Origin of the sequence: Hyphomonas pacifica (genome assembly GCF_000682675.1) — a bacterium.
GTDB lineage: Bacteria > Pseudomonadota > Alphaproteobacteria > Caulobacterales > Hyphomonadaceae > Hyphomonas > Hyphomonas pacifica.
Genome location: NZ_AWFA01000078.1, coordinates 1 through 53703, shown reverse-complemented (window position 1 = coordinate 53703; position 53703 = coordinate 1). Strand labels below are relative to the sequence as shown.

Sequence of the window (53703 nt, the reverse complement as noted above, 5' to 3'; positions counted from 1 at the left end):
CTGGTTTGCAAACCCCCACCGGTTCCTCACCCTGTCCAGCTGGCTGGCTCCTATCTGCTATGCGCTAGGTGCCTTGCTGATTGCATGGGGGCTCTGGCAAGGGCTCTGGATTGTTCCGAAAGATGAATATCAGGGCGGTGACATCATGCGGGTGATGTTCCTGCATGTGCCGGCCGCCTGGCTGGCCATGGCCAGCTATATGGGCATGGCTGTGATGAGCTTCATCTGGTTCATATGGCGACATGAAGTGGCCGACATTGCCGCAAAGGCCATTGCGCCGCTTGGCGCGACCTGGACAGCGCTTTGTCTTGTTACCGGGTCGATCTGGGGAAAGCCGACCTGGGGCACATGGTGGCAATGGGATGATGCACGCATGATGTCCGTGCTCTTCATGTTCTTTCTGTTCCTGGGATATATGGCCCTGCGCGGGGCTATGGACACACGCCAGAAAGCGGCCCGCGCCGGGGCTATCCTCGCCATGGTCGGCGCAATCAATGTTCCGCTCATCAAATTCTCCGTAGACCTCTTCACCTCCCTGCATCAGGACGCGAGCGTGATTACTGTCGATGGGCCGAAAATGGCAGCCGTCTATCTCTGGCCCCTGCTAGCAAGCGGTCTGGGACACTCCCTATTGTTTGCAGGTCTGGTCATGACATTGATGCAGGCAGAGATCTGGCAGAGGCGCGCGGCACAGATTCGTGCTCGGCTGATCGCAGGAGACTGACATAATGATACCTGAATTCGACAAAAATGCTGCTTTCATCTGGGCAAGCTACGCGCTTGGAGCAGTCATGATTGGCGGCGCCATCCTAACCGTGATGATAAAAGCCCGCCTCGCCCAGGCTGAACTTGCCCGCACGCAGGCACGCACTGAGGAGGCCAGACGGAAATGAGGCGCTGGCTGGCAGCTATCCCGGTGGCGGTACTTTTGATATTCAGCGCGCTGGCTGCAAACCAGCTGATGAATCCCGAGAAAGGTGATTTTGAACGTGTGCTGCGCGATGCGCCGGACACCAGCTTTGAGACCATGGGCGGCCAGAAAATCCAGTTTTCGCCACCCCCGACAGGCGGTGCAATCGCGGTAAATCTGTTCGCCAGTTGGTGCGCTCCATGCGAAGCAGAGCACAAATACATCATGGCGCTGTCAGAGGCGCATCCCGACCAGGTTTTCGGTGTGCTCTACAAGGACAAGATATCCGCCGGGCAGGAATTTCTGGACCGGCTGGGCAATCCCTATACGCGGATCGCGCTGGACCCGGATGGTCAGGGCGGACTTGAATTCGGCCTGACAGGGGTGCCGGAGACATTTGTCATCTCTCCAGCAGGTGACATCATCCTGCATATTGATGGTCCGCTGAACGAAGCCTCGGCCAAAAAAATAGGCGAGGCGCTGGAAAGCGCCCCGCCCAATTAAATCCGTCAGATTCGGATTATTTTTTTGCCTTGGTGGCTTTCTTCGCAGGAGCCTTTTTAGCCGGAGCCTTCTTCGCAGCCGGAGCAGGCGCAGCAGCAGGGGCCGGGGCCGGAGCAGCGGCGGCTTCAGCTTTCTCGGCTTCGGAAACCATGTCTTTCAGACCGGAGACCAGAGCGGACTGCTTCGTTTTCGGCAGGGCTTCGAAGATGGCAGCATCAGCCTTTTCGACAGCCGGCAGAGCTTTCTCATAAGCCTTTTTGCCTTTCGCCATCAGCGAGACAACTTTTGCGCGCTTGTCGGTTTTGGAAGCAACGCGCTTGATCAGGCCGGCTTTCTCCATACGGGCGACCATGTCAGCCAGCGTGGAACGGTCAATGCCGGTTGCATTCACGAGATCAGACTGGCTGACACCGTCATTGCCGGACAGGGCAGCAAGCACGGAGAACTGGCGAAGCGTAATACCAGCGGATGCCAGAGCAGAGGCAGACTCGTTTGCAGCGATCTGCTGCGCACGGTGAAGCAGGTGGCTCGGGGAAGTATTGAGGTTATAAGTCATGATAAAAGTACCTTTCAGTATTCAATAATGCGTTGGGCGCCTAGAAAATCCGGTTTCCAGTCTGTTAATGAGCAGACCCGTGTGCGGATCAACATGGTTCTCCATATACGCGAGAGGATTAAGGTTCGATGACGGATCAATTAGCAAATGGTTTCATTTCTCAAGATTTCAAGCATGAAATACCTGATGGAGACGACCGAATACGCCGTGTTTGCTCACATTGCCAGTTCGTAGACTACATAAATCCCAAAATTGTCGCAGGTTCCGTTGTCACAAAACGGGACAAGATTGTTCTTTGTAAACGCGCGATTGCTCCGCGTAAGGGATTCTGGACCTTACCAGCAGGTTTCATGGAGGAAGGGGAATCTGTAGACCAGGCCGCAATGCGAGAGGCCAGAGAAGAAGCAAACGCGGAGATTCGGCTGGAACAGGTTCTGGCGATATATTCCGTACCGCGCATCTCTCAGGTTCAGGTGATGTTTCGAGCAGAGCTTTTGTCCGACATTTCAGCAGGCCCGGAAAGTGAAGAAGTTGGCCTGTTCGACTGGAAAGGCATTCCCTGGGCGAATCTTGCCTTCCCGACTGTCGTCTGGGCCCTGACGCATTATGCCCAGACGCGGAACCTCAGGGCATTTTCGCCTTTCCTGAATCCGGCCGGCACAGACGGCGTGACACGCTAGATTGTCTCCTGTTCCTCTGTATTGCGAAGATGCTTCAGGGTGTAGGGTGTATTTGCCAGGGCGAAGAGAAACCCCAATACCAGATTGCCCAATTTCCAGTTGGCCCATGTCGCTTCGGAGAAGTTACGCCACAGGACTTCATTCCATATAGCCATCGCTACAAAATAAAGACCCCACCGAATGGCAAGGGTCTTCCAGGCGAAGTCCGGCAGATCAAACAGTGAATTGAAAAGCATCTTCCAGACATTTCGGCCAACAGCCAGACCACCGAAGATAACGCCTGCATAAAGCAAGTTGATGATGGTGGGTTTGATGAAAAGGAACAGCTTTGACTGGAGCAGAATACCGGCTGTGCCAAAGGATCCAATCAGCAGTGATGATATGATCAGGAAGGGGGGAATTCTCTCTCCCCGGACCAATTTCATGATGACAACGCCAATCGTAGCAATGATCAGGATGCCTGTTGCCCAGTAAAGCGCAGTCGACTTGGTAAACAGACCGTCGCCATCAGGAAACCTGAGCATCACATTGTAGATTACAATGAAGGCCAGGGTCGGCCCAAGCTCGGTCCAGATGCCACCTGCCTTGCCTGCGGCATCCCCGAGGTCTGCGGACGATTCTTTGGTCTGTATGTCTGTCATCTACTCTATACGCAGCAATGCCGCTTCCGGTTTTGTTTCTGGGCTTTTGCCCTGCACCTGCTCCCTCGCATGTACGGAGCTAATAAATCACGAACGCTCTGTTTGTGGGCGAACCTCATGCGCCGACCTGCATCATCACAAGCCCAGCCGCGAGTACAGCCGCCGCAATAACGCGCCTACGGCCAAAGCCTTCCTTCAGCAGAATTGCGCCCATTATCGCCGCGAAGACAACGGAGGTTTCCCTCAGTGCAGTCACGATTGCGGCATCTGTCAGGGTATAGGCATAGATGGCCATACCGTAGGACAGTGTTCCCGCCATGCCGCCGATCAATCCCGCTTTCCATTGCAACCGGACAGCTTCGTATATGCGCCCATGCCGCTGCCACAGCGCAACCACCGTTACGCCGATCCAGTCGATCAGGAATAGCCAGACCACAAATGTCATGGGACTGGGCATGGCTCGCGCGGCTTTTGTGTCGGCTACGGCATACATGCCCACACCCAGCGCTGTCAGAGCCGCCCAGACCAGCGCGCGCCGATCCAGACTACGCCGGGAAGGGTCGCTCGCAGTTGGCAGCGCAAAGACAATAATCGCAAGACTTGCCGCCAATAGCCCCAGGATTTGGACCAGCGTCAGTTGTTCATGCAAAAGGAAGGTCGCGAAACAAGCTGTTGCCAGCGGTGCCAGGCCTCGCATCACGGGAAAGACCAGCGAGAGGTCTCCCCGATGCAGCGCACGGACGAGACAGAATTGATACGCCCAGTGCACAACCATGGAGACGGCAATCAGATGCCAAGTCTCTCGGGGCGGCAAAGGCACAAACGGGACGAAGGGCAAAACACTCAGCGCCATAGCCACAGCGACGGTCATGCGGGCGGTCAGGACGTCTCCCCCACGCTTCACCAATACATTGGTCAAGGCGACGGTCACCGCGGAGAAGAGACACAGCGCAACAGGGAGGAGAGCAGACGACATTAGCCGCGCCTATGCACCACTTCCTGCCGCGTGGGAAGGATTTGACTTGGCTTCCCTCGGGGTCATGATCGACCTCAAGAACAGAAAAGAAAGTGGAGGAAAGTATGGCGACGCATGATCTGGTCATACGAGGCGGCACAATTGTGGATGGCACCGGCGGGGAAACCTATGAAGCGGATGTCGCCATCTCAAACGGCCTGATTGCCGAGCTTGGAAAAGTTCAGGCACGCGGCATTGAGGAAGTCGACGCGCGTGGGCTGATTGTAACACCAGGCTTTGTTGACATTCATACACATTATGACGGCCAAGTGACGTGGGACGATGAAATCAGTCCCTCTTCTTTGCACGGCATCACAACGGTGCTTATGGGAAATTGTGGCGTTGGCTTTGCCCCCTGCAAGCCGGAGGACCGCGACCGGCTTATCCGTCTGATGGAGGGCGTAGAGGATATTCCGTTCCCGGTCCTGTCAGAAGGGCTACCTTGGAATTGGACCAATTTCCCGGATTATCTGGACAGCCTGTCATCGCGTCATTTCGATACAGACATCTGCGCGCAATTGCCTCATGCCGCACTGCGCGTTTTCGTCATGGGTGAGCGCGGTGCCAATCGCGAAGAGGCAACCGAGGCAGACATTGCCCGCATGAGAGCGCTCACCACAGATGCCATCAAGGCAGGCGCCCTGGGCTTCTCCACGTCGCGCACGCTGAACCACAGGACCAGCGATGGCCTGCCGACGCCAACGCTAACTGCCAGCGAAGCGGAATTGACCGGCATCGCACAAGGTGTCGCGGACGCGGGCTCTGGCGTTTTACAGTTTGTATCAGACTTCAATGATCCGGAAAAAGAGGCCGCCATGCTGCGCCGCATTGTTGAGGCAAGCGGCCGGCCACTTTCTGTCTCACTCGCGCAGGCCGATGTCGCGCCGCAGGGTTGGCGAAAACTACTTGGCGCCATCGAACGGGCCATGGAGGACGGACTTCCGATGCGGGCTCAGGTTGCTCCACGTCCTGTCGGGGTTCTGCTCGGGTTGGAGCTAACACTCAATCCATTCAGCGCGCACCCCGTATACCGTGAGATATCGCACTTGCCTTTCGAGGCACGCGTCGAAAAACTACGGGATGTAGAGTATCGCGCGCGCTTGTTGGCAGACGCACCAGATACGGACAATCCATTCTTGAAAGTCATGCTGCGCAGTTTCGGCAAGATGTTTCAGCTGGACGAAGCCGTGAATTACGAACCGCCCCAGGACAAAACGCTCCAAGCCATCGCCGCACAGCGTAGCGTCTCACCCCAAGAAGTTGCACTTGACCTGATGCTGGAACGCGACGGTCGCGGCATGCTTTACCTGCCCTTCCTGAATTATGCAGAGGGGAATCTTGAGCCTTCACGCGAAATGATGCTCAGCCGGGCCACGCTGCCGGGCCTTTCAGATGGCGGCGCGCATGTCGGGATGATCTGTGATGGCTCCTTCACCACAACCATGTTGACCCATTGGGTGCGTGACCGCACGCGCGGCCCGCTTGTTCCGCTGGAGCATATCGTCCACAAGCAATCCCGGGCGACGGCGCAATGGATCGGCCTGTATGACCGCGGACTGATCGCTCCCGGCTATCGCGCAGACATCAATGTGATCGACCTCGCCAGGATGAAACTTCATCTGCCAGAGGTACGCTATGATTTGCCTGCTGGTGGCCGCCGCCTGATGCAGCGCGCGGAAGGCTACACAGCAACCATCCTCAAAGGCGCCATCACGCATCGAGACGGAGATCCGACAGGCGCAAAACCTGGCCGCCTGGTGAGGGGTGAGCAACATCTGAACGCGCCGGACATTGTGGCTGAATAAAATTATGTAAAGCACACTTGACTGACAAGCTAGCTTGTCATAATGTCAATGACACTTGATAAACCAACAAGGAGATTTGTCATGTCCCAGCGTGGATTTCGAACTGCCAAACGCCGTTATCATTATCTCTTCTGGCCCCTAATGGGCGTCTATACGGTTCTCGTCTTCGCAACCAGCTTTCTGGTCGATACGAATACGGCGCCAACATGGCTCAAAATCACGAGTGCCCTGGCAGTCACGCTGCCCCTTTTTGGGGTCCTCTACGCCATGCGTCGGCAAACAGAAGAAACCGACGAATACACACGCATGCGCCAGTTGCAGGCGATGCGCGATGGCGGACTGATCACGGCAGCGTGCGCCTTCCTGGTAGGGTTCCTGCAGATTTTTGAAGTCCTAGACGTCATCTCGGTCTTCTGGTTCGGTCCGCTCTTCTTCATCACCTATGGCCTGTCCTTCTGCACGCAGAATTTCGGGAAGGTAGTCTAACTCAGATGAAGAACATCCTTAAGATACTGCGTACCGAGAAGGGCTGGAGTCAGGCCGCGTTGGCAGAAAAACTGGATGTCTCACGCCAGTCGATCAATGCCATTGAGACAGGCAAGTATGACCCATCCCTGCCTCTGGCCTTTGCCGTCGCCCGCCTGTTCGGACGGCCTATTGAAGAAATCTTTGATGATGAAGTCGAACTTGCCCACGCGGCAGAATAGGCCCCGGATCAAAAAAGCCGATCATGAAAATGATCGGCTTTTTTCTGTTTTCTATTCAGCGCCGACAAGCGCCTTGGAAAATGCTTCGGCACTGAAGGGACGAAGATCCTCCGCCTTTTCTCCAATTCCGATGAAGTGAATGGGCAGATCATGTGCTTCCGCAATCGCGACCAGAACACCGCCTTTTGCTGTACCGTCCAACTTGGTCATGACCAGCCCCGTCACACCTGCGGTGTTCTTGAATGCCTCCACCTGGGACAGGGCATTCTGGCCCACGGTTGCATCCAGAACCAGGATCACATCATGCGGTGCATTCGGATCAAGCTTACGCGTTACCCGGACGATTTTTTCAAGCTCCGCCATCAGCTCTGTCTTGTTCTGCAGCCGCCCGGCCGTGTCGATCAGAACAAGGTCTAGATCATCCGCCTTCGCCTTTTCGATGGCCTCATAGACGAGCCCTGCTGCGTCAGACCCGATCGGCTTTGACATGACCGGAATATCTGCGCGTTCACCCCAAACGGTCAGCTGCTCAAGCGCGGCAGCCCGGAAGGTATCACCCGCGACAAGCAGGGCTTTTGCCCCCTGCTCCTTCAGTTTGGAGGCAATCTTGCCAATCGTCGTTGTCTTACCCGACCCGTTGACGCCTACGAACATTACGATGCGTGGACGCGGCCCGTCAGAGAAATCGACAATCTTCTCGCGCGGTCGCAGTACATCGGTGATTTCTTCGGCCAAAGCCAGACGGATTTCATCTTCCGTGATTTCCTTGTCGAACCGCTCCTTGGCGAGACTACTCGTCACACGTGTGGCAACGTTTGCGCCGAGGTCTGATGAAATCAGCAGATCCTCCAATTCTTCCAGCGTGTCATCGTCCAGCTTTCGACGCCCGAAGACAGCCAGGCCCGATGTCAGACGGGAGGATGATCGCGACAGACCGGTGCCGAGCTTCGCCATGAAGCCAGGGTCATTGGCTTCCGCCTCCAGGGCTGCGCGGGCAGCCGCCTCGCGTTCGGCTCTAAGGCGCTCAGCTTCGCGGCGGTCCTCCAGGAGTTTCAATTCGGCAGCGGCCTTGGCCTGGGCGGCTTCGCGCTCTTGCTTGGCCTTGCGGGCGCGCTCGGCCTCTTCTTCCAGCCGCTTGGCTTCGGCTTCATCGGCGCGGGCCTGCGCAGCAACGCGAGCCTCTTCAGCCTTAAGGGCTTCCTCTTCCAGACGCTGCGCCTCTTCAGCCGCTTCCCTGGCTTCGCGCGCCTGACGTTCTTCCCAAGCCCGGTTCGCCTCAGCGACTTTGCGCTCGATCTCTTGCTTTTCGGCGGCGAGCCGGGCCTCTTCGGCTTCCTTGGCCGCAAGTTCCTCAGCCGACAGCTCCGGCAACTCCATCGCGGCGCCAGCCTGTTTCAGCTCTTCCTTTTTCTTCTTCTTTCCGAACCAGAGGATCATGCGGTCAGGGCTCCGATCAGCTGTTTACCGTCCTGCCCGACTATACGGGCACGTACGACACGTCCAGCTTCACCCGGATCGGCCTCGAACTGGACAGGTGTAAAATCTGGCAGGCGCGCAGATGTCCCGCGCTCGATCAGCGCGTCGACAGTCTGGTCTTTATATTTGGAGAGATGCCTGGCGAGTGCCTCAACGCCCACGTTGCGCAGCCGCGCCGCACGCGCCTTCACCTGGGCCTTTGCGACCTGAGGCATCCGGGCGGCTGGAGTGCCGGGGCGCGGTGAATACGGAAAAACATGCAGAAAAGACAGGCCGCATTCCTCGACCAGCCGTACCGAATTCTCGAAATGCGCCTCCGTCTCTGTTGGGAAGCCGGCAATGATGTCCGCGCCAAACGCAATATCCGGACGCACCGCGCGTAGCCTGTCCGTCAGCGTGATGGCATCGGCGCGGGAATGACGTCGCTTCATCCGCTTCAGGATCAGGTCATCCCCATGCTGCAGCGAAAGGTGCATGAAAGGCGCGAGGCGTGGCTCTGCCATCGTCTCCATAAGCGCATCGTCAATCTCGATGGCATCAATGGAGGAAATGCGCAGCTGTTTCAGTTCCGGCACCAGTTTCAGTATACGCTGCACCAAATTGCCGAGCTGTGGCTGCCCCGGCAGGTCAGCCCCCCAACTCGTCAGGTCCACCCCCGTCAGAACGACTTCATAATGGCCTGTCTCGACAAGACGCTTCACTTGGCCGACCACTTCCCCGGCCGGCACGGAACGGGAATTTCCGCGGCCATAGGGAATGATGCAGAATGTACAGCGATGGTCACAGCCATTCTGCACCTGAACATAGGCGCGGGCACGACCTTCCATGCCATCAATAAGATGCGCGGCTGTTTCCTGTACCGACATGATATCATTCACGCGCACCTTTTCATGGCCGCCCAGCAAATCCGCCGGTTTCCAGGTCTCGGCCTGCATTTTCTCATGATTACCGATCACGCGCGTGACTTCCGGCATCTTCGCGAACATGTCCGGATCGATCTGCGCGGCGCAGCCCGTGACAAGGATAGGCGCGCCCGGATTGTCCTTCGCGGCTCGGCGGATCGTCTGCCGGGCAGAGCGGACAGCTTCAGAAGTGACCGCGCATGTATTGATGATCACCGCATCATTCAGGCCAGCTTCAGCCGCATGGCCACGCATCACCTCGGATTCATAGGCGTTCAGGCGGCATCCGAGCGTAATCAGCTGCGGGCTGGAAGGGGATTTGGTGTCAGTCATGGCTTACCAGACAGCGGATGTCGCGCCGAAGCCCCGGCAAATCAAGGGATCTGTGCAGGCCTGGCAGATCTGCGCGCTCAGATTTCCGTCTCGAATTCCATTTCGACCGGGCCGGTCATATAGACGCGATCATCAGATTCCCGCCAATCTATGGTCAGTTCTCCGCCATCTAGGATCATCTTCGCCTTGCGGGCTGTGAGCTTGGCCCTCGCTGCGCAGACAAGCGCGGCACATGCGCCGGTGCCGCACGCCTTGGTCAGACCTGCGCCGCGTTCCCACACCCGCAGGCGGATCGTGTTACGGTCAATCACCTGCGCGAAGCCGACATTCGTGCCTTCCGGAAAAGTCGGGTGCCATTCGACCAGTGGGCCAAGGGCCGGAATGTCATAATCATCCACATCCTTCACGAAGAACACGGCATGGGGGTTACCCATGGAGACGACGGCCGGACGGGACAGGATAGGGTTATCCATTGGGCCGATTTTCACATCGACGCCGCGGACATCCATTTTCTCTGAGAGCGGGATGTCTTCCCAGCCCATAAGAGGCGAGCCCATATCGACGGTGATCAGCCCATTGTCCGCATTGAAAGCTTTCAGCATGTCGGCTTCGGTCTGGATCGTCACCTGTGACTTGCCCGTCTCCTCCAGTAACAATTTGCCGACACAACGCGTGGCGTTGCCGCACGCGGAGACTTCACTGCCATCCGCATTCCAGATGCGCATGAACACGTCACGCGCGACATCCCGCTCCAGCGCGATGATCTGGTCAGCCTTCAAATCTTCGGCAATCTGGCGCACCTGATCGGCGCTCGGCACAAAGGAGGTCGAGCGTGCATCAAAAATGGCAAACGCGTTGCCAGCACCATTCATCTTCCAGACTTTCATGCGTTTGCCTTTAGTGTGTTTCCAGAGAGGGGGAAAGAAGAAGTTCGGGTCGTCTTTGGGGGTGCCTTACTTCGGCAGACCTACCGCCGCGATCCAACCCGCTATCTGGACCAGCAGGGCCAGCACGATTGCCCCGCCAATCAGCGGATGAGAGACAAACAGCGCCAAGGCCACAACACCAAAACAGGCATAATCCACCAGGTCACTCGACATCAGCCATCCACCGCTTTGCCGGGCGCGGCGTACCTCCAGTAGCGTCACCGTACGCCAGACACGTCCCATATCGGGGGGACCGAAGGTTTCTTGCAGCTTCTTTGCGTCACGAATGCCCGTCATCTCTGCCAGATCTGTTGCGGTCGCCCGCCCCAAGGCGATATTCCGCTTGCGGGCAGATGTGCCGATCAGGCTGACAATAGCTGACAGAACCACGGCGATGGCCATGGCAAACAGCGTGAAATCGTCAAAAGGCCCATACCCGCTCATAGCTGCTCATATAGGAGGGCTGGAGGTGTTGTGGAAGCAGGCTGGTTGCACACTTGTCTACACTGTAGGCAAGGTTCCGCCATCTATCACATAGTCTGCCCCTGTAATTGCCCCTGCTCGAGGCGAAGCCAGGAAAGTAATCAGGTCTGCAACCTCTTCCGGTTCGGAAGGGCGCCCCAGCGCAATGCCGCCAAGTGAGTCCATAAGGCTTTGTTGTGCCGCATCGAAATCCACTCCCTTCTCTGCAGCAATCCGGTTCACAAGCGCGATGGCTGCTTCGGTCTTCACCCATCCCGGGGAGACACGCATTACCCGGATGCCTTTCGGCCCAACTTCCTTGGACAGGCTCTTGCTATACGCAGCCAAGGCCGCCTTGGCGCTGGCATAGGCCGTGGTTGCATTTGGCAAGGGCATGCGCGCCTGAATAGACGAGACATGGATCACGACCCCGAACCCGCGCGCGATCATGTCTGGCAAAAGCGCACGATCCAGTCGAACGGCTGGAAAAAGGTTCAGATTCATCTCCCTTTGCCATTCCTGCTCGTCCAACACGGCAAAGCCACCGGCCGGTGCGCTGGAACCGCCTGCAACATGCACGAGAATATCCACACCGCCGAGCAAACGCAGCGCGGCTTCCGCAACGCGTTCACACCCCTCTGACAGGGAAATATCAGCCGCAATGAAGTTGACACCGGCGGGCAGGTCATCCAGTTCATGACGTGCCGTCGTCAGCACACGCACACCGTGGGACGTAAAAGCTTCCACAACGGCCCGGCCCACGCCTTTTGTACCACCCGTCACCAGTGCCCGGCAGTTACCAAGGTCCAGATCAAAGCTCATGGTTTGATCTCAAGTGCGATGATCAGACCCGCTTCCAGGGTGAAGAAATAGCGCAGCGTAACCGGACTTCCCGGAAAATTGCCTTCTACCTGACCTGTCACAATGGCTTCAATCTCACCCACATCCGCACTCAAAGGCGTCACATGGTAATTCGTGGCCGCCTTGGCTTCGCGAGCCCAGTTCTGAATGGCGGCGATGCCAGTGTGAATACGCTCTTCATCAATGACTTCAGCCTTAGGCGCGAAGCATTCCGAGAAGCGTTCCAAATCATCCGTTTTGTCGATTTCAAAGTAGCACTCTATGGCGGTGGGTAGGTTAAGTGGCATGTCTGGCGTCTCCAATTTGCATGAAGCAAGACAGAAAAGGTCTTGCAGTCAGACCGATATCGACATAGCCAGAAGATATGACAAGTACCGACAAAAAAGTAGGGTACTTACCTAAAGGTAAGCGACCTGATTATACCCCCATCAGTGCGGCACATGGCGTGGAGACCGCCCTGCAATTGCTTGAGGGGAGATGGAAAATGACCATCCTGTTTCATCTTTTCGGGGGCAGTCTGATGCGGTTTTCGGAACTGGAGAGGGCCATCCCGGCGATCTCCCAAAAAATGCTGATCCAACAGCTTCGCAAGCTGGAAGCGGACGGCATCGTGCGCCGTATTGTGCACCATCAGGTGCCTCCAAAAGTGGAGTACGGGCTCACGGAATGGGGAGAAGGCCTCTGCCCGGCGCTAGACGCACTTTTATTATGGGCGGAGCAAAGGGAGACACTGGCCGGGCCAGTACCTCCCGAAGATCAACCGAAGGTCTAGCACTTGCGTGGGATGGCGGCCCAATAGTCGAAGTCCAGAAGCACGCCATCGGCATATTTGCCATCCTCACCCTTATAGGCAAAGGCACCCGGGTCCTGATCCTTCACGGCAACGAGACGCAGGCGCAGCGCCCCCACCTTGTCTGAAAGTTCGGCCGTCTCCAGCACTTCACTCCAGGCATAGATCGTGTCTCCGGCGAAGAGCGGGCTGACATGGCTGCCCGCATTGATCGCCAGCATGTGGCCGGCATTCGCCAGTCCATTGAAGGACAGTGAACGGGCAATCGAGATCACGACGCCACCATAGATCAGGCGTTTGCCGAAGCGGCTGTCTTTCTGGCCGTGCGCATCAAAGTGCACCTTGGCCGTATTCTGGTAGAGGCGTGTCGCAATCTGATGCTCCGCCTCTTCCACGGTCATGCCATCGACATGGTTGATCTTCTCACCGACGGCATAGTCCTCGAACATGTATTCGCTGCCGGAGAGAGTCGCATCCCAGCTGTCCATGCCGGCAAAGCCGGTCAGCTCGGCGCCCGGCACGACTTTTGGCAGGTCCGGAATCACAGACTCTGGCGCAGGCGAACTCGCATCACGCTTGTTCACCATCACCCAGCGGACAAAGGACATGACCTCTTCACCGCGCTGATTGAAGCCGCGCGTGCGAACCCAGACAACGCCGGTCTTGCCATTGGAATTCTCTTTGACGCCGATGACTTCCGACACGGTCCGCAGCGTATCGCCCGGCATGATCGGCAGAGATATGCGGCCATCGGCATAGCCAAGATTGGCCACGGCATTCAGGGAGACGTCCGGCACCGACTTACCAAAGACAACGTGAAACGCGTGAAGCGGATCAATCGGAAGGCCAGGATAGCCCGCACCCCTGGCGAACTCAGCTGAGGAATACTGGACAAAGCGCCCGCCTGTCAGCGCGCGATAGAGAGCGATGTCGCCTTCTGTCAGCGTCTGCGGCGTTGCGTGATTGAGTGGCATCCCAAGGGAAAAATCCTCGAAAAAATGCCCCGGATTGGATTTGGATGTGCTGGCCATGTGCCCCTCATTAGGATCGGGGCGAACTTATGCCGGATCAGCTCCAGCCTTGCCCCACAAATGTGTCGGCCATCACCTGCACTTGGGCGGTGGCAGAAATCAAGGCCGATGAGGCAAAAGGCGACAGAACGAGCATGATGATCACGCCAACAATCACACTACCCATGATTTGCTGCTCACGATTGTCCTGCAATTCGTCGAGCATGCGCGGGCCACATAACATGTAAGGCAAGCCGAAGGCGCAGAAACCGGCAAAGGCAATAAGAAGCGCCGCGAGAATCAGTAATAACATCATGGTTACTGATATCCCACACAGATATTGCCCTTTCGCGTGGGAGATCGATGAAATTTCACCGAATCCGGCCTGAATTCACATGTTTCAGGCCGGATTCGACAGAACTCAAACGAGTTTCAGAAGCTCCTCGATCGGACGGCCCAGAACGGCCTTCTTGCCGACAATGCCGATTGGGCGCTGGATGATCTTCGGATTGGCCGCCATGGCCTCGAAGATCGCCTCGTCAGACGACTTGTCATCAATCCCGACTTCGGCGGCATTCTTGTCACGCAGAAAGGCCCGGGGCGAGGATGCTCCCATCTTTTTGGCAACGTCCTTCAGCTCATCCACGCTGAGCGCCTCTGAAGCGTTCATATATTTACGCACTTCCGGCTGAACGCCATTCTCCTCAAGCAAGGCGAGCCCCTTGCGCGACGTGCTGCAACCGGAATGGTGAAGTAGAATATAGGTCATGCCTCTCCTCTCAACTCAGGCATCGTAATGATGCTCAGTTTGGCTATGTATGGCCTCAGTCTTCAAATTCACGGATGGCTTCAGCCATTGCGACAGTCCGGCGCGCTTCATCCAGATGGAGCAGCTCGGTCATCTTGCCATTCACCTTGAGAACGCCTTTGCCAGCATTTTCCGGATCGGCAAACGCTTCAATCACGGCCTGCGCGTGTTCCACATCATGGGGGCTTGGCGCAAAAATGCGGTTGGCCGCGTCCAGCTGGGAGGGATGGATCAACGTCTTGCCGTCAAAGCCCATGTCACGACCCTGCTCACACTCGGCGATCAGCCCGTCTTCATTCTTGATGTCATTGTAAACGCCGTCGATGGCGATGATGTCATAGGCCCGCGCTGCAGCAATGCTGAGGCCCAGAGCGGTCTGGAAGGCCAACCGATCCGGCGTCATGCGTGCGCGGTATTCCTTGGCCAGATCATTGGTCCCCATGACAAAGGTGGTGAGACGTGTGCGGCCCGCGGCCTCGGCAATGTCCTGGATGTTAAGGATCGCCTTAGGCATCTCAATCATGACCCATAGGCCCATCGTATCCGGCGCGCCTGCCCGGCTCATCGCATCGTTCAGGCGGTCAATGTCGCCGCCATCAATGACTTTTGGAGCCAGAATCGCATCTGCTCCGGCCTCAACGGCCATTTTCAGGTCTGCCTGTCCCCATTCCGTCTCCAGGCCATTCATCCGAACCACAATCTCACGGTGCCCGTATCCACCGGCCGTAACAGCCGTACGAATCGATTCGCGGGCGGCTTCCTTTGCTTCCGGAGCGACGGCATCCTCAAGGTCTAGGATCAACGTGTCTGCCTGCAGGCCCTTGGCCTTTTCCAGGGCACGCTCATTGGCGCCCGGCATATAAAGACAGGACCGACGGGGACGATGATGCGACATAGACATTGGCGGCAGGTTCCTTGACTGTTTGACGTGTGCGCGGGAAGGGGTGAACTGTCGAAACGTAAAGATCAAGAGCGCTAAAGGTCATCCTGAATGAGTGATTTTCCAATTTCCGGACATACAGATCCCGCTTTCTCAGCTGTGCGGGAGGTGTTTGAGGCCAATTTCTCCAATGGCGAGGAGCTTGGTGCCGGTTTTGCCGTCTACAAGGATGATGAGCTTGTTGTCTCGCTTGTAGGCGGCTGGGCAGACCGGCAGAAGACGCACCCCTGGAACGACCGGACCCTAGTACCCATCTACTCCACGACCAAGGGCATCGCCGCTCTCGTCCTGGCCACTTTGGTAGAGCGCCTGCCAGCCGGATATGAAACGCCCGTCTCGGAGATCTGGCCTGAATTCGCAGCCAACGGAAAGCAAGCCGTCACGATTGGCGAGGTTGCCAGTCATCAGGCTGGTCTGCCCGGCTTTCCGGAAGAGATTGACCCGGAGCTTTGGCTGGACCCTGCTGCCTGCGCAGCCGCGCTGGCAGAGCTAGCGCCGATGTGGCCTCCGGGAACTGCGCATGGCTATCATCCACTTAGCTGGGGCTATCTCGTCGGAGAAATAGCCCGCCGCATCAGTGGTGAGACACTTGGCACGACCCTGAAAACACTTTTTCCGGATCAGGACTTTTTCATTGGCACACCAGCCAGTGAACATGATCGCTGCGCCGATATCCAGCGCCCCCGGGCCCTTGCGGAACTGGGAGAGATCAATGATGCCCGGCGCGCCGCTTTTGTCAGCAAATGGTCAGCGCCCAATCGCGGCGGGGCCATCTGGCGCGAGATCGAGATTCCGTCAGCCAATGGTCATGGCACAGCCGTTTCCGTGGCAGGCATCTACAATACCTATACGCGCACAGGTGCAGGTCTTATGCAGCCCTCCACATATGACGCCCTGACAGAGGCGCGTACCCATGGCCCGGATCTTGTCCTGCCAATGATTACCAGCTTTGGCGCGGGCATCATGCATAATACGCACGGCCTTTTCGGACCGGAACCGACTACGCTCGGGCATTCCGGCTGGGGCGGGTCCATGGCTGTGGCGGATACCCGCAATGGGCTGACCTGCGCCTATGTGATGAATCGGCAATCCAATGTGCTGGTGGGCGATCCGCGTGCTGTGCGTCTGGTTGAAGCCGTGTACGAGGCACTCTGAGACGATGCTTTCAAATGTCGATTGGCCCGCTTTTCTGATCGCCATGGCAGCGGTTGAGCTGACCCCCGGCCCGAATATGGGCTGGCTGGCAGCCTTGTCGGCGCAACGTGGTCGCCGCGTTGGCCTGACAGCTGTTGTCGGGGTCACGATCGGGCTGTTCGTACAGATCCTGGCGGCGGCAACCGGTTTGTCCGCAGCGCTCTCTGAAATGCCGGTTCTGTATGAGGGTCTCAGATGGGCTGGTGTGGCTTTCATGCTGTATCTCGCTGTCGAAGCCTGGCGTGACACCGGGATTGCCTCCCCGCTTCAGAGAGACAGCTATGCCGGGTTCCGCCGAGGGCTGATTGCCAATCTGCTGAACCCGAAAGCTCTGGTCTTTTATTTGGTCATTGTCGGTCAGTTCGCGAACGAGGCCTATGGCCCCCTCTGGATGCAGATCATCCTGCTTGGCCTGATCCATCTTGCCGTCGCCGTGACAGTCCATGTTGCGATTGTCCTGGCAGGAGACCGGCTGGGCGCAACCCTGGAACGCTACCGCAAGGATGTATGGGTTCGCGGGGCCTTCGCGCTGACACTGGCCAGCATCGCCGTGTGGATTGCCTTCTCGACGGGCCGTCCGTCCTGAAATGTGGTACAAGTCTTGCCCCAGACCTTTCAGGATATTCCCATCCTGACACGACTTCGCCCCGGTCCCTCAAAAGGCCGGGGCTTATTTTTTATCAGGCGATCCGCGCCGCGCGCGCCAGGCGGCGGGCCTTCGCTTCGCCCATCACACTGTCAGACGTGAAGATGATCAACGCGAGCCAGATGAAGCCGAAGGCCACGCCATGCGTCCAACTGAATGCTTCACGGAAGACCAGCGTGGCAATCAGGAACTGAAGCGTCGGGCCGATATACTGCATCATACCAAGCGTTGAGAGCTTCAGCCGTCTTGCGGACAAGGCAAACAGGATCAGCGGCACGGATGTGATCGGACCTGCCGCCATCAGTAGAACAACGTCCCAGCCGCCATTCCCCATCAACTTATTGCCTGGCTGCGACGAAAACCAAGCCAGCCAGGTCAGCGCCAGAGGCGCCAGCAGCGCGATCTCCACCAGGAACCCGGCGCGGCTGTCGACGGCAACCTGCTTGCGAATGAGCGAGTAGATCGCAAAGGTGACACACAGGAACAAAGCGACCCATGGTACATGGCCATACGCCAGTGTCATGACCCCCACACCGATGGTTGCAAGCGAGACGGCCACCCATTGCGCCTTGCGGAGACGTTCGGAGAAAATGAGCATGCCGAACAGCACATTCACAAGCGGATTTATGTAATATCCAAGCGAAGCCTCAACCGTGCGGTTGGCATGCACTGCCCAGATGTAACAGGCCCAGTTTGCGCCAATCAGTAGGCCTGAAATAGCCAGCCAGCGAACATTCCGCCATTGGAATGCTACGCGTACATCGCGCCATTTGGCGGCCACGCCGATCAGGATCAAAGCGGTGGGAACAGACCAGACAACACGCTGCGCAAACAATTCCGTGGCGCTGATATGGTCCATCAACCGGATGTACAGCGGCAGACTGCCCCAGATGAAATAGGCCCCCAGGCCCGCGAAAAATCCAAGGCGTGTCTCAGCATTCATGCCGCAACGCTCTATCCGCCGCCGCTGGCAGGCACTACCCCCTTTTTCTCACTTAATGAAATAGCCCGGCTCCCATGTAAGCCGGGCTATTCCAATTCATGAATGAATAGGCTCTGAGCCTAGTTCGTTGTGACCGGCTGCTTCTCAGGCTTGAGAACCCCGCGGTTAAGCAATTCTTCAGCAATCTGCACCGCATTCAGCGCAGCGCCCTTACGGAGATTGTCAGAGACACACCAGAACATGATGCCGTTCTCTACAGTCGGGTCCTTGCGCACGCGCGAGATATAGGTCGCCCAATCACCGACGCATTCTTTCGGTGTGATGTAGAGGTCTTCCTTCGGATCATCGACCAACATGATGCCGGGGCTCTCACGCAGGATTTCCCTGGCCTTCGCGGCCGTCATCGGCGCGGCCAGCTCAACATTCACCGCTTCGGAGTGGCCCACAAAGACCGGCACGCGCACACAGGTGGCCACCAGCTCGATGGATTCGTCGAGGATCTTCTTCGTCTCGACGCGCATTTTCCACTCTTCCTTGGTGAACCCGTCATCCATGAACACGTCAATTTGCGGGATCACGTTGAAGGCGATTTCCTTCTGGAAGATTTCCGGGGTCGGCTCGTCATTTACGAACACGCCGCGCGTCTGATTCCAAAGCTCGTCCATGGCGTCCTTGCCGGCGCCGGAAACGGACTGATATGTTGAACACACCACACGCGTGATGCCGACCGCGTCATGCAAAGGCTTAAGCGCCACGACCAGTTGCGCCGTGGAGCAGTTGGGGTTCGCAATGATCATCTTCTTCTCATAGCCAAGAACGGCTTCGCCATTGCATTCCGGCACGACGAGCGGCACATCCGGGTCCATCCGCCAGGCGGAAGAGTTATCGATCGTGATGGCACCAGCCTTGGCAATCTTAGGGCACCACTCCTTGGAGGCGGCACCGCCGGCGGACATCAGAACAAGATCGACCTGGGAGAAGTCAAAATCCTCAATAGCATGGCATTTGAGCGTCTTGTCCCCGTATGAGACTTCCTTACCCACGGAACGGCGCGATGCCACGGCGAAAACTTCGTCTGCCGGGAACATGCGCTCGTCCAGAATGTTCAGGAGTTCGCGTCCCACATTTCCTGTGGCGCCAACAACTGCGATCCGAGTAGCCATGATATTCCTGCTCCTAAAATGAAGTGGGGCTTATGACGCATCTTTGCGTGTTACGAAAGCCTGTTGCTAAAGTGTCGCTGCTGAGGCAGACCAAAAACAACACAAACTCTGGAGGTTGCCGTCGTGCTAGATGACGTGATCAACCGTTACATCGCCAGTTACAACGCCCGCGACATCGACGGCATGCTCGATTGCGTCACTGAAGATGTTGTCTTCGAAAATATTTCTAATACCGGCCAATCCATGCGCCTTGATGGCAAGGACATGATGCGCCAAGTGGCTGAATTGTCCGGCAACGCCTTCACTTATCGTCGGCAAAGGCTGGTCAATATTGTCTCGGGCGCAGGCAAAGCGGCCGCAGAAATCGAATTCGAAGGAAAGGCCGCCGTTGACCTGCCGAACGGCATTCGTTCCGGTGAAACCGTGAAAGTACGCGGCGCCAGCTTCTTCGAGTTTCGCGGCAACCTGCTCTGTCGCATCGCAGACTATAGCTAGGCCCGATGCAGCAAGCGCTGGATTTTCTCGCAGAAACGCGCGCCCTGGGCGATCTCATCGCTCCGCTTGAAGACGCCGACTATCTTCAGGAAACCGGCTTCAAGGCGTGGACCATCGATATGGTGATCCGCCATTTGCATTTCTGGAACAAGGCCGCCCTCTTTTCCCTCAAAGACGAGGCGGCGTTCCACACGCTGGTTTCGGATCTGATGGACGCTCTTAAGGCGGGTTCCCTGACCGAGAAGGAATCCGAGCATTTCGGTGGCCTGTCTGGAACAGCGTTGCGCGCAGACTGGCTGCAACTGGCTCAGGAGACAGCAGGCGCCTTCGCGGAGGCAGACCCGAGCCAGCGCCTTGCGTGGGTCGGCCCCTCCATGAGTGCGCGGTCTTCCATCACAGCACGTCTGATGGAGACCTGGGCACACGGTCAGGAAGTGTATGACCAGCTAGGCATCATCCGACAGAATGAAGACCGCATACGGAATATCGTCGTGCTGGGCGTCAACACATATGGCTGGACCTTCCTGAACCGCAAGGAAGACATCCCCCAACCCATGCCGCATCTTGTTCTGACTGCCCCATCCGGAGAGATCTGGACTTATGGGGATGAAAGCGCCGCGGAGCGCATTGAAGGCGCTGCTGAAGCGTTCTGTCAGGTCGTTACGCAGACGCGAAATATTCAGGATACGGCCCTGAATGTGCATGGCGGCAATGCAAAAGCCTGGATGGAAAAGGCGCAATGCTTTGCGGGGCCGCCGCAAGACCCGCCTGCGCCCGGCACCCGCAAAACCAAAGAAAAATCCTAGAGCGCCGCGATAATCGCGTCCGTCATCTCGCGCGTGCTTAACTCACCGCCAAGATCCTTGGTACGCGCGCCCTTGTCGAGTGCAGCACCCACAGCTGCGAACAGCGCGTCTGCCACTTTCCCACGGCTCAGAGACCAGCGCAGCGCCATTTCAAAGGAGAGGATGGCCGCGCACGGGTTTGCGATGCCCTTGCCTGCAATGTCGGGCGCAGACCCATGGACAGGTTCATACAGGCCCGGCGTGCCCTCAGCGCCAAGAGAAGCTGACGGCAGCATACCAATAGACCCGGTCAGCATGGCGGCCTCATCCGATAGGATGTCCCCGAACAGATTATCCGCCAGGATCACATCGAACTGTTTCGGTGCACGGACGAGTTCCATGGCGCAGGCATCTGCATACATATGGGAAAGGTCCACACCCGCTCCCAGCTCGGCATGGGCGAGCGTTACTTCCTGGCGCCAGAACAGGCCGGAATCCATCACGTTCGACTTCTCGACCGAGCAAACCCGGCCAGACCGGCCACGGGCAATCTCGAACGCAACGCGTGTTACGCGCTCGATTTCCGGATGGGTGTAGATCGCAGTGTCATAACCGCGACGCAGACCACCCTTTTCATCGATACCGCGCGGCGTGCCGAAATAGACGCCGCCCGTCAGCTCCCGGACGATCATGATGTCCAGACCTTCCACCACCTCCGGCTTCAGGCTGGATTCGCTGACCAGCGCGGGAAAGCAGAAAGCCGGCCGTAGATTGGCGAACACGTCGAGGCCCTTACGCAGTGCCAGCAGGCCCGCCTCAGGGCGTTTGTCACGGGCCGTGCCGACCCATTTCGGGCCACCCACCGCGCCAAGCAGAACGGCATCAGAGGCCAGTGCGCGCTGCAAGGTTTCATCCGTCAGCGGCGTGCCATGCGCGTCATAGGACGCGCCACCCACAAGACCTTCCTCAATCTCCAGATCCGGCGCGAGCAAATCCACCAGCCGCTTGACCTCGGCAATCACTTCCGGGCCAATTCCGTCACCGGGCAGCAGCAAAAGAGTCTGTTTCACGTCTTACACTCCACTGAGTTTGGGCCTGCGCCGCCAACGGGCACAGCTATTGCGATTTCTAGTAACGGCGGGGCTGCGTCTGCGCAACGGGGGAGACCGGAACGGTCGCGCGTCAGATCGGCTCAGCCTCAGCCTCATAAAGTCGAAGCGAGCGATCTGTAATGCCAAGATCGGGAAAAGATTGGCGCCATTTTGCCATATGCGCTGTCTTGAAATGTGCCTCCAGAGCGGCGCGGCTCTCCCATCTCTCCGTTACGCGAACAAGGCCCGGATCAACAAGGTCGAAGGCGTAGGCGTAATCGATACACCCCTCTTCCGCGCGACTGGCCGACACCATGGCAAACATTGCAGGCTTCGCGGCCTCAATATTCCCGACCGGCAATCGCACCGTGCCCTCAATGACAATCATGGCTGTGACGGGCTTTCCTCGCCTGTGTCTTGCGCCCCATCATCTGCAGGGGCTTTCTTGGCAGGCAGTTTGACATTCACTTCCGGCTTGGTGCTGAACGGGTCTGTATGGCAGGCGCTCACAGCGCCCAACAGAAACAGCCCCGCAACAAGACCTGTGAGTTTGCGCATCTGCCTGGCCTCCTTCAGACGTTTACCGGGCTGGCTCCAGCCAGGGTTTTGTAAGTTTGCGCTCGGCTTCAAAGGCGTCAATTCGCGCGGAAGCGGTCAGCGACGCGCCAATCTCATCCAGACCTGCCATCAAATTCGCCTTACGGCCTTCATCGACCTCAAAACCATGGCTCTCACCATCCGGCCCGGTCACAGTCTGCGCTTCCAGGTCGACGGTAAAGACATGGTTCGACCCGCCCGCCTGTTCCGCCAGCTTCTGGCAGACATCTTCCGGCAAGCAGACCGGCAAAATGCCGTTCTTGTAGCAATTATTGTGGAAGATATCGGCAAAGCTCGGCGCGATAACGCAGGTAATCCCCTGATCCAGCAGCGCCCACGGCGCATGCTCACGAGAGGAACCGCAGCCAAAATTCTTGCCCGCGATCAGGATGCTGGCCGTCGCATATTCCGGGCGATTCAGAACGAATTGCGGGTTTGGCGAGCCATCTGACAGGGTTTTCAGTTCGTGAAACAGGCCCTTGGAGAGGCCTGTGCGTTCCGTCGTCTTCAGGAATTGTTTCGGGATGATCATGTCGGTGTCGACATTCGACATCGGCTTGCCCTTTTCCAGCAGAGGGGCCGCCGTTCCGGTCAGTTGAGTAAATGCTTTCATGGAAACGTGTCCTATCCTGAACTATGCGCGATGAACAGGGTGGGGACCCCCATTGTGCCGTCGCGCACCGTGAAAACCGTGGATCCGGGTTTGCGTCCCTTGCGCAGCTCCGAAACATTGAATCCGGCTTCAGATAGCCGGTCATACGCCGCCTGCAAATCCTCTACCTGCCAGGTCAGCCCCCAGATCCTGTCCGGACCGGCAGGATCATGCGCTTCCCCCAGCCTGTGGATCACTTCAAAGGTCAGCCCGCCCGTGCGGAAAAACAGAAACCGCGTCTTCCACGCTTCCCGTGTCCGGTCGAGCGCCAGGTCGAGGCCAATCCGGGCCCCATAGAGCCCCAGCGCCCTGTCGGGATTTGGTGTATCAATGACAATATGGTCCAGGGACATGACCTGATCTGCCCCTGCATCTTGCACAGGCAAAGGCGTTTCCGGCGCAATGACAAACACTTTCACGCCGCCGGTTTCAGTGTCACAACAGCGAAAACGGCTCCATTTGCGCGTTTTTCCGTCGATTTCGTTGATGCTGGCGCTTTCACTGATCTCGCCAGGCATCAGGCCCCGGCGCGTCAGCTTGTGATGGGCGAAGCCAATATCCTCCGCTGCGAAGGCGAGACTCTTCAGGCCCGGCCCCTCTTCCGTGATGATCTCCCGCAGACGATCCGCCACAGCGCCTTCGCCATCTGGCGCCATCAACTCAATCGCCGTGTTCGCAACGCGAAAGATCGCCGTGGCCGCCCCCTCCGATGAGGCACGCCAATCCGGCTGCCGCCCCAGCAAGGCCGAATAGACGCCCGTGGCTGCCTCAATGTCGGGGCAAACCAGCACAATATGGTCGAGAGCTGTAATCATCCGGCCAGATTACAGCCCGTCGAACAGCGCTGTCGAGACATACCGCTCCGCAAAGCTTGGCAGGATGGTGACAATCGTTTTGCCCTCCATCTCATCGCGCTGGCCGATTTTCACAGCCGCAGCTGCGGCTGCGCCTGAAGAAATCCCGCCTGGAATACCTTCCAGCATGGCCAGTTTGCGGGCGGTGGCGAAGGCCTCATCATTCGACACCTTTACCACTTCATCCAGCAGGGATGTATCGGCATTGCCCGGAATAAAGCCCGCACCAATGCCCTGGATCATGTGCGGGCCCGGCTCTCCGCCAGACAGGACCGGGCTGCCTTCCGGCTCGACAGCATACATTTTCAGCTCTGGCTTGCGCGTCTTCAGCACTTTACCGCATCCGGTAAACGTGCCGCCCGTGCCGATCCCTGCGATGACCGCATCAACAGCGCCGTCCGTGTCGGTCCAGATTTCCTCTGCCGTGGTCACTTCATGAATGGCAGGGTTTGCCGGATTGTCGAACTGACTCGGCATCACAGCGCCTTCGGTTGCTTCAAGGATCTCCTTGGCCTTGGCTATGGCGCCGCCCATGCCCTTTTCCTTGGGCGTCAGTTCAAGTTCTGCCCCCAGATAGGCCAACATGCGCCGCCGCTCGATCGACATGGATTCCGGCATGGTCAGGATCAGGCGATACCCCCGGCTCGCCGCGACAAATGCCAGCGCGATCCCGGTATTGCCAGAGGTCGGCTCCACAAGCGTGCCACCGGGCTTCAGCTTCCCGGTCGCTTCCAGCTGCAGGATCATGTTCAGACCGATCCGGTCCTTTACGCTCGCCAGCGGATTGAAGAATTCGCACTTGAAGAGAAGGGTGGCCTTCACGCCCTCGGACTCAGCGAATTTCGGCGCGGCGACCAGCGGCGTTGAGCCGACAGTTTCCAGAATGGACGCATAGGTGCGTCCACGCGGGCCATCCAAAGTCACACCACCGGGAAGAGAAACAGGTCCAGCCATCAACAACTCCATGATCTGGGTTATACTTTGGCCGGACTATCCTCCCCTGCCACCGCAGAGGCAACTTAAAGCTCGGTTTAGCCAATCACACCGGTAATCGCGGCGCGTGCCGCCAGTGCAGGGCTCATCAGATGCGTGCGGCCATCGCGGCCTTGGCGGCCTTCAAAGTTGCGGTTGGACGTCGATGCACAGCGCTCACCGGGGGCGAGCGTGTCCGGGTTCATGCCGAGGCACATGGAACAGCCCGGCTCGCGCCATTCAAAGCCCGCCTCGATGAAGATCTGGTCCAGACCTTCCTCTTCGGCCTGCACCCGCACGAGACCTGAGCCCGGCACGACCATGGCCCGCACGCCTTCGGCCACATGATTGCCTTTGGCGACATCGGCCGCGGCGCGCAAATCTTCGATCCGGCTATTGGTGCATGATCCGATAAAGACACGCTGAACTGGCGTACCTTTGATCGGCTTGCCGCCTTCAAGCCCCATATAGGCCAGCGCCCGTTCACAGGCGGCCGCCTTGACCGGATCGTCAAAGTCTTCCGGCTTCGGAATAATGCCTGACAGGGCAATGCCCTGCTCCGGACTGGTGCCCCAGGTCACGGTCGGCTCGACATCTTCACCCTTGATGTGGACGATTTCGTCAAATACGGCGTCATCATCGCTGTGCAGTGTGCGCCAATATGTTTCGGCCAGATCCCAGGCGCCAGCCTTCGGCGCGGCCGGGCGGCCCTTGATATAGGCGAAGGTTTTCTCATCCGGCGCGACGAGACCTGCACGCGCGCCGCCCTCTATAGACAGATTGCACAGCGTCATGCGCCCTTCCATGGAGAGCTTGCGGATCGCACCGCCGCGAAACTCCATGACATGGCCTGTGCCGCCTGCCGTCCCGATGACGGAAATGATGTGCAACGCCAGGTCTTTCGCCGTGACGCCCTCTTTCAGGCTGCCGGACACCTCAATTGCCATGTTCTTCATCTTGCGGGCCCGAAGGGTCTGCGTTGCCAGCACATGCTCCACTTCACTCGTGCCGATGCCATGCGCCAGCGCGCCAAATGCACCATGCGTAGAGGTGTGACTGTCGCCGCAGACAATCGTCATACCGGGTTGCGTACGTCCCTGCTCCGGGCCGACGACATGCACGATGCCGTTGCGAATATCCCCCATCGGAAAATACTCGATTTCGTATTCGGCAACATTGCGCGTCAGCGTTTCCAGTTGGTTGCGCGCCTCCGGGTCTTTCACACCGGCCAGGCCAGCCGACTGGTTTTCCGTTGGCGTATTATGGTCCGCCACGGCCAGTGTCAGGTCTCGACGTCTCACGCCCCGTCCGGCTGCCTTCAAACCGGCAAAGGCCTGAGGCGTCGTCACTTCGTGGATAAGATGCAGATCGATATAGAGGAGGCTTTCACCCGTATCTGCATCCGTATGCACCACGTGCGCGTCCCAGATCTTGTCGTAAAGCGTCTTGCCGGCCATTGAACCCTCATCTCTTCATTTCGCGGCGCACAATAGCGACGAAAGCGCTGCTGGAAAGGGGCAAGTGCTTCAACCCGCCTCTTGGTCGCATGGCGGCAACAGTCGGCGGACCAGACTTTCCAGCTCGTCCCTGTCGAAATCGCCCGCAACCTGCAGCATTCCGCCGGAGATTGCCTCCGTTACGATAGGAGACATGATAACCTCATCGTCCACGCGCAAGGGCAGTGTCTGCCCAATATTCTCCCGCGTCAGACCGGCCAGATCCTCTGCTCCCGCCTCATCCAGACGGATCGACAGGGCCGGACGGCCCAGCGCGTCTTCGATTGCCTCAGCCTGTACCTGGGCGGGTTGAAAGCTGACCTCGCCAATCGACAGGATGCCCTGGTCCACACCGGGCGGGCGGCAGGCTGGCACGGTAATGCTGAGCGTTTCCTGCGGGGCATCACAGCCGGCCAGCAACCCCGCACACAGAACCGTAAGACAGAGATTTCTCATGGCCTGACCGTGGCACAAAATCCTACGCCCCAAAAGAAAAGCGCCCCTGCTTTTGGCAGAAGCGCTGTTTCAAATCCTGGCCATGGGCCGGGCAATCTATTCTTCAGCAGCACCTTCAGCGGCAGCTGCTTCGGCCTCAGCAGCTGCAGCGGCGGCAGCCTCTTCAGCGGCTTTCGTCTTGGCAGCTTCTTCGCGCGCCTTGGCAGCAGCTTCCTTGCGGGCAGCTTTTTCTGCATCTTTCTGGCGGCGACGCTCGGTCTTGGAAACGGCGATCTCGACCGTCTCGATGCCATGACCGGTGGTACGCTCTGCGATACGGGCAGATTTACCGCGACGGTCGCGCAGATAGTAGAGTTTCGCACGGCGCACGCGGCCCTTGCGCTTCACTTCGATGCTTTCGATCATCGGGGAAGCGAGCGGGAATACACGCTCTACGCCTTCACCGAAGGAAATCTTGCGAACCGTGAAGCTCTCATTGATGCCACCGCCTGCGCGGGCAATGCAGACGCCTTCGAAGCGCTGCACGCGCTCACGGTCGCCTTCCTTGATGCGGACGTTCACAGACAGCGTATCGCCCGGGGAGAAGTCTGGAATGTTCTTGTCGCCGACAACGCGGGCGAACTCTTCCGCTTCAAGCTGTTCAATCATGTTCATCGCCTGTCTCCGGCGGTTGGAATTCGTGGGTCTTGGAGTAAGCGGCGTATAAATCGGGACGGCGTTCTTTTGTCAACGCTTTTGCGCTGTTAAACCGCCATTCTTCTATACGTTTGTGATCTCCAGACAGCAAAACCTCCGGAGTCCCGCGCTCACCCCACTGCCTGGGCAGGGTGTACTGGTCATGTTCCAGCAATCCATTCTCGAAGGATTCGTCGGTCAAAGAGGCTTCATTGCCCGCCACACCGGGCAAAAGCCGCACAACAGCCTCGACCATCGCCATGGCGGCAACCTCTCCGCCCGCCAGCACATAGTCGCCCATGGAGACCTCTTCCAGTCCATGCGCATCAATGGCGCGCTGGTCCAGGCCTTCAAACCGGCCGCAAAACAGCACCAGCCCCTTACCGCCCGCATATTGATGCGCCTTGGACTGGGTGAACGGCACACCGCGCGGCGATAGATAGACAAGATGCTTGTCAGCCGTGTCGATACTCTCAATCGCAGCACTCGCCACATCCGGGCGGATCACCATCCCGGCCCCGCCCCCGGCGGGCGGCGCATCGACGTTCTTGTGCTTGCCAAGGCCGAAGGGACGCAGATCCACCGTCTCCCAATTCCAGATGCCTTCCTTGCGGGCGCGCTCCAGAATGGAAACGCCCAGCGGCCCCGGAAAAGCCTCGGGGAACAGGGTGATGAAACTTGTCTCGAACATGAGGCGAGCCTTTAGCGCAGGCAGACCCCGCCGTCACGCATATGCTGTCACGCCCGGTCCGGCCAATCGCGGAACAGACCGAATTTGACGTTGGTCACCATCGCATTGGCCGTAAAATGCAGCGTATCCATTTCACCGGAGCGTGCCGCGGCCGCCTTGAAGGCGCTGTCCAGCTGCGCCAGGTCTTGCGTTTCGATCATGATGTGAAACTCGCGCACATCATCGGGCCTCAGCCCCAGCTTGCAGCGCATCATCCGCCATGCCTCAATGCGGCCCTCATCACGCATGTGATCCAGAAAAGCCGAAAGGGCTGGCGCAAAGGCCCGCTCATCCGTGCCCGGCCTCAGATCGAACCAGATATGATAAATGTCCATATCCCCCTCCTGAATGTGGGCCTTCTCCACCTTTCCGGATCGGCTGACAACAGGCATAGTTTAGCCCGACACGAATAAAGAAGGATCAGGGGCATGGGCATTTTTGCCAGCGTCATCGCACTCTGCATGGGGCGCAAACCCGGCAAGGCCTCAACAGAGCCGCCGGAAACCTATGCCAGCATGACGCCAGCCGAGCTGAAACAGGCTGCCCTGTCAGGTGACCACAAGGCAGAGATTGAACTGCGTCGCCGCGCCGATGCGGCAGATAAATGAGGCTGGACCGCGCCTGCCGCAACCTCTAGTCCAGAGAGGATGGAAACTCGCCCCGCCCTTTCGGTTCTGATCCCCTTCTTCAATGAAGAGGGCAATGTGCACCCCGTCATAGATGAGGTGCATGAACAGCTGTCCGGCATCGCCTTCGAGGTCATTTGCGTGAATGACTGCTCGGCTGATGCGACAGCCGCCGAACTGGCTGAGGTCAAGGCGAAACATCCAGACACAGTGATCGTGCTGAACCATGTCGCGCGGCGCGGCAAATCTGCCGCCCTGTTCACCGGCCTGAAATCCGCGCGCGGGGAATGGGTGCAGCTGCTGGATGGCGATGGCCAGAATGATCCGGCCGACACGGCCCGCCTCTGGAAGGAGATCATTCAGCCCGGTGCACCGGCCCGGCTCGGCATCATTGCCGGCAAGCGCAATAGCCGGAATGATTCCGGCTTCAAATGGGTGCAATCCCGCGTGGCCAATGGCGTTCGCAGGTTTGTGCTGCGCGATGATGCCACCGATACGGGCTGCGGCTGGAAACTGATCCGCACGGCGGCCTTCCGCGACCTGCCCTTCTTTGCCTCAATGCACCGCTTTCTGCCGGCCCTGATCAAGCGGGCTGGCTGGGATGTTCGGGAAGAAAGGGTGAATGACCGCAAGCGCCTGGCCGGTCAGTCCAAATACGGCTTTCTAGGCCGCCTCGGTGCAGGCATGTTTGACCTGATCGGCATGTTCTGGCTGACCCGCCGTGGCGGATACGGCATCGCCCGCGAGTGGAATGACCCGCGGGCGTAAGCTCGGCTGAGACCCCTAACGTCTTACTGCTTCTGAGGATTGTCGCGAGCGCGCAGAGCTGGCGATCTCTTGTCATTATTTCTCTGCGGTTGTGGTTGCTGCTGTGGGCGCGCCTGCGGCTGCGGCCGGGGTGGCTGGACCTGCGCGCGCTGTGGCCGGGCCGGAGCCGCTTGCGGACGTTGGGGTTGCGGCCTGGCCTGAGGCCGACTTTGTACGGGCGTCCGGGACTGCGCAGACTGGGATTGTACATTTGCCCGCTGAGGTGCGGCCTGGCCTTGTGGCCGAATAGGCTCGGCACGACGCGGCGTAGAACGGGCCTCCTGCGGACGACGCTCGACCGGACGGATGTCACGCGCACGCTTTGCCCGGCGCCGCACATCCTGCACCGCGTCCGGGCGCTCCAAATCCTCGCGATTACGAAAAGCAGGTGACTTCGGGAGAACGCGCTGTTGCTGAACGCGTTCGCGTTGCGGAAGGACATCCTGACGAGCCTGGCCTTCCCGTTGCGGACGATTGATGTCCGCACGCACAGGCTGACCCGGGCGCGGCTGTGGACGCCTTACCTGCTCTGAGGCCGGTCCGCCTGCCAGACCATCTCCGCGGGTGCGGGTCACGACACCCTCTGTATGGGGCCTGCGCTCACCGCGATGGGAATCGTCACGATCCCCTCGATGATCCCGCCCGCCTCGTGGCCCGTCATAACGGCGATCGCCATCATTTCTGTTTCCCCGATGGCCCTGTCCGTCCACTGGACGAATGGAAGAAATATTGTCATTCAGGCGGAGGCCATTCAGCTTGTCATTTGACGCATCAATGATCTGGCAACGGCCCTTGAAGTTTGCATGCTCGCATACTTCCCACTTCCCGCTGCGGATCTTGATGGAGGACACATTGTCGTTGAACCGGTAGCGGCTAAGATCGGATACACCCTCATTCAGCCCCAGCGATGCCCCCCTTTCATAGGAATCGACATACAGTGTGACGGCGCCATCACGTGCACCATAATGCCCCCTTAGATCGGGCCTGCGATGACGATAGTCCCGCCGATAATCATGGCCGTAATGACGGTTCACGCCATGACGAGTCCAAGCAAAACCGTAAGGTCCATAGCCAAACCGCGGATCATAATATCCATAGGACCGATATGTCGGCGAATAGCCATAATGATAGACGCTGACCCGCGTGCTGACGCCGTACCCATGAGAATAATTGTCATAGCCATAGCGATCATTGTCGGCGTACCGGATGTAGCCCTGATCATCCCGCACGAACATCAGGCCGTGTTCGGCCTCAGTATATTCATAGATCGGGCGGGCGGAGCTGATTTCATAATCCAGCCCGTACCAGTCTAGATCGGCAACATCATGCCGGATGAAGACGCAGCGCCCTGTAAAATCGGAATGCTCGCACAGCTCCCACGCGCCTGACAGCACAGCGACAGAGCGAGCCCGGTCATTGAAGCGATAATCGTTCAATGTGTAGACCGGCTCAAACACTTCACGCACATCGCCCTGATAGTCCTGGCCGCTGAACAGCATCAGCCCTGCGGGTTCGCCTGCCGCTTCATATTGCGCCGCAGCTGTCCCGGCCGCGGTTAGCGGGAGCGCCAGAAACGCAGCAAAGCGGATGAGTTTCGTAAACATGGGCAATATACCTCGTTTCTTAACCCATGTCTTATGCCACCTTCTGCCTGAACGGGCGGCAACATGCCTGATCAGTCGCTTTCGTCGTGCTCCGCCCAAGTGGTGAGATCAGGAATGACGACCCGGCCAGAGGCCACATCAACTATAGGCACATCCACCAGGGTGAACGGGACGAGTATTGTGGCTCCGTGATCTTTCAGGCGGATCTCCAGCAGATCATCCGCGCCGAAATTCTGCACTGCGCGCACCATGCCGGCCGGTTCATTGCCGCCGGCAAAGACGCTGAGGCCAATCAGGTCTTCAATATAGAATTCGCCATCTTCCGTATTGGGCAAGCGCGACCGGGGCACATGCAACAGGGTGCCCTTCAGGGCATCCCACTCTTCTTTCTGTTTCTGCTCCTTCGGGCGAACGATGAAATGGTCCTTGCCCGGCTTGGTATTTACCGGCGTAAGGACAGGTTTGCCTGCCTCATCCATCAAGGCACCATAGCCGAACACATCTTCGGGAAGGGCGGTAAAGCTTTTCACCCGCACCTCTCCTCTCACACCATGGGCGCCTTTGATGGCGCCCACGACAATCAACCTGTTTTCATCTGCACTCATTCTGCCTTCTCTAGCGAGACGGTAGCGCAGGGCAAGCGCCACGTACGGCTACCAGCGACCATGGAAACGCCGAACCGACGAAATATTGTCATTCATCCGGATGGGTTTGAGGTCGCCCTCACCGCCAGAGATGATCTCGCACCGCCCCCGATAATTCGCATGCTCGCAGACTTGCCAGGTCCCGCGCGTGACGAGGAATGAACTTGCCTTGTCATTGAAGCGATAGGCGTTGAGATCAGACACATCCTCGCCAATCTCAATGGAAGGGCCCCGCAATTCTGAATCCGCAAACAGGACAAGACCACCGCGCGCGCCCCGGCCGCCCTGCCAGTCTTCGCGATCACCGGGGTGTCCGCGCCAGTCGCCACGACGGCTAACAGGCCGAACAGAAGAAATATTGTCGTTCAACCGATACTCATTCAGTCGAGCGACATTTCCATCGATCACTTCGCATCGCCCCCGGAAGTTTGCATCCGTGCAGACTTCCCACGCACCGGAGCGCAGACTGATGGAAGACACCCTGTCATTGAAGCGAAAACGGGAGAGATCAGGCTCGGCGCCATTCAGACGGATGCTCTCACCCGAAAAATCCGCATCCGCATGCAGAACAATTCCCTCCCCATGGCCACGCCCTCCATAGCCATCATATCCACGCTTGGAGTGATAATCCGCTGCGGCAGGCAGAGTGAGGGCAAGGGCACCAGCGGCCAGGGCAGCGCTACGCATATCGCGGGTCTTCAGCATGTCAGTCTCCTTTCGGGTCTTAGACCTGTCCTAGACCATACTGCCTGAACGCTGCCGGGTTCCTTCAGTTGCTGAATGTTCAGAATAGGACCGCCCGCAAGGGGCGACTGACTGCGCAATTACGCAAATCTGAACCGGCCCACGAAAAAGGCCGGCACCCAGACGGGCACCGGCCTTGAATTTCCGAGACTGTCAGCCAGCCTTATTCAGCAGCGGCTTCTTCAGCAGCCGGAGCTTCTTCCTCTGCCGGAGCAGCGGCGGCCTCAGCGGCAGCAGCAGCCTTCTCAGCTTTCTCGGCAGCGCGCTCTTGCGCTTTCTTGCCTGGCTCACCCTTCTTCGGGTTGTTGCCATGTTCCCAGGTCAGGATCGGCTTGCCGTCAACTTCGATCTGGGACAGGAAGCGTGCGACGCGGTCGGTCGGCTGCGCGCCCTTGCGGACCCATTCAGCAGCTTTCTCACCGTCGATTTTCACGCGGTTTTCGGAATCCTTCGGCTGGCGCGGATCATACGTGCCGATTTTCTCGATGAAGCGGCCATCGCGCGGGGCGCGTGCGTCTGCAACAACGACGGAATAGAAGGGGCGTTTCTTGGACCCGCCACGGGCGAGTCGGATCTTGAGGGCCATGTGTGTATCTCCTGTAAGTCTGGCGTCTCGGATGTAATACTCAGTCGTCCGCTTCTAGGTCGCGGATCTGCTCATGATGGCGGATGACTTCCGCCACGATGAAATTCAAAAGTTTCTCGGCAAAGGCAGGGTCAAGGCCGCTTTCCTGTGCCAATGTGCGCAGGCGGTCGATCTGGCGCGCCTCGCGGGCTTTGTCCGCAGGCGGCATATTGTGCACGGCTTTCAGCTTGCCGACTTCCTGGGTCGCCTTGAAGCGCTCGGCCAGGGTATGGATGATGATCGCATCCAGATTGTCGATGCTGGAGCGCAGCTTGGTCAGCTGCAGCATGGCCATGGCGTCTGTGTCCGTGTTCATTTCTTCTTGCCTCCCCCAAGGCCCGGCAGTCCGCCCATACCGGGCGGCAGCGATCCGCCGCCAAGGCCGGGCATACCACCCTGGCCACCCATTTTCGCCAGATCTGCTGGAGACAGACCCGCCGCCTGCGCAGCGCCCAGCATGTTTTTCATGCCGCCCTTCTTGCGCATCTTCTTCATCATGCCGGCCATCTGTTGGTGCATCTTCAGCACCTTGTTGACCTCTTGCACCGTCACGCCGGCACCGGCGGCAATCCGTTTACGACGCGATGCGTTCAGAACCGCCGGCTTGCGGCGTTCCTGCCGGGTCATCGACATGATGATCGCTTCCTGCCGCTTCAGGACATTGTCATCCAGATTAGCAGATTCCATGGCCTGTTTGGCCTTGCGCGCGCCAGGCAACATGCCCATCAGGCCGCCAAGACCGCCCATGCGCTGCATCTGGCGGAACTGTTCTGCCATGTCTTCCAGATCGAACTCACCCTTGCGGAGTTTCTCCGCCATGCGTTCAGCCTTCGCGGCGTCCATCTGCTCGGCAGCCTTCTCGACCAGCGAGACGATGTCCCCCTGACCCAGAATGCGGCCCGCGACGCGCTTGGCATCGAAGGCATCCAGACCGTCCAGCTTTTCGCCGACACCCATGAACTTGATCGGCAGGCCGGTCACGGCGCGCATGGATAGCGCAGCGCCGCCGCGGCCATCGCCATCCATCCGCGTCAGGACCAGCCCGGTCAGCGGCAGGCGCGCATGGAAGCGGTTGGCTGTCTCAACGGCGTCCTGACCGGTCAGGGAGTCTGCGACCAGCAGGGTTTCAGACGGGTCTGCGATGTCCGCAATTTCCGCCACTTCATTCATCATCTGCTCGTCGATGGTCGTACGGCCGGCCGTATCGAGGATCAGCACATCATAGCCGCCAAGCTTGGCGGCGTTCATCGCGCGGCGGGCAATATCCGTCGCCAGCTGGCCCTGAATGATAGGCAGGGAGACAACATTGTCGCCGCACTGGTCAGCCAGGATGGCCAGCTGCTCCATGGCGGCCGGACGGCGTGTGTCGAGCGAAGCGAGCAGAACCTTCTTGCGCTCTTTCTCAGACAGGCGCTTTGCGAGCTTACCCGTGGTCGTCGTCTTACCGGAGCCCTGAAGGCCCGCCATAAGGATCACCGCCGGCGGGCTGTCGATGCGCAGGCTGCTATCACTATCTTCGCCACCCAGCATTTCGATGAGGGCGTCATAGACAATCTTGATGACTTGCTGGCCCGGCTTGACGGAGCGGATGACTTCCTCGCCAACGGCGCGGGATTTCACATTGCCGATAAAGTCCTTCACCACTGGCAGGGCGACGTCCGCCTCCAGCAGGGCAACGCGAATCTCACGCAGCGCAGCGCTCACATCCTTTTCGGATAGTGCGCCGCGGCCTGTAAGACCGTCAAAAATCCCGCCAAGGCGTTCGCTCAGTGTGTCGAACATCTTATCGCTCCTTTGCCATGTGTCAGACCCTCTGACATAGGCGCTCCAAACCACCACACAAAGCAGAAGAGCCCCGCTGAGCGACACTTCGCCGGGCGGGGGGCCTCGCTGACCTCACGGGTTCAGTCAAAGCGCGCTTCTCTAATTTGCGCAGATGTTCGCGGGGCTAAAGCACGCGCAGGCCTTAGCGTCAAGCCAGTTGCAGCTGGCGCACCCGGTCACCCAGCACGTCCATAGCGGCTTTTATCTCATCCGTAATGAGCGAGAGCACGACCACATTGCTCCAGGTGCCATTGGCAGCCCGCATATAATGACGGATCACGCCTTCACGTCGCGCACCTATCCGGTCAAACGCGCGCAAGGCTCGCTCATTTTCCTCAGGGATATAATAGGAAATCCGCTGAAACCTTGCCTGCACAGCGCGCTCCAGCAGCGCGAGCTGCGTTGCCGGAACGACATCCGTTCCGCGCACATGCTCAGGATGCCAGAGAAACCCGACACCGAGACGCCGGTGCGTCCGTGAGACGCGCTCATACGCGACCAGACCTGCGAAGCTATTGTCAGATTTGCGATAGACGACAAAGGGGTAGAAGGAGTCGCCCCTCATTTCTGCGAGACAATAATCGATATAGGCGTCTAGGCTCGTGCCGGTCGGAATCACCGGCATCCATTCCCACATCGACGCGGCCACACTGGAATCCTGCAGGTCGCTTCGGTGCGTTTCTGACAGGTTTTCAAGGCGGACGACGTCATTCTCGGGCGGCGGCGCGTTAAGATACATCGTACCAGTCATGAGCCCCATCTAGGACCCATGCAAGCAAAATCGAGCCCCTCCCGATCAAGTTCCATTTAGAAACTTATTCGAGAGGGTTCTCTTAACAGACTTTATTCCATGCTTGTTTGCGGGAACAGCTTTTGCGTCAGATAGGTAAACTCCAGCGCAGAACGCTTTGCACGCTCCTGCTGGTTCGCTGCGGCCGAGTGTCCACCATCAATATTCTCATAATAATAGAAAGGCAGCCCCGCCGCCTCGAACTTCTTCGCCATCTTGCGAGCATGCCCCGGATGCACGCGGTCATCCTTCGTTGAGGTGACAAAGAATGGCACCGGATAGGGCTTTGACGCATCAAAGTTCTGATAGGGCGAAATCGTCTCTAGAAATGCACGCTCTTCAGGCACATCGGGAGAACCATACTCATCCACCCATGAGGCGCCTGCCAGCAGCAGATGGTAGCGCATCATGTCCAACAGAGGCACCTGCACCACCACCGCATTCCAGAGATCGGGGCGCTGGTTCAGCATGACCCCCATCAGAAGGCCGCCATTGGAGCCGCCCATGATCCCCAGATGCTCGGGATTGGTGACGCCAGTCGCGACAAGATCCTCGCCGACAGCGATAAAATCATCATAGATGCGCTGGCGATTTTTCTTCAGGCCAGCCTGGTGCCAGGCCGGACCGAACTCCCCGCCCCCGCGAATATTGGCCAACACATAGGCACCGCCTTTCTCCAGCCAGAGGCGGCCAGTCACCGCGCTATAGGACGGGTTCATTGAGACTTGGAAGCCGCCATAACCATACAGCAATGTCGGCGTTGTCCCATCCATCGGGATATCCGCCTTGCTGACAAGGAAGTACGGGATCTTCGTGCCATCCTTGGATGTCGCAAAGTGCTGCTCCACCTTCAGTCCAGTCGCATCAAACTTCGGCGGCAGGCTTTTCAGCGTCGTCACAGCCTCGCTGGATGTGTTGTAGGTCAAAAGGGAGTCAGGTGTGAGGAAATCCTCATAATTGATGAAGACTGTTTCCTCGCGGTCGCTGGCGAAAGCGATATTCGCCTGCCCCGTCCCTGGCAGCTCCACCGGGCGCACAGCCCAAATCTCTTCCACCGGCTCAGCCAGCATCACCTTGCCGACTGCGGTATCGCTGACGCCTAGAAGAAGCGCATTCTTGGCAATCGCAACGCCCTCCAGGGCCTGCGCCTCATTCGGATGGAAGACGAGAGACACTGGCGGTAAGTCCCGCGTCTCAAGAAATGCGTCCACATCAAAGGCAACCAGATCACCGGACTTGAACGAGACATCCTGTCCTTCAGGCACCCAGTCTTCCTGCAGGGAGACCAGCAACTGGCCCTCATACACGCCCTGCGGGCTGGATTTCAGCGGGATTGGGAATTGCACGGGAGCCGCTTCACCTTCCGGGAACCACCAATATTTGGAGGTGAAGAATGTGTCGGCCTCCACAGCGCCCTGCAGCACGCGGCCATCTTCCAGTTCCACCGCCATCGGCCAGACGCCGACATCTGTTTCATCCCCGCGGATCAGCTCCTCGGCAGAGTCCAGTGGCGTGCCGCGCTGCCAGCGCTTCACCACAAAGGGATAGCCGGACTGGGTAACGGTCCCCTCGCCCCAATCGGTCGCAATCAGCAGCGTGTCCGGGCTGGCCCAGGCTGAGCCTTGCTTGGCTTCCGGAGTAACAAAGCCGTCTTCGACGAATTGCTTGGTCACAAGATCGAATTCACGCTGGATAACGGCATCCTTGCCACCATTGGATAGAGAGACCATGCATTTGTAATCAGAACTGCCTTTTGGCGCGAAACAGTCCGCGCCCTTATAAACCCAGTTCTTGCCCTCTTCGGCGGCCAGCTTGTCGAAATCCAGCACGGTTTCCCAGTCTGGCGCATCGCCGGCATAGCTCTCAAGGCTGGCCCGGCGCCACAAGCCACGCACATGCGTGTCATCCTGCCAGAAATTGTAGACCATGCCATTGCGGATCGTGCCGTAGGGGATGCGCTCGGCAGAGGTCAGCGCTTCAATTGCGGCGGCTTCGAAGGCGGGATAGTTCGGATCGGACTGCAAATCCGCCAGTGTACGCTCATTCTGGCTACGCACCCAAGCGAGCGCGTCTTCACCTTCAACCTCTTCCAGCCAGAGATATGGGTCTGTCGCCGCCACATCAGTTTCAGCCTGTTCCGGTGCTTTTACCGTATCTGCCAAAGGGGTCTCCATAGACGCTTGTGTTCCACATGCCGCCAGCGCCAACAGGCCAAGCGGGGCAAGATATTTGCGCATTTCATCTCCTGCTAATGAGGCTCAAACCGGCAGAAGAGTTCCTTCCGGCATGAAAATTCCTGTCCGTACAGGTTAAACAGGGAAACCTGTCCCCGAAAAGACTTTTCGGGGAGGAATGCTGTCAGCTTTCGGTGCCTGCCGGCCCCAGCCGCTCAAATGTCACCCGCTCGACCAGAATGGCCCGCTGCTTGGTTGGAACGACCGGCCGGATGCCAAGATAATCATAACCCTGTTCGCCACTCCGAACGGGCACATTGTACTCAAAGCTGAAATCGCCGAAGTCCGGGCTCAGATCGAACATCTGCCAGCCGGAATCACCAGACCGGCCGGTTGAATAATTCAACTTTGCCTGCATCGCACCCTGCGTGTCGGCTGGACGCATTCGGACTGTCACGCGAATGCGCATACCGGAAAATTGCTGTTCCAGATCGCTTGCCAGCCTGAAATGGGGGCCCTCCTCCGGGTCTGGCCCCAGCGTTTCCGCGTCAGAGCGAATATACAGCAAATATTTTCCGCTCTTGTCACGCACCAGCTCGGTAATTGCATCACCGCCAGCCATGATCTTGTTGAGATAGGCTCCGTCTACCGTGATCCGTTCATAATTGGCGCCGTCGCCCGCAACAGGTCCACTCGGCAGGCGGCCCACGCCCGGCCACACAGCAATCAGCACCATGGCCAGTGCCAGCAACAGGGCGACCGGGAAGAAAACCTTGTCTCTCATAAGGCTTGGAACTCTTTCGCAGTTTCAGGCCGGCAGCCGCTGGCCAATTCATGGCACTCCTGTTAGCAGGAAGCCGGATGGTTTGGCGAGCCACAGACGCTGCCTGACGTGACATTTGCCAGGGGGTGTGAAGTCCATGTCCAGATCGGCATTGATGCGCAGGGCACGCGAAGCCCGCTTCTGGCTGTTTGATGCCTGCTTTCCTTTGTGGAGCGAAAAAGGCAGCGGAGACGGTGGCTTGTTTCGCGAAGGCCTGACCCTCGACCATTCCCCAATGCCCGAAGATACAACCCGTGTCCGCGTTCAGGCGCGCCAAACGTTCGTTTTCGCGCAGGCTGCCATGCTCGGCTGGAAACCTGATACAGCGATGGAAGATGTCGAACAGGGCGTGCGTATCCTCAGCGGCCTCGCCCGCCGCCCGGACGGACTGACCGGACACCGCATCCATTGCGACGGCTCCGGCCTCGCCGATGTCACGCCAGACCTCTACGATCTGGCCTTTGCGCTCTACGCGCTCGCCAATGCCAGCATGGTCGTTCAGGATGGCGGCAGTGTACTCGCTTCGGCACGGGCGCTGATGGACGCGGCTGAAGCCCGTCTGAAAGACCGTACCAATGGCGGCTATGCCGAGCACCTGCCACCGCCGCAAATCCGCAGCCAGAACCCGCACATGCACCTGCTGGAAGCGTTTCTCGCCCTGCATGTTGCAGACCCTGAAGGCGGCTATCTCGACAAGGCGGCCAAGCTGATCCTGCTGTTCGAAACGAAATTCACAGCGGGCCCCGGCAATCTGCTGGGCGAAACCTTCAAGGCAGACTGGAGCGAGCCGGACGGTGACGCCGCGATGGTGGTCGAACCCGGCCATCAATTCGAATGGGTCTGGCTACTAGACCTCTACAGCAAGCTCAGCGGAGACGCGCTTCACCCGGCTGCCGGGCGCCTCTACAGTTTCGCCACGGGCACACTGGATTCCGCAGGCCGCACCCTGCTGGAAGTGAAGCGTGATGGCAGCGTCCACAATGGCGGAAGGCGCACCTGGGGGCAAACGGAAGCGCTACAGGCTCACCTCATGATGTTGCGCCTGACGGGCGAGGAAAGTTTCGCGGCCGCCGCCTGCACCAGCTTTGACATTCTGATGGACGAGCATCTCACCCCTGAAGGGGGGTGGATCGATTATATCGACGAGAATGGCAAAACCCTGTCGCAATTCATGCCCGCATCGACCGGTTATCATGTCGTGCTGGCCTTTGCAGACCTGATCCAGACGATGGAAGCTTGAATCGCGGCCTGTTTGCCCCGAAAAGAGCGCCAAAGAGAGATCACGCCCGACACGAAGGATGACATCCATGCCTAAGCTCGCCCTTGTCCGACACGGACAGTCCGAATGGAATCTGCAAAACCGCTTCACCGGCTGGTGGGATGCAGACCTCACCGAGAAAGGCGAAGCCGAGGCCAAAAAGGCCGGCGAACTGCTCAAGGCCTCTGACGCTGATTTCCGCGCCGCATTCACCAGTGTGCAAACCCGTGCCATCCGCACCCTGTGGCTAGCGCTAACTGAAATGGGCCGCGTCTGGCTGCCCGTGGAAAAGGACTGGCACCTCAATGAGCGCCACTATGGCGGGCTGACCGGCCTCGACAAAGCCGAGACCGCCGCCAAGCATGGCGACGAGCAGGTCCATATCTGGCGCCGCTCCTATGACATCCCGCCGCCGCCACTGGAAACTGGCAGCGCGTTCGATCTGTCGAAAGACCCGCGCTATGATGGCGTCGACGTCCCGGCCACAGAGAGCCTGAAGCTGACACTGGAACGCGTTCTGCCTTACTGGACCGATACGATCGCCCCGGTTCTCCAATCAGGCACCGATGTTGTCATCGCCGCACATGGCAACTCCCTGCGTGCGCTGGTGAAGCATCTCTTCGATGTGCCGGATGAAACCATTACCGGCATCGAGATCCCGACCGGCAATCCGCTGTTCATTGAGCTGGATAGCGATCTGAAGCCAATCTCCGTTCAGTATCTGGATGCAGATCGCGGCAAACCCCTGCCGGAGCTGCCATGAGCGACCGCCCCTCCCGGCGGCGTGACCGGCGCAGAATGAACCGCGCCCTTGGGCTGGCGCGGCTCAATCAGGGCCTGACCGGCGTGAACCCGTCGGTCGGCTGCGTCCTGACAGATGCGGACGGCCATGTGGTGGGGGAAGGCGTGACCGGCATCGGCGGGCGCCCCCACGCTGAGGAGGTCGCGCTGCAACAGGCAGGCGAGCAGGCGCGCGGCGGCACCGCCTATGTCACACTGGAACCCTGCCGCGAACGCTCTCAGGGCAACAAATCCTGCTCTCTTCTGCTGCGCGAGGCTGGCATAGCCCGCGTCGTGTGTGCGGTGGAAGACCCCCACCCCGTCGCCAATGGCGGGATCCGCGCCCTGCGGGATGCCGGAATCCACGTACAAATCGGCCTTGGCCAGCGCAGCAGCCAGCAGCTCTACCGGAAATTCTTTCAGAGCATTCTTTAGCCGGTGAACGGCCCGGCATGCGCAATGATTGTCTCATAGAAAGCGAGGGAATCGCGCTGGAAGGCCGCCTTTGTGAATTGCTGCTCGTAAGAGGCGCGACCACCCTCGACCAGCTTCTGCGCCAGAGCCTTGTCCGTAATCACGCGGTTGAGCGCATTGGCCAGCGCATCGACGTCATTTTTCGGAATGAGCAGACCGTTGACCTCATCCTTCACATAGGCCGCCGGGCCAACAGCATCTGCCGCAACCAGCGGGCGCGACGCCGCCCAGGCGTCCACCGTGACTGTGCCGAACGGCTCATACCGCGACGGGAAGGCCACGACATCACACGCCGCCAGCAACGCGCCGCGATCATTGCGCCAGCCCAGGAAGCGCACCCGGTCATCCAGGCCCAGCTCCGTGCATTGTTTCTTCAGCTCGGCTTCCAGCGGGCCGTCGCCGGCGATCCAGACATACAGCCCCGGCACCTTGACGGTCGCCTCCAGCAGCGTGTCGAGGCCCTTCTTCTCGTGCAGACGCGCCAGCGCCAGTGCGACGGGCGCATCTTCCGGCGTATCCAGCGCCGCACGGCTTGCCGGATCTGCGCCCTCAAAATCTGCATAAGTGTGGATGATGGCAGACCGGTCCTCCGGAACGCCCTGCTCGCGGATATGGCGCAGAAGGTCGATCGTCAGGCCGACATGCCATTCGCAATTCACAAAGCGGGCGAGCTTGTAATAACCGCCATACCATCCGATTGAGCGGTTGCGGTATTCCTTTGGCGCATATTGCCCCGCGCGGCCCATCCAGTATTCGATGACATCCGGCTTGAAGGCCTTAATGGCCTCTCCGATCACGCGGCGGGTGGGGAAAGGCCAGGTATTGTTGAAGGCCGCCACATCGACGCCAATGCCCGCTTCCTTATACTTCTGAAGGCGGAAATCATTGTTCGGGCGTGTGATGACATGCTGGGTCAGGCCTGCGTCCGCCAGAGCCATGACGGACTCCAGCATGATGTTCTCCGCGCCGCCCTCTGCTGCGCCCGCCATCACATGCATGATCCGCATTTGCCGCTCCTTCATTCGTAAAATGCCTGCCGCTGCGCATACCCATTATCAGCACCTGCGGCAAACGCTCCTTGGCAGTGCAGCCTGAAATGCCTACAGACTGGGGCAAATCACGACGAAGGCCAACCTCATGTCCGATTATCGCCTGTTCGGCGCAGATACCTCACCCTACTCCCAGAAAGTGCGGTCGTTCCTGCGCTACAAGAATATCGATTTCGACTGGATCTCTCGCGACCGAGGGAATGAGGAGGAATTCCAGGCTCAGGCGAAGACGCCGACCGTGCCGCTGCTGATCTCTCCGGAACGCCCGGCCAGCCAGGATTCCACCGCCATTCTCGCTGCGCTGGAAGCAGACCATGCCGAACCGTCCGCCGTGCCGGATGATGCAGCCGCCTCTGCGCTGGCGCTGATCCTGGAAGACTATGCGGATGAGTGGCTGAACAAATGCATGTTCCTGGAACGCTGGGGCCAGAAGCCTGACCGCGACGCAGCTGCCCTGCGCGTGCTGGTCCAGCTTTATGGCGGCAAACGGCCACGCGCCTACAAGAAAGCGCAAACCCAGATTGGCGAGCGTATGGCAGAGCGCCTGCCGCTGGTCGGTGCAACTCCGGAAAATGCCGACACGCTGAAAGCCTCCTGGCAGCGCTTTGCCAGCCTTCTGAATGCACACCTGAAAGAGCATCTCTACATTTTCGGCGGTCGTCCGTCCGCGGCAGATTTCTCTCTCGCTGCGCAGTTCCAGCAAATGCTGATGGATGAAACGCCGTCAAACTGGCTGAAGGAAAACACGCCCTTCCTGGTGGCCTGGTGCGAAAACATGGAAGACCCGAAACCCGGCGCACCATTTGAAGATCTGGAAAAACTGAAATCCACGCTCGCACCCATCTTCGCTGAGGAACTGGCGAAAACCTATCTGCCCTGGGCCAAGGCCAATGCCGCCAGCGCGGGTCGCCACAAGGACAAGGTTTCCGCCACAGTGGCGGACACGAGCTTCGAGCAGACAACGCAGACCTATGCCGGCGCAGCCTTTGACTCTGTCCGCAAGGCCGTCAAATCCTGCCTGTCCAATGACAATTTGAAAACCTTCCTCACAGAGACAGACTGTGTCAGCGTCTTCTCCTAACGCCGCTACGCTCATCCAAATAAAAACGGCGCGCCCATGGGACGCGCCGTTTCTGTATGGAGGTTCGCTAAGGCTTAGGCGGCGTTGGAAGCCGCTTTCTTGCCGATCAGTTTCGGTTCGGATTTCGCCGGAGCACCGATCTCGATCTTGCGCGGCTTTTTCTCTTCCGGCAGCTCACGGACCAGGTCGATCCGCAGCACGCCATGGTTCAGGCTCGCGCCGGTCACGATGACATGGTCAGCCAGCTGGAAGCGGCGAATGAAGCTGCGCTGGGCAATCCCGCGATGCAGATAGTTACGGCCTTCGCCGTCTTCGCTTTCGCCGCGCTTGCCGGCAACCGTCAGCAGGCCTTCTTTGGTCTCGATGTCGAGATCGTCTTCGGTAAATCCGGCCACGGCAATCTCGATGCTGAAGGCATTATCGTCGACACGCTCGATATTGTAAGGCGGATAGCCCTGCGAGCCGTCGAGGCGCGATGCCTGATCGATCATGCTGGCAAGACGGTCAAAACCGACAACTGTGCGGTAAAGGGGGGTAAGGTCGATATTGCTCATAGGTTCAGTCCTCATGTTCAAGCAACTGCGGGCAACCTGTCATCACAGGGAGCGCCCGGATGGATGTTCGGCCTCTGCATAACTCCAGCCCGAATTCGGCGCTGGCGCAGATACCGGTCACGACCCGATTGTCGGCATCGTGACATGATCTATGTGGGTAGCGTAAAGTGTGGTTCAAGAGGCCAGTTGAGAAGAGGAAAGCCCGTGAAACATCTGACCCCAATGGTCGCCCTGTCGGCCCTCATGCTGACAGCTTGCGGCGCCGAGGAAACACCGCCAGCAGAGAAACCCGTCGAAGTGGAGAAAGCTGCAAATGCCTTTACGGAGACAAGCCCCCTGCAGGCCGCCATTGAAGGCGAGCATCGCACAGAAGCTGAAAAGGCGCGCGATCAGTACCGCCACCCCAAGGAGACCATCGAATTCTTTGACATAGAACCGGGTGACAAGGTGGTAGAGCTATGGCCCGGCGGCGGTTGGTACACGAATGTCCTGGCGCCCTATCTGGCCTCCGGCGATGGCGTCCTCGTGGCGGCAGGCTTTGATCCGGAAGGCGGCGATGAAGAGCAACGCGCGCGCATTGAGGCCCGCCTCGCCGAGTTTAAGGCTGAACATTCCGACCCGATCTATGGCACGATTGAATATTCCGCGTTTTCCGGCACGACCGGGGCGCTGACAGAGCCGGGGTCAGCAGATGTCGTGCTCACCTTCCGCAATCTGCACAACTGGATGTCGGGCGGCTATGCCGAGAAATTCTTCACCGATGCCTATGCAGCCCTGAAGCCGGGAGGCGTCCTCGGCGTGGTAGAGCACCGCCTGCCCTCCACAGAGACGCAGGATCCGACCGCCTCCACCGGTTATGTGCATGAGGATTACGTCAAATCGCTTGCCCAAGCTGCCGGGTTTGAGTTTGTCGAGGCCAGCGAAATCAACGCCAACCCGGCCGACACGGCAGACCATCCCTACGGTGTCTGGACCCTGCCGCCCAATAGCCGCACGACAGACCGTGACGGCAACACACCGGACGGATTTGACCCGGAAACCTACGCCAATATTGGCGAAAGTGACCGCATGACGCTGAAATTCGTTAAGCCGGTCCCGGAAGCCGCCCCCGCTGAGGAAACCAGCGAGACAGATGAATAGGCTTCCACTTTCCATGTGATCTGAACATGTGCCCGCCGCGCCCTCGTGCATGGCGGGCACTTTTCTTTGCGCGCTACCGCGCCTAAAGACGCCGACATGAGCACACGCACCCTGTTTCCGACCCTCGTGCGCGAGGAAAAAGTGTCCGATCTGGACTTTGCCGAACAGCTTGAGAAAGTCTGCTGGCTGCTGGCCGAAGAAGACGATGCCGGCAATACCTGGTGCGAAGAACAGGGCTATGGCGGCTACACGTCCTATGCCTCGCTTGACGATTTGCCGGAACGCTTCCCGGAATTTGCCGACCTGAAGAGCCGTCTCGCGCCCATCGCCGACGATTTCGCCAAAGAGCTCCACTGGGACATGGATGGTCTTGCCCTCCAGCTGGATGCGATCTGGGTGAACATATTGGAGCCCGGCTTTGGCCATTCCAACCATATCCATCCCGGCAGCGTGCTGTCTGGCACCTATTATGTCTCCGTTCCGGAAGGTTCCGGTCGGCTGAAGCTGGAAGACCCGCGCCTGTCGAAAATGATGGCCGCCCCGCAGCTTCTAGATGAGGTACCGGAATCTGCGCGCCGCTTCATCTACTTGCCCCCCAGCATAGGCCATGCCTTTTTCTGGGAAAGCTGGCTGCGGCATGAAGTCCCCGCCGGGCCGGATGCCGAAGAGCCGCGCGTCTCGATCAGCTTCAATTACGCCCTGAAGCGCCTTTAAAGCCTCACAAGACCTTAAGGAGCACGATAAGCGCGAGGGCCAGCCCGCCCAGATACGTCACCAGCGCGCCAATCGCTTTCAGCGGATGCGGGCGCTCCAGCGTTGCGCAGACGAGAAATCCCGCCGCGTGCAGAAGGCGCGCCGCCGTGATCGCGATCACAAGGCAGGTCACGGTCAGGCCTAGGTCGCGACCCGCATATACCAGGCCCGTCAACAGGAAGAGACCGATCAGGACGCCAGCATATTCAGCGGAATTCCCGTGCGCCCTCTGCGCCTTCAGCATAGGCCCAGAAAGGTCTGTGGCCGCGTCATAGGCGATGGTCTTTGTCCGGGCGCGCATCATGGATGTCCAGAACGCCAAAAGCAGCGTCAAAATCACCAGAATCGCACTGCAGATTATCAGGATTGTGTGCATCAAACCCTCCCTCCAGAATGACAGTCTAGCGGCGTCGCAGTGCCGCTGGAAGCCTTTTCAACCAAAGGCCGTTAACGAACCCGCGGCACCGATGCTCTTGACGAAACCGGCTTCTGGCGTCATCGCCACCCCACACCGTTTCAATTTCCAGCCAGATGCGAGCCGTCTCATGGACCTTTCTAAAATACCGACCGGGAACAACCCGCCAGATGACATCAACGTTCTGATCGAAGTGCCACTGGGCGGCGATCCGATCAAGTACGAGATCGACAAGGATTCCGGCGCGATGTTCGTGGATCGCTATCTCTACACAGAGATGCGCTATCCGTGTAATTACGGCTTCGTTCCGCACACGCTGAGCCTGGATGGAGACCCGATTGACGTGATGGTTGTCGGCAACCGCCCACTGGTTCCCGGCTCGGTCGTGCGTGCCCGTCCTGTTGGCGTGCTGATGATGACAGACGACAAGGGCCCGGATGAGAAAATCCTGGCCGTGCCGCACAACAAGCTAACCTCCTATTACGACAAGATCGCCACGTATCACGATCTGCCGCAGACACTGATCGATAAGACGGCCCACTTCTTCGAGCACTACAAGGATCTCGAAAAAGGCAAATGGACCCGTATTGAAGGCTGGTATGGCATCGAGAAAGCGCGTGAGCTGATCGAGGCTGCCGTCGTCCGCGGCAAGGAAGAAAAAGCCTGATTTCCGCACTGGCCGGACGGGCATGACCCGACCGGCCATGCCCTTGCGGCGCCCGTCAGAGGTAAGGCCGTAATCCATGGATATTTCTGTCTGGCTGGCCTTGCTGGCCCTGTTCTTTGCCGGCGGCCTGACGCCCGGCCCTGCGGTCATGATGGTGATGAGTGCGTCGCTGCGATACCGCGCGTCCACTGCCATGATTCCTGCCCTGGGCGTTTCCACCGCAAACCTTCTCTGGATCAGTATGGCGGCGACTGGCATTGCCGCCTTTGCCGCGCAATTGCCCGTGGTGCTGACAGCGCTGAAAATTGCCGGCCTGTGCTTTATCGTCTGGCTGGCCTGGACGATGGCAACCGCAGACCCGCATCGGCCCCGCGCCCGCGCAGACCAGGCCCCGGCCCGCGCCAATCTGTTTGGCCGGGGCATTGCCCTGCAATTGCTGAACCCAAATGCGCTGGTCTTTTTCGGCTTGCTGTTGCCCAGCTATTTCGATCATGAAAAGCCGGTTGTGCCGCAGGCCCTGATCATCATGGCGACCGTCACGGTGACGGAAATGCTTGGCCTGGCCTTCTATGCCTGGCTGGCAGACGCCATGAACCAGCGCTTTCAATCGCCTGTCTTTTCGCGCTGGTTCAATCGGCTGGCCGCTGCCGCCATGGTGGTTTCAGCCCTGTTCGCTGCCATCATGACAACAACAGGCTAGACCGGTACGGGATCAGGGTTCGATCACCTCGAAGCGGCCGGTCTTATGGTTTCGCCAGTGCAGTTCGCCATGCTTGATGGCAAACCAGGCACCGTGGATCTCCAGATCACCTGCATCAACGGCCCGCTTTACAAAAGGGAACGTCATCAGATTATTGATGGATGTCTCGATCCCTTCCAGTTCCAGGGCAAATTGCGGATTGATCGAACCGCTTTCGACCACCCGTTCGCGCGCCTTTTCCAGAAGTTTCACCCAAGGCGTTACAAACTCGCCAATCTCCGGATTGCCCTCGCCTGCCAGGGACGCAGCGATACCACCACATCCCCCATGGCCCATGATTACCAGATGGTCGATCTTCAGCACATTCACCGCATATTCCAGCGCGGCGCTAACACCGTGCAGGCTGCCATCCGGCTGGTAGGGCGGCACAAGATTGGCCACGTTTCGCACCACAAATAGCTGGCCTGGGGCTGCATTGAAAATATCTGATGGCTCCGCGCGGCTGTCGGCACATGCGATCAGCATGATGCGCGGATTCTGGCCTTCGCCAAGCTCGCGGTAAAGAGCTGCCTGTTGGGCATAGGTCCCTTTGCGGAACCGCCGATAACCGTTCAGAAGATCCTCAACCGAATTCATGCAATATGCTCCTGTTTCTTTGAGGGAGTGAGTAGTGCATATTGTCTGCGCGGCAAGCGTAAAAACGGGATATTGTTTACCTCTTGGGGTTTATACTCGGCCTGCGAAGGCTGTAGGGGTTGCAGTTGAGCGTTGATTTCTGGAGTTGAACATGTCCACGCCGGCAGAAGCCAAGAAGTCATCCCGAAAGGGGCCAACACGCAGTGAAGCGTCAAAGGCCGCCATTCTGGATGCAACGCGCGAAGAAATGGCCGAAAATGGCTGGCGCAGTTTCAGTGTTGATGCCGTGGCAAAGCGTGCCAGCGCCTCCAAACAGACAATCTACAAATGGTGGCCCTCAATCGGCGCCATGTGCGTGGAATCGGCCCTCGCCCTGATCCCGGACAGTCCGGATGGCGGACGTGACCCGCAAGAGCGCATCACCGCGCTGATTGTGCCGCTCGAAGCTGCCGCCCGGACAGGGGCGGGCCATGCCGTCCTGCGCGTCGCACTCTGCGCCGCCTCTGACGACAAGGATGCCGGCGAACTCTGGCGCGCCTGGATGAACCGTGACATCCGCATGCCCATGCGCATGCTGCTCGCTGAATTGGCCAGTAAACGCGTCATTCGGCGCGATTTTGATCTGGATGAGGTGATTGAAGAACTGCTCGGCCCGCTCTGGCATCGCATCATGATCATGCGTGCGCCGGTTCGCGAAGGCTTCTGCAGCACCCAGGCACGCAACTTTTTGCGAGTCTACGCCACCTTCTGATACGCCTTTGGCGCGAATGTTGCAGAGCCGTTTCCCTGATTTGAACTGGGAAACGCCATGCCAACGCGCAGAATTGACTGGATCGACAACGCAAAAGGGATCTCTATCCTGCTGTTTGTCCTCATGCAGGCCACGTTCAGTTACGAGGCACTGCTACAGACGCACAGTTGGATGCATCTGATTGCCGCCTGGGCCGCGCCCTTCGCCGTCCCAACCCTGTTCCTGATGGCCGGGCTGTTCCTGAATCGGACACTCTTCAGCTCGAAATCCGCGTTCTTTGATCGGAAAGTGATCAGATTCGTCTATTTCTATGCCATCTGGCTGGCCATCCAGACACTCGTTCTGAATGCCGCAACGCTGATGACGTCTCCCCTCTCGGTTCTGGGCATATATGCCATGGCCTGGGTCCAGCCCGCCGCGGGCCTCTGGCTGCTGCCCATGCTGATCGTATGTTCGCTGGTCACTTGGCTGTTGCGCTTTGTCTATGCGCCGCGCCTTCTGATCATGGCGATCATTCTGCAGATCATGCAGTCTGCTGGCCTGATCCATACCGGGTGGATTCTGGCTGACCGTTTTGCTGAATATTATGCCTTCTTTTATGCTGGCTATGCAGGCCTCAGCCTGATCCAGCGCTATGCTGATACGATCACGAAGGGATTTGATGATGTACCGGCTGCCCTGCTCGTCTGGGCCACCATCAATACGGTGATTGTCATACAGGGCACAGACAAGCTGCCCATTATCAGCTTTGTCCTGGGGGCGGCCGGGGCCTTCGCAGTCATTGCTGCCGCGACGCTTCTCACCCGCCGCAGCTGGCCATGGGCACAATTCGTGAAATATCTCGGCAGGAATTATCTGGTGATCTATCTGGCCTATTTCATGCCGCTGGTCCTGTTCCAGGCTGCAATGGCCTTCACAGGTTTCGCGGCAGAACCTGGTCTGACCATTCTGTTGCTGGCGGGCGTGTCCCTTGGCATGCCTTTGGCACTGCATCAGCTGCTGCGTAAAACACCGCTCAAGGCACTTTATCGTCGTCCTGCTGCCTTCCGCCTGAAGGATAGGGAAAGTGTTCGCCAGGGACGCCTGCTGACGCCGCCTCAAACCAAAACCGGTGAAGTCTGAGGCTCGCGCGCTACTTGGCGCGGGTCCACACCATCAGGGGATCAAACGCGCCGGTTTCAGCCGCCCTCTGAAGCTGGCTGATCTGGTCGTTCACAGGATTCAGGGCTACTGAGGCGCGTTGGCCGTACAGCGCGTCATCCAGACGGCAGATCTGTTCGAACAGCGCTTCTGAGCGCATGACAAGATCCAGGAAACGCTGCGGCAAACCCAGACCCTGCTGCGCGGCGGCATCCAGCGGCGGCTCTTCGCGGCGGATGCGGTATTTCCGGGCGGCGGCTTCCTCACGACGCATTTCGCCATCGCGAACCGCCTTTTGCATCACCAGCCAGCTCGCCGCCTGCATCAGGCGCGTCGTCAGCTCCATGCTCCAGGCCGAATAGGTCAGGCTGGCCTCACGTGGCAGCGTCTTGGCATTTTCGCGGCCGGGCCCGTCCAGATAGGTCGCGGTCTCTTCGACCAGCGCCATGCCCCGCGCAAATACGGTGTCGAACAGCTTTCCGCCGGTAAATCCGTCCTGACTGTCCCCACCATCGTGCGGTGATTTATCTGCCGCCATGTATTGCGCCCTCGCTCGCGTGCATAGGAATTTGGACTTTATCAACTTAGCCTTTATGGCCGCTTAATTATCGTCGCCGAACAAGGCATCCGCTGCAGATTTCTGCGCCTTCTTCTTCTCGATTTCCGCCTCACAAGCCGCAATTCCGGTCTTCAGTGTCTCGATCCTGGCCTGCAGCTCCACCACGGACATCTGCTCCAGTGTCTGGGGCGTATTTACCAGGATCGGCTCTTCATCGAATGCGGCCATTGGGGGTCACCTTCCAATTCGTGCTACAGCGCTTATCAAAGCAGAAACCTCGCCTGGAGGCGACTCGGAAACCGAAGGGAATACAGACCATATGTCAGCTGAAACGATGAAAGCGGTGATTGCGGATGATGGCCAGCCCCTCAACCTGGCAGATGTGGCAAGGCCCAGCCTGAAGCCCGGCGAAGTGCTGGTAAAGGTGGCAGCCTCCGGTCTCAACCGCGCGGATCTTGTCCAGCGCAAGGGCGCCTACCCGCCGCCGCCCGGCGCATCTTCCATCATGGGCCTCGAAATCTCCGGAACTGTCGTGGAAACTGGCGAAGGCACCGCGCGCTTCAGCCCGGGAGACCGCGTCGCCGGCCTGCTCGCTGGCGGGGGCTATGCCGAATATTGCGCCGTTGATGAAGGCTCTCTCCTCCCCGTTCCGGACGGGCTGAGCTGGCAGGACGCCGCCTGCTTCCCAGAAGCGCTGATGACCGTCTGGGCCAATGTATTTGACCGCGTGGGCTTCAAATCCGGCGAGGCCTTCCTCTGCCATGGCGGCACCAGCGGCATCGGTGTCATGGCCATCCAGATGACGAAACTGGCCGGCGCCTCGAAGATCTTCGCCACGGCTGGCAGCGAGGAAAAATGCGCCCTGATCCGCGATCTCGGCGGCGACCGCGCCATCAATTACAAGACCGAAGACTTTGAAGCCATCGTCCGCGACGAGGGCAGCGTCGATGTCACCCTCGATATGGTCGGCGGAGACTATATCCAGAAGAATATCTCCGTCTCCCGCCCCGACGGGCGCATCATCAACATCGCATACATGAACGGCTTCACCGCCAACGTGAATTTCGCGCCCGTCCTCATGAAACGTCTCACCCTTGCTGCCACAACGCTGCGCGCGCGGCCCGTGGAAGAGAAACGGCGCATCCGGGATGCCGTGGAAAAGGATTTCTGGCCGCATGTGATTTCCGGCAGAATTCGCCCGGTTCTGGAGAAGACTTTCCCCGCCGCCGAGGCCGAAGCCGCGCAGGCCCTGATGGGTAAGGGCGGCCATTCCGGCAAGATTGTGCTGACCTGGTGAGGCAGGCACCTTTCCTTTTGCCGGGCATGGCATTATAAAAGCCGCAAGGTTTTTCAAGCATGTCTGGAACCTGACCGCCCGGCACGATGTGTCGGGCGGCTGCATTTCAGGCACCATTAAAGTCAGGGAGTTCCCCATGTCCGAAGTTCTGATGCCCAAGGCAACCGCCGTTTGGCTGCTCGACAATACCAGCCTTACCTTCAGCCAGATCGCGGACTTTTGTGGCCTGCACTATCTGGAAGTCAAAGGCATCGCCGATGGCGACGTCGCCGAGAATATGCGCGGTGTGGACCCGATTGCCGGCGGCATCCTGTCCCGCACCGAAATCCGCAAGGGTGAGGACGACGAAGGCTATAAACTGAAAGTCGCCGAATCCAAGATCGCACACATCCCCCAGCCAAAGCGCAAGGGCAGCCGCTACACGCCGGTTATCCGTCGTCAGGACAAGCCGGATGCCGTGGCCTGGTTCATCCGCAACCACCCGGAAGTGTCTGACGCGCAGATCTCCAAGCTGATCGGCACAACCAAATCGACCATCAACAATGTACGCGACAAGTCTCACTGGAACTCTCCGAACATTCGTCCGGTCGATCCGGTGACGCTGGGCCTGTGCACGCAGATCGAGCTGGACGAAGTAATTTCGAAATCCGCCGAGAAGCGTCGCAAGATGGAAGCGGAAAAAGCCGAGAAATTCGAAGGCCCGGGCATTGCCCCTGCTCAGGACGAGCCCGAAGCTTATGAAGACCAGGACAACACCACCTCCGGTGCAGAACCGTCCGCAGACGACATCTTCAAGAATTTCAGCTAGACTTTTCACGGTCCACCCTGTTTCAAAGGCCAGCAAGTTTTGCTGGCCTTTTTCATGCCCGCAGAACATGCGGCATGAGACAGGGAGGGTGACATGAAGGAGGTTTTAAGCGCCGTTGCGCTGCTGCTCACCTTTGCGGCCTTCCTCCCCTATATCCGAACCATTCTGCACGGCCAGACGCGGCCGCATGTCTTCACCTGGATCATCTGGGGCGCAGGCACATTCGTGGTGTTCCTTGCTCAACTATCCGATGGCGGAGGGGTTGGTGCATGGCCTATCGGCATCTCTGGCCTGCTGACAATCATCGTGGCCTTTCTGGCGATGACCCGCTCTGCCGATACCAGTTTCCATCGTATGGACTGGGGCTTTTTGACCCTGGCCCTTACCGCCCTGCCCCTCTGGTGGCTCACAAACACGCCGCTGTACACCGTTCTTATCCTGACAGGTGTGGACCTGCTGGGCTTTGGCCCCACAGTCCGCAAGGCCTACAGCCAACCCTATGAAGAGAGCTGGACGTTTTATGCCATTGGCGCCATCCGAAACGGCTTTGTCATTCTCGCCCTGGAACACTATTCATGGACCACAATGCTTTTCCCCGCGGCTGTTGGCCTCGCCTGCCTGTTGTTCATCGGCATGCTCCTCATCCGCCGCAGGAGCGTCCCCCTCCCCGCGCGCGGAGGAAACTGAAAGCGAACTGATCTCTATCCCCACATAACGGGTCATGACCCGTGCACGAACATCCTCCTCCCCCTGTCATCCCCCTCTCTTCCGCTCACCCCGGGTCCAGGGCGGCAGGGACGGAAGTTTGTGGGGATAGATAGGGATGCAATCCCCCCAGCCCGCACTGATGCTTCCAAGCCCGGCGCTTGCGCCCCTGCCTCGGGACATCGCAGTGCGATGTCTGA

General features: G+C 58.8%; 68 protein-coding genes (1 of these 68 only partly in view). 27 read left to right on the top strand and 41 right to left on the bottom strand.

Annotated elements, in window-relative coordinates:
* The 3 genes in view from ccmC to HY2_RS15650 are tightly spaced (at most 4 nt apart) and all read left to right on the top strand, a layout consistent with a single transcriptional unit that may run on beyond the window.
* Window positions 1–724, top strand: the 3' portion of a protein-coding gene (gene ccmC / locus HY2_RS15655; RefSeq protein ID WP_034829287.1) for a heme ABC transporter permease CcmC. 8 nt of this gene lie to the left of the window's left edge; the window shows 724 of its 732 coding nt (coding positions 9–732); the start codon falls outside the window, past its left edge; it ends in the stop codon at window positions 722–724.
* Between the two features lie 4 nt (window positions 725–728).
* Entirely contained in the window at window positions 729–893 is a 165-nt protein-coding gene (gene ccmD / locus HY2_RS17055) for a heme exporter protein CcmD (protein ID WP_064773928.1), read from the top strand.
* Entirely contained in the window at window positions 890–1414 is a 525-nt protein-coding gene (locus tag HY2_RS15650) for a redoxin family protein (RefSeq protein ID WP_034829286.1), read from the top strand. Before ccmD ends, HY2_RS15650 begins: the two co-directional genes overlap by 4 nt.
* 16 nt (window positions 1415–1430) lie before the next feature.
* On the opposite strand, the gene HY2_RS15645 is transcribed toward HY2_RS15650, so the two are convergent.
* Window positions 1431–1970, bottom strand: coding sequence for a MarR family winged helix-turn-helix transcriptional regulator (locus HY2_RS15645; RefSeq protein ID WP_034829285.1), 540 nt, complete (start codon window positions 1968–1970; stop codon window positions 1431–1433).
* Window positions 1971–2098: 128 nt separating this feature from the next.
* On the opposite strand from HY2_RS15645, the gene HY2_RS15640 reads away from it, so the two are divergent.
* The gene (locus HY2_RS15640) at window positions 2099–2650 is read left to right on the top strand and encodes an NUDIX hydrolase (protein WP_051595112.1); all 552 of its coding nucleotides are present in this window, start codon (window positions 2099–2101) and stop codon (window positions 2648–2650) included.
* Here the strand turns inward: HY2_RS15640 and HY2_RS15635 are convergent.
* Both HY2_RS15635 and HY2_RS15630 read right to left on the bottom strand, forming a co-directional pair.
* The gene (locus HY2_RS15635) at window positions 2647–3291 is read right to left on the bottom strand and encodes an inner membrane-spanning protein YciB (RefSeq protein WP_034829283.1); all 645 of its coding nucleotides are present in this window, start codon (window positions 3289–3291) and stop codon (window positions 2647–2649) included. The genes HY2_RS15640 and HY2_RS15635 overlap by 4 nt on opposite strands.
* Before the next feature lie 115 nt (window positions 3292–3406).
* A complete protein-coding gene (locus tag HY2_RS15630) occupies window positions 3407–4267 on the bottom strand; it encodes a DMT family transporter (protein WP_034829281.1) in 861 nt (286 codons plus the stop codon).
* A 104-nt stretch (window positions 4268–4371) separates the two neighbouring features.
* On the opposite strand from HY2_RS15630, the gene HY2_RS15625 reads away from it, so the two are divergent.
* From HY2_RS15625 to HY2_RS15615, 3 genes are all read left to right on the top strand, one after another.
* On the top strand, window positions 4372–6111 hold the full coding sequence (locus tag HY2_RS15625) for an N-acyl-D-amino-acid deacylase family protein (protein ID WP_034829279.1): 1740 nt from the start codon (window positions 4372–4374) through the stop codon (window positions 6109–6111).
* Window positions 6112–6192: 81 nt separating this feature from the next.
* The gene (locus tag HY2_RS16935; protein WP_051595111.1) at window positions 6193–6597 is read left to right on the top strand and encodes a hypothetical protein; all 405 of its coding nucleotides are present in this window, start codon (window positions 6193–6195) and stop codon (window positions 6595–6597) included.
* Window positions 6598–6602: 5 nt separating this feature from the next.
* Window positions 6603–6818 (top strand): helix-turn-helix transcriptional regulator, encoded by a 216-nt coding sequence (locus HY2_RS15615; protein ID WP_034829278.1) that lies wholly within the window; start codon window positions 6603–6605, stop codon window positions 6816–6818.
* Window positions 6819–6869: 51 nt separating this feature from the next.
* Here HY2_RS15615 and ftsY read toward each other — a convergent pair whose 3' ends face one another.
* The 6 genes from ftsY to HY2_RS15585 all read right to left on the bottom strand — a co-directional run bounded on the left by ftsY (window position 6870) and on the right by HY2_RS15585 (window position 12065).
* Window positions 6870–8255 carry a signal recognition particle-docking protein FtsY gene (gene ftsY / locus HY2_RS15610; RefSeq protein ID WP_034829277.1) on the bottom strand — a complete coding sequence of 462 codons (1386 nt, stop codon included), beginning with the start codon at window positions 8253–8255 and terminating at the stop codon, window positions 6870–6872.
* Window positions 8252–9529: a tRNA (N(6)-L-threonylcarbamoyladenosine(37)-C(2))-methylthiotransferase MtaB gene (gene mtaB / locus HY2_RS15605; protein WP_034829276.1), complete on the bottom strand. Its 1278-nt coding sequence runs from the start codon at window positions 9527–9529 to the stop codon at window positions 8252–8254. The genes ftsY and mtaB overlap by 4 nt, the downstream gene beginning before the upstream one ends.
* Window positions 9530–9606: 77 nt before the next feature.
* A complete protein-coding gene (dapF, locus tag HY2_RS15600) occupies window positions 9607–10416 on the bottom strand; it encodes a diaminopimelate epimerase (protein WP_034829275.1) in 810 nt (269 codons plus the stop codon).
* 66 nt (window positions 10417–10482) lie between these two features.
* Window positions 10483–10899, bottom strand: coding sequence for a hypothetical protein (locus HY2_RS15595; protein WP_034829273.1), 417 nt, complete (start codon window positions 10897–10899; stop codon window positions 10483–10485).
* 57 nt (window positions 10900–10956) lie between these two features.
* Window positions 10957–11739 carry an SDR family oxidoreductase gene (locus HY2_RS15590; protein ID WP_034829271.1) on the bottom strand — a complete coding sequence of 261 codons (783 nt, stop codon included), beginning with the start codon at window positions 11737–11739 and terminating at the stop codon, window positions 10957–10959.
* On the bottom strand, window positions 11736–12065 hold the full coding sequence (locus HY2_RS15585) for a nuclear transport factor 2 family protein (protein WP_034829373.1): 330 nt from the start codon (window positions 12063–12065) through the stop codon (window positions 11736–11738). The genes HY2_RS15590 and HY2_RS15585 overlap by 4 nt, the downstream gene beginning before the upstream one ends.
* Window positions 12066–12142: 77 nt before the next feature.
* On the opposite strand from HY2_RS15585, the gene HY2_RS15580 reads away from it, so the two are divergent.
* The gene (locus HY2_RS15580) at window positions 12143–12550 is read left to right on the top strand and encodes a winged helix-turn-helix transcriptional regulator (RefSeq protein WP_051595109.1); all 408 of its coding nucleotides are present in this window, start codon (window positions 12143–12145) and stop codon (window positions 12548–12550) included.
* Here the strand turns inward: HY2_RS15580 and HY2_RS15575 are convergent.
* From HY2_RS15575 to HY2_RS15560, 4 genes are all read right to left on the bottom strand, one after another.
* Window positions 12547–13599: a MaoC family dehydratase gene (locus HY2_RS15575; RefSeq protein WP_034829270.1), complete on the bottom strand. Its 1053-nt coding sequence runs from the start codon at window positions 13597–13599 to the stop codon at window positions 12547–12549. The two genes, HY2_RS15580 and HY2_RS15575, sit on opposite strands and share 4 nt — an antisense overlap.
* Window positions 13600–13636: 37 nt before the next feature.
* Window positions 13637–13894 carry a hypothetical protein gene (locus HY2_RS15570; RefSeq protein ID WP_034829269.1) on the bottom strand — a complete coding sequence of 86 codons (258 nt, stop codon included), beginning with the start codon at window positions 13892–13894 and terminating at the stop codon, window positions 13637–13639.
* Window positions 13895–13999: 105 nt separating this feature from the next.
* A complete protein-coding gene (locus HY2_RS15565; RefSeq protein ID WP_034829268.1) occupies window positions 14000–14347 on the bottom strand; it encodes an ArsC/Spx/MgsR family protein in 348 nt (115 codons plus the stop codon).
* 55 nt (window positions 14348–14402) lie between these two features.
* Complete coding sequence (locus HY2_RS15560; RefSeq protein WP_034829267.1) at window positions 14403–15287, bottom strand: HpcH/HpaI aldolase/citrate lyase family protein; 885 nt, start codon at window positions 15285–15287, stop codon at window positions 14403–14405.
* 90 nt (window positions 15288–15377) lie between these two features.
* Here HY2_RS15560 and HY2_RS15555 point away from each other — a divergent pair, with 90 nt between their 5' ends.
* Both HY2_RS15555 and HY2_RS15550 read left to right on the top strand, forming a co-directional pair.
* Entirely contained in the window at window positions 15378–16481 is a 1104-nt protein-coding gene (locus tag HY2_RS15555) for a serine hydrolase domain-containing protein (protein WP_034829266.1), read from the top strand.
* Window positions 16482–16524: 43 nt separating this feature from the next.
* Entirely contained in the window at window positions 16525–17106 is a 582-nt protein-coding gene (locus HY2_RS15550; RefSeq protein WP_233346388.1) for a LysE family translocator, read from the top strand.
* A gap of 94 nt (window positions 17107–17200) precedes the next feature.
* Here HY2_RS15550 and rarD read toward each other — a convergent pair whose 3' ends face one another.
* Together rarD and HY2_RS15540 are read right to left on the bottom strand one after the other, a co-directional pair.
* Window positions 17201–18109 (bottom strand): EamA family transporter RarD, encoded by a 909-nt coding sequence (gene rarD, locus HY2_RS15545; protein ID WP_034829264.1) that lies wholly within the window; start codon window positions 18107–18109, stop codon window positions 17201–17203.
* 119 nt (window positions 18110–18228) lie between these two features.
* Window positions 18229–19272, bottom strand: coding sequence for an aspartate-semialdehyde dehydrogenase (locus tag HY2_RS15540; RefSeq protein ID WP_034829263.1), 1044 nt, complete (start codon window positions 19270–19272; stop codon window positions 18229–18231).
* A 123-nt stretch (window positions 19273–19395) separates the two neighbouring features.
* Between HY2_RS15540 and HY2_RS15535 the strand changes: the two genes are divergently transcribed.
* Complete coding sequence (locus tag HY2_RS15535; protein WP_034793115.1) at window positions 19396–19767, top strand: nuclear transport factor 2 family protein; 372 nt, start codon at window positions 19396–19398, stop codon at window positions 19765–19767.
* A gap of 5 nt (window positions 19768–19772) precedes the next feature.
* Window positions 19773–20573 (top strand): TIGR03084 family metal-binding protein, encoded by an 801-nt coding sequence (locus HY2_RS15530; RefSeq protein ID WP_034829262.1) that lies wholly within the window; start codon window positions 19773–19775, stop codon window positions 20571–20573.
* On the opposite strand, the gene leuB is transcribed toward HY2_RS15530, so the two are convergent.
* The 11 genes from leuB to HY2_RS15480 form a co-directional block, all read right to left on the bottom strand.
* On the bottom strand, window positions 20570–21622 hold the full coding sequence (leuB, locus tag HY2_RS15525) for a 3-isopropylmalate dehydrogenase (protein ID WP_034829261.1): 1053 nt from the start codon (window positions 21620–21622) through the stop codon (window positions 20570–20572). The two genes, HY2_RS15530 and leuB, sit on opposite strands and share 4 nt — an antisense overlap.
* A 112-nt stretch (window positions 21623–21734) precedes the next feature.
* On the bottom strand, window positions 21735–22031 hold the full coding sequence (locus tag HY2_RS15520) for a putative quinol monooxygenase (RefSeq protein ID WP_034829260.1): 297 nt from the start codon (window positions 22029–22031) through the stop codon (window positions 21735–21737).
* Complete coding sequence (locus HY2_RS17395; RefSeq protein ID WP_155836568.1) at window positions 22028–22201, bottom strand: hypothetical protein; 174 nt, start codon at window positions 22199–22201, stop codon at window positions 22028–22030. Before HY2_RS17395 ends, HY2_RS15520 begins: the two co-directional genes overlap by 4 nt.
* A gap of 22 nt (window positions 22202–22223) precedes the next feature.
* On the bottom strand, window positions 22224–22853 hold the full coding sequence (gene leuD, locus HY2_RS15515) for a 3-isopropylmalate dehydratase small subunit (protein ID WP_034829258.1): 630 nt from the start codon (window positions 22851–22853) through the stop codon (window positions 22224–22226).
* Between the two features lie 11 nt (window positions 22854–22864).
* Window positions 22865–23707 (bottom strand): VOC family protein, encoded by an 843-nt coding sequence (locus tag HY2_RS15510; protein ID WP_034829256.1) that lies wholly within the window; start codon window positions 23705–23707, stop codon window positions 22865–22867.
* A 9-nt stretch (window positions 23708–23716) separates the two neighbouring features.
* Window positions 23717–24700: a cysteine synthase A gene (cysK, locus tag HY2_RS15505; protein ID WP_034829370.1), complete on the bottom strand. Its 984-nt coding sequence runs from the start codon at window positions 24698–24700 to the stop codon at window positions 23717–23719.
* Window positions 24701–24777: 77 nt separating this feature from the next.
* Window positions 24778–26175 (bottom strand): 3-isopropylmalate dehydratase large subunit, encoded by a 1398-nt coding sequence (gene leuC, locus HY2_RS15500; RefSeq protein WP_034829254.1) that lies wholly within the window; start codon window positions 26173–26175, stop codon window positions 24778–24780.
* A gap of 69 nt (window positions 26176–26244) precedes the next feature.
* On the bottom strand, window positions 26245–26670 hold the full coding sequence (locus tag HY2_RS15495; protein ID WP_146617136.1) for a SecDF P1 head subdomain-containing protein: 426 nt from the start codon (window positions 26668–26670) through the stop codon (window positions 26245–26247).
* 96 nt (window positions 26671–26766) lie between these two features.
* Entirely contained in the window at window positions 26767–27324 is a 558-nt protein-coding gene (gene rplS, locus HY2_RS17900; protein ID WP_034829251.1) for a 50S ribosomal protein L19, read from the bottom strand.
* Window positions 27311–28036, bottom strand: coding sequence for a tRNA (guanosine(37)-N1)-methyltransferase TrmD (gene trmD, locus HY2_RS15485; RefSeq protein WP_034829249.1), 726 nt, complete (start codon window positions 28034–28036; stop codon window positions 27311–27313). Before trmD ends, rplS begins: the two co-directional genes overlap by 14 nt.
* 47 nt (window positions 28037–28083) lie before the next feature.
* Window positions 28084–28410: a DUF6614 family protein gene (locus HY2_RS15480; RefSeq protein WP_034829247.1), complete on the bottom strand. Its 327-nt coding sequence runs from the start codon at window positions 28408–28410 to the stop codon at window positions 28084–28086.
* A 93-nt stretch (window positions 28411–28503) separates the two neighbouring features.
* Between HY2_RS15480 and HY2_RS15475 the strand changes: the two genes are divergently transcribed.
* Together HY2_RS15475 and HY2_RS15470 are read left to right on the top strand one after the other, a co-directional pair.
* Complete coding sequence (locus HY2_RS15475; RefSeq protein WP_034829245.1) at window positions 28504–28683, top strand: hypothetical protein; 180 nt, start codon at window positions 28504–28506, stop codon at window positions 28681–28683.
* Between the two features lie 39 nt (window positions 28684–28722).
* Window positions 28723–29469, top strand: coding sequence for a glycosyltransferase family 2 protein (locus tag HY2_RS15470; protein WP_034829243.1), 747 nt, complete (start codon window positions 28723–28725; stop codon window positions 29467–29469).
* 23 nt (window positions 29470–29492) lie between these two features.
* Here HY2_RS15470 and HY2_RS17565 read toward each other — a convergent pair whose 3' ends face one another.
* The 9 genes from HY2_RS17565 to HY2_RS15420 form a co-directional block, all read right to left on the bottom strand.
* Entirely contained in the window at window positions 29493–31112 is a 1620-nt protein-coding gene (locus HY2_RS17565; protein WP_051595108.1) for a beta/gamma crystallin-related protein, read from the bottom strand.
* A gap of 71 nt (window positions 31113–31183) precedes the next feature.
* Window positions 31184–31717 (bottom strand): ribosome maturation factor RimM, encoded by a 534-nt coding sequence (gene rimM / locus HY2_RS15460; protein WP_034829241.1) that lies wholly within the window; start codon window positions 31715–31717, stop codon window positions 31184–31186.
* Between the two features lie 48 nt (window positions 31718–31765).
* Window positions 31766–32461 (bottom strand): beta/gamma crystallin-related protein, encoded by a 696-nt coding sequence (locus HY2_RS16925; protein ID WP_051595107.1) that lies wholly within the window; start codon window positions 32459–32461, stop codon window positions 31766–31768.
* Window positions 32462–32663: 202 nt separating this feature from the next.
* Window positions 32664–33086 (bottom strand): 30S ribosomal protein S16, encoded by a 423-nt coding sequence (rpsP, locus tag HY2_RS17895; RefSeq protein WP_034829240.1) that lies wholly within the window; start codon window positions 33084–33086, stop codon window positions 32664–32666.
* A 40-nt stretch (window positions 33087–33126) separates the two neighbouring features.
* The gene (locus HY2_RS15440) at window positions 33127–33441 is read right to left on the bottom strand and encodes a chorismate mutase (protein ID WP_034829238.1); all 315 of its coding nucleotides are present in this window, start codon (window positions 33439–33441) and stop codon (window positions 33127–33129) included.
* Window positions 33438–34907, bottom strand: a complete 1470-nt coding sequence (gene ffh, locus HY2_RS15435) for a signal recognition particle protein (RefSeq protein WP_034829236.1) — start codon at window positions 34905–34907, stop codon at window positions 33438–33440. Before ffh ends, HY2_RS15440 begins: the two co-directional genes overlap by 4 nt.
* Before the next feature lie 190 nt (window positions 34908–35097).
* Window positions 35098–35700 (bottom strand): GNAT family N-acetyltransferase, encoded by a 603-nt coding sequence (locus HY2_RS15430; RefSeq protein WP_158533975.1) that lies wholly within the window; start codon window positions 35698–35700, stop codon window positions 35098–35100.
* A 92-nt stretch (window positions 35701–35792) separates the two neighbouring features.
* Window positions 35793–37976, bottom strand: coding sequence for a prolyl oligopeptidase family serine peptidase (locus HY2_RS15425; protein WP_034829232.1), 2184 nt, complete (start codon window positions 37974–37976; stop codon window positions 35793–35795).
* Window positions 37977–38097: 121 nt separating this feature from the next.
* Entirely contained in the window at window positions 38098–38697 is a 600-nt protein-coding gene (locus tag HY2_RS15420) for a hypothetical protein (protein WP_034829230.1), read from the bottom strand.
* 136 nt (window positions 38698–38833) lie between these two features.
* Between HY2_RS15420 and HY2_RS15415 the strand changes: the two genes are divergently transcribed.
* The 3 genes from HY2_RS15415 (at window position 38834) to HY2_RS15405 (ending at window position 41209) form a co-directional block, all read left to right on the top strand.
* On the top strand, window positions 38834–39976 hold the full coding sequence (locus HY2_RS15415; protein WP_081815098.1) for an AGE family epimerase/isomerase: 1143 nt from the start codon (window positions 38834–38836) through the stop codon (window positions 39974–39976).
* 67 nt (window positions 39977–40043) lie between these two features.
* On the top strand, window positions 40044–40757 hold the full coding sequence (gene gpmA / locus HY2_RS15410; RefSeq protein ID WP_034829229.1) for a 2,3-diphosphoglycerate-dependent phosphoglycerate mutase: 714 nt from the start codon (window positions 40044–40046) through the stop codon (window positions 40755–40757).
* On the top strand, window positions 40754–41209 hold the full coding sequence (locus HY2_RS15405; protein WP_199285708.1) for a bifunctional diaminohydroxyphosphoribosylaminopyrimidine deaminase/5-amino-6-(5-phosphoribosylamino)uracil reductase RibD: 456 nt from the start codon (window positions 40754–40756) through the stop codon (window positions 41207–41209). Before gpmA ends, HY2_RS15405 begins: the two co-directional genes overlap by 4 nt.
* Here the strand turns inward: HY2_RS15405 and HY2_RS15400 are convergent.
* On the bottom strand, window positions 41206–42255 hold the full coding sequence (locus tag HY2_RS15400; RefSeq protein WP_034829361.1) for a glycosyltransferase: 1050 nt from the start codon (window positions 42253–42255) through the stop codon (window positions 41206–41208). The genes HY2_RS15405 and HY2_RS15400 overlap by 4 nt on opposite strands.
* Before the next feature lie 130 nt (window positions 42256–42385).
* Between HY2_RS15400 and HY2_RS15395 the strand changes: the two genes are divergently transcribed.
* A complete protein-coding gene (locus HY2_RS15395; protein ID WP_034829227.1) occupies window positions 42386–43378 on the top strand; it encodes a glutathione S-transferase family protein in 993 nt (330 codons plus the stop codon).
* Window positions 43379–43452: 74 nt separating this feature from the next.
* Here HY2_RS15395 and HY2_RS15390 read toward each other — a convergent pair whose 3' ends face one another.
* Complete coding sequence (locus tag HY2_RS15390; RefSeq protein WP_034829225.1) at window positions 43453–43932, bottom strand: Hsp20 family protein; 480 nt, start codon at window positions 43930–43932, stop codon at window positions 43453–43455.
* Between the two features lie 204 nt (window positions 43933–44136).
* Here HY2_RS15390 and HY2_RS15385 point away from each other — a divergent pair, with 204 nt between their 5' ends.
* Complete coding sequence (locus HY2_RS15385; protein WP_233346664.1) at window positions 44137–45072, top strand: class I SAM-dependent methyltransferase; 936 nt, start codon at window positions 44137–44139, stop codon at window positions 45070–45072.
* A gap of 96 nt (window positions 45073–45168) precedes the next feature.
* The gene (locus HY2_RS15380; RefSeq protein ID WP_034829221.1) at window positions 45169–45786 is read left to right on the top strand and encodes a TIGR02466 family protein; all 618 of its coding nucleotides are present in this window, start codon (window positions 45169–45171) and stop codon (window positions 45784–45786) included.
* 4 nt (window positions 45787–45790) lie between these two features.
* Here the strand turns inward: HY2_RS15380 and HY2_RS15375 are convergent, their stop codons facing one another.
* Window positions 45791–46201, bottom strand: a complete 411-nt coding sequence (locus tag HY2_RS15375) for an MAPEG family protein (protein WP_034829219.1) — start codon at window positions 46199–46201, stop codon at window positions 45791–45793.
* A 169-nt stretch (window positions 46202–46370) separates the two neighbouring features.
* Between HY2_RS15375 and ppa the strand changes: the two genes are divergently transcribed.
* Together ppa and HY2_RS15365 are read left to right on the top strand one after the other, a co-directional pair.
* Window positions 46371–46907, top strand: coding sequence for an inorganic diphosphatase (gene ppa / locus HY2_RS15370; protein WP_034829360.1), 537 nt, complete (start codon window positions 46371–46373; stop codon window positions 46905–46907).
* A 76-nt stretch (window positions 46908–46983) separates the two neighbouring features.
* Complete coding sequence (locus HY2_RS15365; RefSeq protein WP_034829217.1) at window positions 46984–47607, top strand: LysE family translocator; 624 nt, start codon at window positions 46984–46986, stop codon at window positions 47605–47607.
* A 12-nt stretch (window positions 47608–47619) separates the two neighbouring features.
* Here HY2_RS15365 and HY2_RS15360 read toward each other — a convergent pair whose 3' ends face one another.
* Window positions 47620–48243: a carbonic anhydrase gene (locus HY2_RS15360; RefSeq protein WP_034829214.1), complete on the bottom strand. Its 624-nt coding sequence runs from the start codon at window positions 48241–48243 to the stop codon at window positions 47620–47622.
* Window positions 48244–48394: 151 nt separating this feature from the next.
* On the opposite strand from HY2_RS15360, the gene HY2_RS15355 reads away from it, so the two are divergent.
* Together HY2_RS15355 and HY2_RS15350 are read left to right on the top strand one after the other, a co-directional pair.
* Entirely contained in the window at window positions 48395–48994 is a 600-nt protein-coding gene (locus HY2_RS15355) for a TetR/AcrR family transcriptional regulator (RefSeq protein WP_034829212.1), read from the top strand.
* A gap of 57 nt (window positions 48995–49051) precedes the next feature.
* The gene (locus tag HY2_RS15350; protein WP_034829210.1) at window positions 49052–50116 is read left to right on the top strand and encodes an acyltransferase family protein; all 1065 of its coding nucleotides are present in this window, start codon (window positions 49052–49054) and stop codon (window positions 50114–50116) included.
* Window positions 50117–50126: 10 nt separating this feature from the next.
* Here the strand turns inward: HY2_RS15350 and HY2_RS15345 are convergent, their stop codons facing one another.
* Together HY2_RS15345 and HY2_RS15340 are read right to left on the bottom strand one after the other, a co-directional pair.
* Window positions 50127–50672: a DUF1465 family protein gene (locus HY2_RS15345; RefSeq protein ID WP_034829208.1), complete on the bottom strand. Its 546-nt coding sequence runs from the start codon at window positions 50670–50672 to the stop codon at window positions 50127–50129.
* Between the two features lie 63 nt (window positions 50673–50735).
* The gene (locus HY2_RS15340) at window positions 50736–50921 is read right to left on the bottom strand and encodes a DUF1192 domain-containing protein (RefSeq protein ID WP_034829206.1); all 186 of its coding nucleotides are present in this window, start codon (window positions 50919–50921) and stop codon (window positions 50736–50738) included.
* A 91-nt stretch (window positions 50922–51012) separates the two neighbouring features.
* Here HY2_RS15340 and HY2_RS15335 point away from each other — a divergent pair, with 91 nt between their 5' ends.
* The 3 genes from HY2_RS15335 (at window position 51013) to HY2_RS15325 (ending at window position 53485) form a co-directional block, all read left to right on the top strand.
* Complete coding sequence (locus HY2_RS15335; protein ID WP_034829203.1) at window positions 51013–51990, top strand: NAD(P)H-quinone oxidoreductase; 978 nt, start codon at window positions 51013–51015, stop codon at window positions 51988–51990.
* A 136-nt stretch (window positions 51991–52126) separates the two neighbouring features.
* A complete protein-coding gene (locus HY2_RS15330) occupies window positions 52127–52798 on the top strand; it encodes a DUF1013 domain-containing protein (RefSeq protein ID WP_034829201.1) in 672 nt (223 codons plus the stop codon).
* A gap of 93 nt (window positions 52799–52891) precedes the next feature.
* Window positions 52892–53485 carry a hypothetical protein gene (locus HY2_RS15325; protein WP_034829199.1) on the top strand — a complete coding sequence of 198 codons (594 nt, stop codon included), beginning with the start codon at window positions 52892–52894 and terminating at the stop codon, window positions 53483–53485.
* Window positions 53486–53703 lie beyond the last annotated feature (218 nt).

Coding starts and splice junctions, on each gene's coding strand:
- HY2_RS15615 (WP_034829278.1), top strand. CDS start 6,603: ATGAAGAACATCCTTAAGATACTGCGTACCGAGAAGGGCTGGAGTCAG.
- HY2_RS15645 (WP_034829285.1), bottom strand. CDS start 1,970: ATGACTTATAACCTCAATACTTCCCCGAGCCACCTGCTTCACCGTGCG.
- HY2_RS15405 (WP_199285708.1), top strand. CDS start 40,754: ATGAGCGACCGCCCCTCCCGGCGGCGTGACCGGCGCAGAATGAACCGC.
- HY2_RS15530 (WP_034829262.1), top strand. CDS start 19,773: ATGCAGCAAGCGCTGGATTTTCTCGCAGAAACGCGCGCCCTGGGCGAT.
- HY2_RS15470 (WP_034829243.1), top strand. CDS start 28,723: ATGGAAACTCGCCCCGCCCTTTCGGTTCTGATCCCCTTCTTCAATGAA.
- HY2_RS15360 (WP_034829214.1), bottom strand. CDS start 48,243: ATGAATTCGGTTGAGGATCTTCTGAACGGTTATCGGCGGTTCCGCAAA.
- HY2_RS15575 (WP_034829270.1), bottom strand. CDS start 13,599: ATGGCCAGCACATCCAAATCCAATCCGGGGCATTTTTTCGAGGATTTT.
- HY2_RS15345 (WP_034829208.1), bottom strand. CDS start 50,672: ATGGCGGCAGATAAATCACCGCACGATGGTGGGGACAGTCAGGACGGA.
- HY2_RS15330 (WP_034829201.1), top strand. CDS start 52,127: ATGTCCGAAGTTCTGATGCCCAAGGCAACCGCCGTTTGGCTGCTCGAC.
- ccmD (WP_064773928.1), top strand. CDS start 729: ATGATACCTGAATTCGACAAAAATGCTGCTTTCATCTGGGCAAGCTAC.
- HY2_RS15585 (WP_034829373.1), bottom strand. CDS start 12,065: ATGCCACTTAACCTACCCACCGCCATAGAGTGCTACTTTGAAATCGAC.
- HY2_RS15560 (WP_034829267.1), bottom strand. CDS start 15,287: ATGTCTATGTCGCATCATCGTCCCCGTCGGTCCTGTCTTTATATGCCG.
- leuC (WP_034829254.1), bottom strand. CDS start 26,175: ATGGCCGGCAAGACGCTTTACGACAAGATCTGGGACGCGCACGTGGTG.
- ffh (WP_034829236.1), bottom strand. CDS start 34,907: ATGTTCGACACACTGAGCGAACGCCTTGGCGGGATTTTTGACGGTCTT.
- HY2_RS15340 (WP_034829206.1), bottom strand. CDS start 50,921: ATGGCCGCATTCGATGAAGAGCCGATCCTGGTAAATACGCCCCAGACA.
- HY2_RS15440 (WP_034829238.1), bottom strand. CDS start 33,441: ATGAACACGGACACAGACGCCATGGCCATGCTGCAGCTGACCAAGCTG.
- HY2_RS15350 (WP_034829210.1), top strand. CDS start 49,052: ATGCCAACGCGCAGAATTGACTGGATCGACAACGCAAAAGGGATCTCT.
- HY2_RS15375 (WP_034829219.1), bottom strand. CDS start 46,201: ATGCACACAATCCTGATAATCTGCAGTGCGATTCTGGTGATTTTGACG.
- HY2_RS15475 (WP_034829245.1), top strand. CDS start 28,504: ATGGGCATTTTTGCCAGCGTCATCGCACTCTGCATGGGGCGCAAACCC.
- dapF (WP_034829275.1), bottom strand. CDS start 10,416: ATGAAAGTCTGGAAGATGAATGGTGCTGGCAACGCGTTTGCCATTTTT.
- HY2_RS15650 (WP_034829286.1), top strand. CDS start 890: ATGAGGCGCTGGCTGGCAGCTATCCCGGTGGCGGTACTTTTGATATTC.
- trmD (WP_034829249.1), bottom strand. CDS start 28,036: ATGTTCGAGACAAGTTTCATCACCCTGTTCCCCGAGGCTTTTCCGGGG.
- HY2_RS15590 (WP_034829271.1), bottom strand. CDS start 11,739: ATGAGCTTTGATCTGGACCTTGGTAACTGCCGGGCACTGGTGACGGGT.
- HY2_RS15580 (WP_051595109.1), top strand. CDS start 12,143: ATGACAAGTACCGACAAAAAAGTAGGGTACTTACCTAAAGGTAAGCGA.
- HY2_RS15495 (WP_146617136.1), bottom strand. CDS start 26,670: ATGAGAAATCTCTGTCTTACGGTTCTGTGTGCGGGGTTGCTGGCCGGC.
- HY2_RS15550 (WP_233346388.1), top strand. CDS start 16,525: ATGGCAGCGGTTGAGCTGACCCCCGGCCCGAATATGGGCTGGCTGGCA.
- HY2_RS15565 (WP_034829268.1), bottom strand. CDS start 14,347: ATGACCTATATTCTACTTCACCATTCCGGTTGCAGCACGTCGCGCAAG.
- HY2_RS17395 (WP_155836568.1), bottom strand. CDS start 22,201: ATGCGCAAACTCACAGGTCTTGTTGCGGGGCTGTTTCTGTTGGGCGCT.
- HY2_RS15335 (WP_034829203.1), top strand. CDS start 51,013: ATGTCAGCTGAAACGATGAAAGCGGTGATTGCGGATGATGGCCAGCCC.
- HY2_RS15635 (WP_034829283.1), bottom strand. CDS start 3,291: ATGACAGACATACAGACCAAAGAATCGTCCGCAGACCTCGGGGATGCC.
- HY2_RS15355 (WP_034829212.1), top strand. CDS start 48,395: ATGTCCACGCCGGCAGAAGCCAAGAAGTCATCCCGAAAGGGGCCAACA.
- HY2_RS15380 (WP_034829221.1), top strand. CDS start 45,169: ATGAGCACACGCACCCTGTTTCCGACCCTCGTGCGCGAGGAAAAAGTG.
- HY2_RS17565 (WP_051595108.1), bottom strand. CDS start 31,112: ATGTTTACGAAACTCATCCGCTTTGCTGCGTTTCTGGCGCTCCCGCTA.
- rimM (WP_034829241.1), bottom strand. CDS start 31,717: ATGAGTGCAGATGAAAACAGGTTGATTGTCGTGGGCGCCATCAAAGGC.
- cysK (WP_034829370.1), bottom strand. CDS start 24,700: ATGGCTGGACCTGTTTCTCTTCCCGGTGGTGTGACTTTGGATGGCCCG.
- rplS (WP_034829251.1), bottom strand. CDS start 27,324: ATGAACATGATTGAACAGCTTGAAGCGGAAGAGTTCGCCCGCGTTGTC.
- HY2_RS15365 (WP_034829217.1), top strand. CDS start 46,984: ATGGATATTTCTGTCTGGCTGGCCTTGCTGGCCCTGTTCTTTGCCGGC.
- HY2_RS15325 (WP_034829199.1), top strand. CDS start 52,892: ATGAAGGAGGTTTTAAGCGCCGTTGCGCTGCTGCTCACCTTTGCGGCC.
- HY2_RS15480 (WP_034829247.1), bottom strand. CDS start 28,410: ATGGACATTTATCATATCTGGTTCGATCTGAGGCCGGGCACGGATGAG.
- HY2_RS15570 (WP_034829269.1), bottom strand. CDS start 13,894: ATGATGTTATTACTGATTCTCGCGGCGCTTCTTATTGCCTTTGCCGGT.
- ftsY (WP_034829277.1), bottom strand. CDS start 8,255: ATGATCCTCTGGTTCGGAAAGAAGAAGAAAAAGGAAGAGCTGAAACAG.
- HY2_RS16935 (WP_051595111.1), top strand. CDS start 6,193: ATGTCCCAGCGTGGATTTCGAACTGCCAAACGCCGTTATCATTATCTC.
- HY2_RS15555 (WP_034829266.1), top strand. CDS start 15,378: ATGAGTGATTTTCCAATTTCCGGACATACAGATCCCGCTTTCTCAGCT.
- ppa (WP_034829360.1), top strand. CDS start 46,371: ATGGACCTTTCTAAAATACCGACCGGGAACAACCCGCCAGATGACATC.
- HY2_RS15395 (WP_034829227.1), top strand. CDS start 42,386: ATGTCCGATTATCGCCTGTTCGGCGCAGATACCTCACCCTACTCCCAG.
- HY2_RS16925 (WP_051595107.1), bottom strand. CDS start 32,461: ATGCTGAAGACCCGCGATATGCGTAGCGCTGCCCTGGCCGCTGGTGCC.
- HY2_RS15510 (WP_034829256.1), bottom strand. CDS start 23,707: ATGATTACAGCTCTCGACCATATTGTGCTGGTTTGCCCCGACATTGAG.
- HY2_RS15415 (WP_081815098.1), top strand. CDS start 38,834: ATGTCCAGATCGGCATTGATGCGCAGGGCACGCGAAGCCCGCTTCTGG.
- HY2_RS15540 (WP_034829263.1), bottom strand. CDS start 19,272: ATGGCTACTCGGATCGCAGTTGTTGGCGCCACAGGAAATGTGGGACGC.
- HY2_RS15625 (WP_034829279.1), top strand. CDS start 4,372: ATGGCGACGCATGATCTGGTCATACGAGGCGGCACAATTGTGGATGGC.
- HY2_RS15420 (WP_034829230.1), bottom strand. CDS start 38,697: ATGAGAGACAAGGTTTTCTTCCCGGTCGCCCTGTTGCTGGCACTGGCC.
- mtaB (WP_034829276.1), bottom strand. CDS start 9,529: ATGACTGACACCAAATCCCCTTCCAGCCCGCAGCTGATTACGCTCGGA.
- gpmA (WP_034829229.1), top strand. CDS start 40,044: ATGCCTAAGCTCGCCCTTGTCCGACACGGACAGTCCGAATGGAATCTG.
- rarD (WP_034829264.1), bottom strand. CDS start 18,109: ATGAATGCTGAGACACGCCTTGGATTTTTCGCGGGCCTGGGGGCCTAT.
- HY2_RS15630 (WP_034829281.1), bottom strand. CDS start 4,267: ATGTCGTCTGCTCTCCTCCCTGTTGCGCTGTGTCTCTTCTCCGCGGTG.
- HY2_RS15520 (WP_034829260.1), bottom strand. CDS start 22,031: ATGATTGTCATTGAGGGCACGGTGCGATTGCCGGTCGGGAATATTGAG.
- HY2_RS15425 (WP_034829232.1), bottom strand. CDS start 37,976: ATGCGCAAATATCTTGCCCCGCTTGGCCTGTTGGCGCTGGCGGCATGT.
- HY2_RS15640 (WP_051595112.1), top strand. CDS start 2,099: ATGACGGATCAATTAGCAAATGGTTTCATTTCTCAAGATTTCAAGCAT.
- rpsP (WP_034829240.1), bottom strand. CDS start 33,086: ATGGCCCTCAAGATCCGACTCGCCCGTGGCGGGTCCAAGAAACGCCCC.
- HY2_RS15595 (WP_034829273.1), bottom strand. CDS start 10,899: ATGAGCGGGTATGGGCCTTTTGACGATTTCACGCTGTTTGCCATGGCC.
- HY2_RS15390 (WP_034829225.1), bottom strand. CDS start 43,932: ATGAGCAATATCGACCTTACCCCCCTTTACCGCACAGTTGTCGGTTTT.
- HY2_RS15430 (WP_158533975.1), bottom strand. CDS start 35,700: ATGACTGGTACGATGTATCTTAACGCGCCGCCGCCCGAGAATGACGTC.
- leuD (WP_034829258.1), bottom strand. CDS start 22,853: ATGAAAGCATTTACTCAACTGACCGGAACGGCGGCCCCTCTGCTGGAA.
- HY2_RS15400 (WP_034829361.1), bottom strand. CDS start 42,255: ATGCGGATCATGCATGTGATGGCGGGCGCAGCAGAGGGCGGCGCGGAG.